Annotated in this window: 54 protein-coding genes and 1 pseudogene (1 of these 55 only partly in view); 37 read left to right on the top strand and 18 right to left on the bottom strand. The window is 37.3% G+C overall.

Translation table 11 applies throughout. The features are described 5' to 3' along the window. The 17 genes from BR65_RS08575 to BR65_RS08495 form a co-directional block, all read left to right on the top strand. Positions 1 to 458: the end of an FMN-binding protein gene (locus BR65_RS08575; RefSeq protein WP_034537882.1), read on the top strand. It extends 628 nt beyond the left edge of the window; only the last 458 of its 1,086 coding nucleotides appear in the window; its start codon lies beyond the left edge, outside the window; the stop codon is at positions 456 to 458. Positions 459 to 513: 55 nt separating this feature from the next. Further along, the gene (locus BR65_RS08570) at positions 514 to 915 is read left to right on the top strand and encodes a YbaN family protein (protein WP_034537881.1); all 402 of its coding nucleotides are present in this window, start codon (positions 514 to 516) and stop codon (positions 913 to 915) included. A gap of 22 nt (positions 916 to 937) precedes the next feature. After that, the gene (locus BR65_RS08565; protein WP_051932717.1) at positions 938 to 2,431 is read left to right on the top strand and encodes an oxidoreductase; all 1,494 of its coding nucleotides are present in this window, start codon (positions 938 to 940) and stop codon (positions 2,429 to 2,431) included. A gap of 255 nt (positions 2,432 to 2,686) precedes the next feature. Beyond that, on the top strand, positions 2,687 to 3,175 hold the full coding sequence (purE, locus tag BR65_RS08560; protein ID WP_034537879.1) for a 5-(carboxyamino)imidazole ribonucleotide mutase: 489 nt from the start codon (positions 2,687 to 2,689) through the stop codon (positions 3,173 to 3,175). Next, positions 3,168 to 4,316, top strand: a complete 1,149-nt coding sequence (purK, locus tag BR65_RS08555; RefSeq protein WP_034537877.1) for a 5-(carboxyamino)imidazole ribonucleotide synthase — start codon at positions 3,168 to 3,170, stop codon at positions 4,314 to 4,316. The genes purE and purK overlap by 8 nt, the downstream gene beginning before the upstream one ends. A 180-nt stretch (positions 4,317 to 4,496) precedes the next feature. Continuing rightward, positions 4,497 to 5,207, top strand: coding sequence for a phosphoribosylaminoimidazolesuccinocarboxamide synthase (gene purC / locus BR65_RS08550; protein ID WP_034537874.1), 711 nt, complete (start codon positions 4,497 to 4,499; stop codon positions 5,205 to 5,207). A gap of 86 nt (positions 5,208 to 5,293) precedes the next feature. Next, the gene (gene purS, locus BR65_RS08545) at positions 5,294 to 5,545 is read left to right on the top strand and encodes a phosphoribosylformylglycinamidine synthase subunit PurS (RefSeq protein WP_034537873.1); all 252 of its coding nucleotides are present in this window, start codon (positions 5,294 to 5,296) and stop codon (positions 5,543 to 5,545) included. Then, entirely contained in the window at positions 5,545 to 6,225 is a 681-nt protein-coding gene (gene purQ, locus BR65_RS08540) for a phosphoribosylformylglycinamidine synthase subunit PurQ (RefSeq protein ID WP_023179482.1), read from the top strand. The genes purS and purQ overlap by 1 nt, the downstream gene beginning before the upstream one ends. Beyond that, a complete protein-coding gene (purL, locus tag BR65_RS08535) occupies positions 6,222 to 8,453 on the top strand; it encodes a phosphoribosylformylglycinamidine synthase subunit PurL (protein WP_034537871.1) in 2,232 nt (743 codons plus the stop codon). Before purQ ends, purL begins: the two co-directional genes overlap by 4 nt. Next, entirely contained in the window at positions 8,429 to 9,883 is a 1,455-nt protein-coding gene (gene purF / locus BR65_RS08530; RefSeq protein ID WP_034537870.1) for an amidophosphoribosyltransferase, read from the top strand. The genes purL and purF overlap by 25 nt, the downstream gene beginning before the upstream one ends. 2 nt (positions 9,884 to 9,885) lie before the next feature. After that, complete coding sequence (gene purM, locus BR65_RS08525) at positions 9,886 to 10,935, top strand: phosphoribosylformylglycinamidine cyclo-ligase (RefSeq protein WP_034537868.1); 1,050 nt, start codon at positions 9,886 to 9,888, stop codon at positions 10,933 to 10,935. Next, complete coding sequence (gene purN / locus BR65_RS08520) at positions 10,932 to 11,516, top strand: phosphoribosylglycinamide formyltransferase (protein WP_034537867.1); 585 nt, start codon at positions 10,932 to 10,934, stop codon at positions 11,514 to 11,516. Before purM ends, purN begins: the two co-directional genes overlap by 4 nt. Before the next feature lie 20 nt (positions 11,517 to 11,536). Next, positions 11,537 to 13,078, top strand: coding sequence for a bifunctional phosphoribosylaminoimidazolecarboxamide formyltransferase/IMP cyclohydrolase (gene purH, locus BR65_RS08515; RefSeq protein WP_034537865.1), 1,542 nt, complete (start codon positions 11,537 to 11,539; stop codon positions 13,076 to 13,078). Positions 13,079 to 13,369: 291 nt separating this feature from the next. Further along, a complete protein-coding gene (gene purD, locus BR65_RS08510) occupies positions 13,370 to 14,641 on the top strand; it encodes a phosphoribosylamine--glycine ligase (protein WP_034537864.1) in 1,272 nt (423 codons plus the stop codon). A 189-nt stretch (positions 14,642 to 14,830) separates the two neighbouring features. Beyond that, complete coding sequence (locus BR65_RS08505; RefSeq protein ID WP_244877164.1) at positions 14,831 to 15,379, top strand: YtxH domain-containing protein; 549 nt, start codon at positions 14,831 to 14,833, stop codon at positions 15,377 to 15,379. A gap of 441 nt (positions 15,380 to 15,820) precedes the next feature. After that, positions 15,821 to 17,146, top strand: coding sequence for an NCS2 family permease (locus BR65_RS08500; RefSeq protein WP_034537861.1), 1,326 nt, complete (start codon positions 15,821 to 15,823; stop codon positions 17,144 to 17,146). An 85-nt stretch (positions 17,147 to 17,231) separates the two neighbouring features. After that, on the top strand, positions 17,232 to 19,013 hold the full coding sequence (locus tag BR65_RS08495) for an adenine deaminase (RefSeq protein WP_034537859.1): 1,782 nt from the start codon (positions 17,232 to 17,234) through the stop codon (positions 19,011 to 19,013). Positions 19,014 to 19,284: 271 nt separating this feature from the next. Here BR65_RS08495 and BR65_RS08490 read toward each other — a convergent pair whose 3' ends face one another. Continuing rightward, entirely contained in the window at positions 19,285 to 20,124 is an 840-nt protein-coding gene (locus BR65_RS08490; RefSeq protein ID WP_034537857.1) for a MurR/RpiR family transcriptional regulator, read from the bottom strand. Positions 20,125 to 20,326: 202 nt separating this feature from the next. Here BR65_RS08490 and BR65_RS08485 point away from each other — a divergent pair, with 202 nt between their 5' ends. From BR65_RS08485 to gfa, 6 genes are all read left to right on the top strand, one after another. Continuing rightward, positions 20,327 to 21,181 (top strand): DUF8171 family membrane protein, encoded by an 855-nt coding sequence (locus BR65_RS08485; RefSeq protein ID WP_023179468.1) that lies wholly within the window; start codon positions 20,327 to 20,329, stop codon positions 21,179 to 21,181. 1 nt (position 21,182) lies between these two features. Next, positions 21,183 to 22,886 carry an ABC transporter ATP-binding protein gene (locus BR65_RS08480; RefSeq protein WP_034537854.1) on the top strand — a complete coding sequence of 568 codons (1,704 nt, stop codon included), beginning with the start codon at positions 21,183 to 21,185 and terminating at the stop codon, positions 22,884 to 22,886. Then, the gene (locus tag BR65_RS08475; RefSeq protein WP_211251487.1) at positions 22,883 to 23,719 is read left to right on the top strand and encodes an energy-coupling factor transporter transmembrane component T family protein; all 837 of its coding nucleotides are present in this window, start codon (positions 22,883 to 22,885) and stop codon (positions 23,717 to 23,719) included. Before BR65_RS08480 ends, BR65_RS08475 begins: the two co-directional genes overlap by 4 nt. A 15-nt stretch (positions 23,720 to 23,734) precedes the next feature. Then, positions 23,735 to 24,523, top strand: coding sequence for a PHP domain-containing protein (locus BR65_RS08470; RefSeq protein WP_034537851.1), 789 nt, complete (start codon positions 23,735 to 23,737; stop codon positions 24,521 to 24,523). 228 nt (positions 24,524 to 24,751) lie between these two features. Further along, positions 24,752 to 25,861 carry an S-(hydroxymethyl)glutathione dehydrogenase/class III alcohol dehydrogenase gene (locus BR65_RS08465; protein ID WP_023179462.1) on the top strand — a complete coding sequence of 370 codons (1,110 nt, stop codon included), beginning with the start codon at positions 24,752 to 24,754 and terminating at the stop codon, positions 25,859 to 25,861. A 239-nt stretch (positions 25,862 to 26,100) separates the two neighbouring features. Continuing rightward, positions 26,101 to 26,682, top strand: coding sequence for an S-(hydroxymethyl)glutathione synthase (gfa, locus tag BR65_RS08460; protein ID WP_023179460.1), 582 nt, complete (start codon positions 26,101 to 26,103; stop codon positions 26,680 to 26,682). A 333-nt stretch (positions 26,683 to 27,015) separates the two neighbouring features. On the opposite strand, the gene BR65_RS08455 is transcribed toward gfa, so the two are convergent. Next, complete coding sequence (locus BR65_RS08455; RefSeq protein WP_023179458.1) at positions 27,016 to 27,591, bottom strand: NADPH-dependent F420 reductase; 576 nt, start codon at positions 27,589 to 27,591, stop codon at positions 27,016 to 27,018. Between the two features lie 466 nt (positions 27,592 to 28,057). On the opposite strand from BR65_RS08455, the gene BR65_RS08450 reads away from it, so the two are divergent. After that, positions 28,058 to 28,267, top strand: coding sequence for a hypothetical protein (locus BR65_RS08450; protein ID WP_034537848.1), 210 nt, complete (start codon positions 28,058 to 28,060; stop codon positions 28,265 to 28,267). 188 nt (positions 28,268 to 28,455) lie between these two features. Here the strand turns inward: BR65_RS08450 and BR65_RS08445 are convergent, their stop codons facing one another. Further along, complete coding sequence (locus BR65_RS08445) at positions 28,456 to 29,082, bottom strand: DapH/DapD/GlmU-related protein (RefSeq protein WP_034537846.1); 627 nt, start codon at positions 29,080 to 29,082, stop codon at positions 28,456 to 28,458. A gap of 124 nt (positions 29,083 to 29,206) precedes the next feature. Between BR65_RS08445 and BR65_RS08440 the strand changes: the two genes are divergently transcribed. Then, on the top strand, positions 29,207 to 30,358 hold the full coding sequence (locus BR65_RS08440; RefSeq protein WP_034537844.1) for an NAD(P)-dependent oxidoreductase: 1,152 nt from the start codon (positions 29,207 to 29,209) through the stop codon (positions 30,356 to 30,358). 84 nt (positions 30,359 to 30,442) lie between these two features. Here BR65_RS08440 and BR65_RS08435 read toward each other — a convergent pair whose 3' ends face one another. Both BR65_RS08435 and BR65_RS08430 read right to left on the bottom strand, forming a co-directional pair. Further along, positions 30,443 to 31,012, bottom strand: coding sequence for a YdeI/OmpD-associated family protein (locus BR65_RS08435; protein ID WP_034537842.1), 570 nt, complete (start codon positions 31,010 to 31,012; stop codon positions 30,443 to 30,445). Positions 31,013 to 31,076: 64 nt separating this feature from the next. Next, on the bottom strand, positions 31,077 to 31,952 hold the full coding sequence (locus BR65_RS08430; protein ID WP_034537840.1) for a LysR family transcriptional regulator: 876 nt from the start codon (positions 31,950 to 31,952) through the stop codon (positions 31,077 to 31,079). 124 nt (positions 31,953 to 32,076) lie between these two features. Between BR65_RS08430 and BR65_RS08425 the strand changes: the two genes are divergently transcribed. Genes BR65_RS08425 through BR65_RS08415 form a run of 3 tightly spaced genes read left to right on the top strand, consistent with a single transcriptional unit; the run spans position 32,077 to position 34,263 of the window. Beyond that, positions 32,077 to 32,640: a DapH/DapD/GlmU-related protein gene (locus tag BR65_RS08425; protein ID WP_034537838.1), complete on the top strand. Its 564-nt coding sequence runs from the start codon at positions 32,077 to 32,079 to the stop codon at positions 32,638 to 32,640. A gap of 41 nt (positions 32,641 to 32,681) precedes the next feature. After that, the gene (locus BR65_RS08420) at positions 32,682 to 33,554 is read left to right on the top strand and encodes an aldo/keto reductase (protein ID WP_034537837.1); all 873 of its coding nucleotides are present in this window, start codon (positions 32,682 to 32,684) and stop codon (positions 33,552 to 33,554) included. 55 nt (positions 33,555 to 33,609) lie between these two features. Continuing rightward, positions 33,610 to 34,263, top strand: coding sequence for an SDR family oxidoreductase (locus tag BR65_RS08415; RefSeq protein ID WP_034537835.1), 654 nt, complete (start codon positions 33,610 to 33,612; stop codon positions 34,261 to 34,263). 109 nt (positions 34,264 to 34,372) lie between these two features. Here the strand turns inward: BR65_RS08415 and BR65_RS08410 are convergent, their stop codons facing one another. The 8 genes from BR65_RS08410 to msrA all read right to left on the bottom strand — a co-directional run bounded on the left by BR65_RS08410 (position 34,373) and on the right by msrA (position 44,509). Then, a complete protein-coding gene (locus tag BR65_RS08410) occupies positions 34,373 to 35,458 on the bottom strand; it encodes a hypothetical protein (protein ID WP_051932713.1) in 1,086 nt (361 codons plus the stop codon). Then, positions 35,445 to 37,946: a phosphoenolpyruvate synthase gene (locus tag BR65_RS08405; RefSeq protein ID WP_034537833.1), complete on the bottom strand. Its 2,502-nt coding sequence runs from the start codon at positions 37,944 to 37,946 to the stop codon at positions 35,445 to 35,447. Before BR65_RS08405 ends, BR65_RS08410 begins: the two co-directional genes overlap by 14 nt. Next, entirely contained in the window at positions 37,943 to 38,848 is a 906-nt protein-coding gene (locus BR65_RS08400; RefSeq protein WP_034537831.1) for a UbiA prenyltransferase family protein, read from the bottom strand. Before BR65_RS08400 ends, BR65_RS08405 begins: the two co-directional genes overlap by 4 nt. Further along, the gene (locus BR65_RS08395; protein WP_034537830.1) at positions 38,842 to 39,708 is read right to left on the bottom strand and encodes a phosphatidylserine decarboxylase; all 867 of its coding nucleotides are present in this window, start codon (positions 39,706 to 39,708) and stop codon (positions 38,842 to 38,844) included. Before BR65_RS08395 ends, BR65_RS08400 begins: the two co-directional genes overlap by 7 nt. A 1-nt stretch (position 39,709) precedes the next feature. Next, the gene (locus tag BR65_RS08390) at positions 39,710 to 40,318 is read right to left on the bottom strand and encodes a CDP-alcohol phosphatidyltransferase family protein (RefSeq protein ID WP_023179438.1); all 609 of its coding nucleotides are present in this window, start codon (positions 40,316 to 40,318) and stop codon (positions 39,710 to 39,712) included. Between the two features lie 2 nt (positions 40,319 to 40,320). Then, on the bottom strand, positions 40,321 to 42,789 hold the full coding sequence (locus BR65_RS08385) for a PEP/pyruvate-binding domain-containing protein (RefSeq protein WP_280512918.1): 2,469 nt from the start codon (positions 42,787 to 42,789) through the stop codon (positions 40,321 to 40,323). A gap of 86 nt (positions 42,790 to 42,875) precedes the next feature. Next, complete coding sequence (locus BR65_RS08380) at positions 42,876 to 43,466, bottom strand: CDP-archaeol synthase (RefSeq protein WP_034538719.1); 591 nt, start codon at positions 43,464 to 43,466, stop codon at positions 42,876 to 42,878. A 203-nt stretch (positions 43,467 to 43,669) separates the two neighbouring features. Beyond that, complete coding sequence (gene msrA / locus BR65_RS08375; protein WP_034537828.1) at positions 43,670 to 44,509, bottom strand: peptide-methionine (S)-S-oxide reductase MsrA; 840 nt, start codon at positions 44,507 to 44,509, stop codon at positions 43,670 to 43,672. A gap of 240 nt (positions 44,510 to 44,749) precedes the next feature. Here msrA and BR65_RS08370 point away from each other — a divergent pair. Next, a pseudogene (locus BR65_RS08370) lies at positions 44,750 to 45,393 on the top strand (endonuclease III domain-containing protein). Between the two features lie 190 nt (positions 45,394 to 45,583). Here BR65_RS08370 and BR65_RS08365 read toward each other — a convergent pair. Further along, positions 45,584 to 46,585 (bottom strand): nucleoid-associated protein, encoded by a 1,002-nt coding sequence (locus BR65_RS08365; protein WP_023179432.1) that lies wholly within the window; start codon positions 46,583 to 46,585, stop codon positions 45,584 to 45,586. A gap of 261 nt (positions 46,586 to 46,846) precedes the next feature. Here BR65_RS08365 and BR65_RS08360 point away from each other — a divergent pair, with 261 nt between their 5' ends. Both BR65_RS08360 and BR65_RS08355 read left to right on the top strand, forming a co-directional pair. Further along, positions 46,847 to 47,131, top strand: coding sequence for a DUF2087 domain-containing protein (locus BR65_RS08360; protein ID WP_023179431.1), 285 nt, complete (start codon positions 46,847 to 46,849; stop codon positions 47,129 to 47,131). 20 nt (positions 47,132 to 47,151) lie between these two features. Further along, complete coding sequence (locus BR65_RS08355; RefSeq protein WP_034538718.1) at positions 47,152 to 47,532, top strand: DUF6608 family protein; 381 nt, start codon at positions 47,152 to 47,154, stop codon at positions 47,530 to 47,532. A gap of 189 nt (positions 47,533 to 47,721) precedes the next feature. Here BR65_RS08355 and BR65_RS08350 read toward each other — a convergent pair whose 3' ends face one another. Beyond that, a complete protein-coding gene (locus BR65_RS08350) occupies positions 47,722 to 49,065 on the bottom strand; it encodes an Nramp family divalent metal transporter (RefSeq protein ID WP_034537826.1) in 1,344 nt (447 codons plus the stop codon). A gap of 444 nt (positions 49,066 to 49,509) precedes the next feature. Between BR65_RS08350 and BR65_RS08345 the strand changes: the two genes are divergently transcribed. Beyond that, complete coding sequence (locus BR65_RS08345) at positions 49,510 to 50,376, top strand: MurR/RpiR family transcriptional regulator (protein WP_034538716.1); 867 nt, start codon at positions 49,510 to 49,512, stop codon at positions 50,374 to 50,376. 44 nt (positions 50,377 to 50,420) lie between these two features. Here BR65_RS08345 and BR65_RS08340 read toward each other — a convergent pair whose 3' ends face one another. Together BR65_RS08340 and BR65_RS08335 are read right to left on the bottom strand one after the other, a co-directional pair. Then, complete coding sequence (locus BR65_RS08340; RefSeq protein WP_034537825.1) at positions 50,421 to 51,398, bottom strand: Gfo/Idh/MocA family protein; 978 nt, start codon at positions 51,396 to 51,398, stop codon at positions 50,421 to 50,423. Positions 51,399 to 51,454: 56 nt separating this feature from the next. Further along, positions 51,455 to 52,471 carry a Gfo/Idh/MocA family oxidoreductase gene (locus BR65_RS08335; protein WP_034537823.1) on the bottom strand — a complete coding sequence of 339 codons (1,017 nt, stop codon included), beginning with the start codon at positions 52,469 to 52,471 and terminating at the stop codon, positions 51,455 to 51,457. 269 nt (positions 52,472 to 52,740) lie between these two features. Between BR65_RS08335 and deoC the strand changes: the two genes are divergently transcribed. Continuing rightward, entirely contained in the window at positions 52,741 to 53,427 is a 687-nt protein-coding gene (gene deoC / locus BR65_RS08330) for a deoxyribose-phosphate aldolase (RefSeq protein ID WP_034537822.1), read from the top strand. Between the two features lie 135 nt (positions 53,428 to 53,562). Here deoC and BR65_RS08325 read toward each other — a convergent pair whose 3' ends face one another. Then, positions 53,563 to 54,423: an SDR family oxidoreductase gene (locus BR65_RS08325; RefSeq protein ID WP_034537821.1), complete on the bottom strand. Its 861-nt coding sequence runs from the start codon at positions 54,421 to 54,423 to the stop codon at positions 53,563 to 53,565. A gap of 142 nt (positions 54,424 to 54,565) precedes the next feature. On the opposite strand from BR65_RS08325, the gene BR65_RS08320 reads away from it, so the two are divergent. The 4 genes from BR65_RS08320 (at position 54,566) to BR65_RS08305 (ending at position 57,252) form a co-directional block, all read left to right on the top strand. Further along, entirely contained in the window at positions 54,566 to 54,910 is a 345-nt protein-coding gene (locus BR65_RS08320; RefSeq protein ID WP_034537820.1) for a winged helix-turn-helix transcriptional regulator, read from the top strand. A gap of 34 nt (positions 54,911 to 54,944) precedes the next feature. Beyond that, positions 54,945 to 55,337 (top strand): DUF1398 family protein, encoded by a 393-nt coding sequence (locus tag BR65_RS08315; RefSeq protein ID WP_034537819.1) that lies wholly within the window; start codon positions 54,945 to 54,947, stop codon positions 55,335 to 55,337. Between the two features lie 76 nt (positions 55,338 to 55,413). Then, complete coding sequence (locus tag BR65_RS08310) at positions 55,414 to 56,373, top strand: glutathione S-transferase family protein (protein ID WP_034537818.1); 960 nt, start codon at positions 55,414 to 55,416, stop codon at positions 56,371 to 56,373. Between the two features lie 33 nt (positions 56,374 to 56,406). Continuing rightward, positions 56,407 to 57,252, top strand: a complete 846-nt coding sequence (locus tag BR65_RS08305) for an endo alpha-1,4 polygalactosaminidase (RefSeq protein ID WP_034537817.1) — start codon at positions 56,407 to 56,409, stop codon at positions 57,250 to 57,252. Positions 57,253 to 57,671: the final 419 nt, after the last annotated feature.

Raw genomic sequence — 57,671 nt, 5'->3', positions numbered from 1 at the left:
AGCCTCGCATTCAATTTAGAGGAGGATCCTTGACAATTGAACAAATTGAAGCTGTTTTGAATACGCTGCCAGTTGAAATTACGTTTGTTGGGCCGGATTTGCGCTTTCAATATTTCAATGAAGATCATCATGAGTTTCACCGTTCCCAAGCGAGTTTAGGAAGCCACTTTATTGATTGCCATCCGCCTCATGTGCGCGAATTTGTTGGCAAACTAGCTGGAGAACTGGCAGATGGGACACGCAAGAGCGAAACGCATTGGTTCACACGAAAAGATGACGGTCGTAAAATTTTCATTTCTTATGTTCCTGTTTTTAATCGTAAAGGTGAGAGTATCGGGTTCATGGAATATGTCCAAAATGGAACGCCATTTATTGAGACAATTGATGAACCGAACCGCCGTGGTGAATTAAGTGATCCTGCTGAGCAAAATCCGTTTGCTCGCGAAAAATGGAGTTGAAATGACAGAGAGAAGAATTCGTTTATCGTTTAGATGAAGAAAAGGAATGATACAGATGAAACGCCATTTTTTAATTAGTGTTGGGGTTCTTTCTTTTCTTTTAGGTTCAGCAGGCGTACTTCTGCCAGTGCTGCCAACCACACCGTTTTTATTGTTATCTGGCTACTGTTTTGCACACAGCTCCAACAAGTTTAATGATTGGCTAAAAAAGACTAAAATATATCAAATATACGTATCAGATTATGCTGAAACGAAATCCATTCCTAAACATAAAAAATGGAAAATACTAATGAATAGTTATATTCTGATGGGTATTTCAATTTTTCTTGCTCCACTTCAACCAGTTAAAGTAATGCTGGTGTTGTTGACACTGGCTTTAACTGTAGTATTATTATTCGTTATTCCGAATCGTAAAGATCATCTTAAAACGAAAGAAGACCAAAAATACATACATTAAATTGCTGGAAAGGACTACCAACATGTCAAATAAATTATTCGAGAAAATGGAACTTAAATCGGGAGCGGTACTGAAAAACCGTATTATGATGGCACCAATGACTATTCAAGCAGCATACTTTGATGGCACGGTCACACAAGAAATGATTGATTATTATGCCCATCGTTCTGGAGAAGCTGGCGCAATTATTGTAGAAAGTTCATTTGTGGAAGATAAAGGACGAGGCTTTGCAGGGGCATTGGGTAACAATAAAGATTCTCAAGTGAAAGAATTGTGTAGATTGGCTAATGCGATTAAAGAAAAAGGCTCTAAATCTATTTTACAAATTTACCACGCCGGACGGATGGCAGCCCCAGAGCTCAATGGTGGAGCTGCGCCAATCTCAGCTAGTCCTGTGGCAGCATTGAGACCGGAAGCTGTTACACCGCGACAAATGATGCCAGTGGATATTGATAGGATGATTCAAAGTTTTGCAGATGCTACCAGACGCGCGATTGAAGCTGGATTTGATGGAGTTGAAATTCATGGTGCCAATACATACTTGATTCAACAATTTTTCTCTCCTCATTCTAACCGCCGTGAAGACAAATGGGGCGGCAGCCGAGAAGCACGCGCTAAATTTCCGGAAGCCGTGATGAAAGCTGTGCAAGAAGAAGTCAAGAAACAGCAAGCAGAACATTTCATTGTAGGTTATCGATTCTCTCCGGAAGAAATTGAAGAACCGGGGATTCGATTTGAAGATACAATGTACTTATTGAACCGCTTAGCTAAATTAAAGCCGGATTACTTCCATGTTTCAATGGGCAGTTGGAACCGAACATCAATCATAGATAAAGAAGACAGTCAGCCGCTATTAGAGAAGTATATCGAGCAACAATCGGAAGAGTTAGCTCAAATTGCTCTTATCGGTGTAGGGGGAATTGGTCAACGCAGCGATGCGGAAGCTGCACTTGAAGCGGGCTATGATCTAGTTGCGGTCGGGAAAGCCTTTTTGGTCGAACCGAATTGGGTTGAAAAAACAAAATCTGATGAAGAAATCAAAGACTTTGCGGATATCAACGAACAAGATCGGTTACAGATCCCTGAACCTTTATGGGACGTGATGGATTTCATGATTAAAGATGTGAAAGCAGAAGAAGAAAAATATGAATATTTGAAAGAATTGCAAAATACAAAAATTACTTTCAATCCTGGAACCTATGAAGCTTCTGTTGAAGGTCATGATGGAAGTGATATCTTAATGAAAGTAACATTCTCAGATACCAAAATTTTAGCAATAGAATTGGACAGACAAGAACAGCTAGATGCTGTTGCAACTTCTGTTTTCAAGCGGTTACCGGAGGAAATTATAACCGGGCAAACGTTGCAAGTGGATGTCATCTCAGGAGCAACGGTGACTTCAAAAAGCCTTATTGATGGAGTGGCAGATGCAGTGGAAAAAGCAAATGGGAATTCTGAAGCTTTACGTGTCCGTTCAAAAGATGCCGTTCAGTGGGAAAGCACAGTAGTGGGATAAAGATACTCATTGAGTTAACCAAAAAAGTTAAGGGATGCTGTAAGCAGACCTTAACTTTTTTCATATTCTGATAGAACTAAAAATGTGAACGCTAAAAAAATACGTATAATCTAGCAAAAGTAACTATAAAAGCCGTTTCAATGAACGTTAAAAGCTTTAATAACGAACGAAAAACGATTATATTTATTAAATGTTTGTAAAATAATGGTGGGTTATGCTATATTGAACGTGAGAAAATAGAGTGGAGGAAAATGAATGAATGCCATTGTCTCCGTTGTTATGGGAAGCACTTCGGATTGGGAAACGATGAAAGACTGCTGTGCGATTTTGGATGAATTTGATGTAGCGTATGAAAAAAAGGTGGTATCAGCCCATCGGACACCCGATTTGATGTTTAGTTTTGCGGAACAAGCAAGGGAATTGGGAATAAAAATAATCATTGCAGGAGCTGGAGGTGCAGCTCATTTACCGGGCATGATTGCAGCGAAAACCACGTTGCCAGTCATAGGCGTACCGATACAAACTCGAGCACTTAATGGAATGGATTCATTATTGTCTATTGTACAAATGCCGGCGGGTGTACCTGTTGCTACTGTGGCGATTGGAAAAGCAGGAGCTGCGAATGCAGGACTGCTTGCGGTTCAGATTCTTTCTATTGAAGATGAAAAATTGGCAAAAAAATTGGAAGTAAGACGTGATCGGCTTAAAAAAAGTGTAATAGAAAGTAGTGAAAATCTTGTATAAAACACTTAAACCAAGAGATACTATTGGAATTATTGGAGGCGGACAATTAGGAAAGATGATGGCTCAATCAGCAAAAAAGATGGGGTTTACTGTTGGAATCTTGGATCCTAATCAAAATTGTCCAGCAGCTCAAGTGTCTGATTGGAACATCTGTGCCGATTATGCAGACAAAAAAGCTTTGCGTGAGTTTGCGAGAAGAGCAACTGTCTTAACGTTTGAATTTGAGAATATTGATGCAGAAGCATTACAAGAGATGGAAGAGTTGGTAGCTATCCCGCAAGGTAGCGAAGTAGTAGCTATTACGCAAGACCGAATCAAAGAAAAACGATTTTTAGAGTCTAGTGGGGTTTCGATTGCACCCTTTGAGGTTGTGGAAACAATAGACCAACTGAATACTGCCGTTGAAAAAATTGGCTATCCTTGCGTCTTGAAAACCACACGTTTTGGATACGATGGCAAAGGGCAAGTTGTCTTGAAATCAGAAGCGGATAAAGGAGCAACAGAAGCGCTGATTGCTGCTAATAGCTGTATTCTCGAAGCTTGGGTACCTTTTTCGAAAGAATTATCGGTCATGATTGTTCGCAACCAAAAAGGAGAAACGACCATTTTTCCTGTTTCTGAGAATATCCATATCGCTAATATTTTACATGAATCCATTGTACCCGCTCGGATTTCTCCAGAAGTGAGCGAAAAAGCGGTAGAAGCCGCTCAACAGATTGCTGATGCGTTGCAATTGATTGGAACGTTAGGAATCGAATTGTTTTTGACAAAAGACGATGTCATCTTCGTCAATGAACTGGCACCTCGTCCGCATAATTCAGGACATTACACGATTGAAGCAATGTCTCTTTCGCAGTTTGATGCACATATCCGAGCGGTAGCTGGGCTGACGATGCCAAAAGCACGCTTGCTTTCGAGTGTCGTTATGGTCAATATTCTTGGGCAACATATGGAAGACAGTTTAGCGTTCCGCGATAAAAAAGCGGAGTGGTCGTTTCATTACTATGGGAAAGAAGACTTGCATACAAATAGAAAAGTCGGACACGTCACGATCTTGACAAACGATGTAGAAGAAACCTTGATAGAAATAGAGAATACCGGGATTTGGAATGAATCATACAGAAAATTAAATCTGAATTAACCTAGAAAGACTGGAGCTATTGTTCCGGTCTTTTTTCGATGAAATAAGATAGGTTTCGTTCGTTTATCATTTGAAAAAATAGTGGATATTCCATTGACAATCAAAAGTTGAGTGCTACAATTAAAACGAATGATTAAACGGTATGGTAAATTAATGTTCGTAAATAGAAAGGAAGAGATAATGGAAAGGAAAGAATTGCTCTATACTGGGAAAGCTAAAAAGATGTATGCGACAAATCAAAAAAACGTTCTTTTAGCAGAGTATTTAAACCAAGTAACTTCGTTAAATGGTGCTAAAAAAGAAAATGTTGAAGGGAAAGGAGAACTGAACAACCAAATAACGGGCTTGATATTCACGTACTTAGCTGAAAAAGGCTTTTCAAGTCATTATATCCAAGAAGTGTCAAAAACCGAACAATTAATAAGTAAAGTTGAAATGATTCCTTTAGAAGTCGTTGTCCGTAACACGTCGGCCGGCAGTTTTACAAAACGATTTGGTATGGAGGAAGGAATCGATTTGCCTTTTCCGATTCTTGAGTTTTATTACAAAAATGATAAGCTGGATGATCCATTTATCAATGACTCGCACGTTAAAATGCTAAATGTTGCGAAAGACGAAGAACTGATCGAAATAAAAAAACAAGCCTTAGAGATCAATGCTGCCTTAGTGGAAATGTTCAAAAAAATCGCTATTCGCTTAATTGATTTTAAAATTGAATTTGGAAAAACGGCGGATGGGAAAATCATCCTCGCTGATGAAATCTCTCCAGATACTTGTCGTTTGTGGGATATAAATACGAAAGAACATTTGGACAAAGATCTTTATCGCCGTGATATAGGAGATATCATTCCTGTTTACGCAGAAGTATTGAAGCGGCTGAACAACATCTGAATAAACGAATTATCCTTTCATCTAGATACAGACTAATGAAAAATCAACCACTATAAATCAAAAGAGAAAAGTGAGGCGTTTCAATCGTGTATAAGGTAACCGTTTATGTCACTTATAAAGACTCCGTTCTAGATCCGCAAGGGGAAGCAGTCAAGGGTGCGGTTCATCGCATGGGATATGAGTCAATCGAAAATATTCGTATTGGAAAATATTTTGAAATCCAAGTTTCTAAAGATGAAAAGGATATCGAGCACGTAATTGAAGAAATCTGTGACAAACTTTTAGCAAATGTAGTAATGGAAACATACCGGTATGATATTCAGGAGGTTGGAATGTAATGAAATTTGCTATCATTGTTTTTCCTGGATCCAATTGCGACTTAGACATGTATACAGCTGTAAAAGATAGTCTTGGGGAAGACGCGGAATATGTTCAGCACTATGAAAACAGCTTGCAAGGGTTCGATGCAGTATTACTCCCAGGAGGATTCTCTTACGGCGATTACTTACGTACGGGGTCTATTGCCCGATTTTCCACTATTATGGCTGAAGTGATTCGATTTGCTGAAGAGGGAAAACCTGTTTTTGGAGCGTGTAATGGATTTCAAATTTTGACAGAAGCGGGTTTATTACCGGGAGCATTACGGCGCAATGAATCACTGAAATTCATCTCTAAGCAGCAAAATCTAAAAGTAGAAAACGTACATACATCATTTACATCAGGCTACGGACATGGAGAAATCATTACTGTACCTGTCGCACACGGTGAGGGGAATTACTATTGTGATAAAGAAACGTTACAGCAATTGAAGGACAACAATCAAATTGTTTTTACGTATGCGAATGATAATCCAAACGGAAGCATCGAAAATATAGCGGGCATTATCAATAAGCAAGGAAATGTATTGGGTATGATGCCTCATCCTGAACGAGCTGTTGAAGCATTACTGGGTTCAGATGATGGATTAAAATTATTCCAGTCTATGTATAAAAATTATCAGAAGGAGCTGTGCCAATGATGGTTTTTTTGGAACCAACACCCGAACAATTAAAAGAGTTGGAAGTCTATCGTGAATGGGGGTTGACTGACGAAGAGTACGCAATCATCAGTGAAGATATCTTGCACCGTTTACCAAACTACACCGAGACGGGTCTGTTCTCTGTTATGTGGAGTGAACATTGCTCTTATAAAAACTCAAAATCGATTCTGCGGAAATTTCCTACTTCAGGGACACAAGTGTTGCAAGGACCTGGTGAAGGTGCGGGTATTGTTGACATTGGTGATGGTCAAGCGGTGGTTTTTAAGGTGGAAAGCCATAATCACCCATCTGCGGTTGAGCCATACGAAGGAGCAGCGACTGGTGTTGGAGGTATTATTCGCGATATTTTTAGTATGGGAGCTCGTCCAATCGCGATTCTTGACTCTTTGCGTTTCGGTGAGCTAGACAACGAACGCACAAAATATATTTTCGAAGAAGTTGTAGCTGGAGTTAGTGGTTACGGTAATTGTATCGGTATTCCAACGGTTGGTGGGGAAACTGTTTTTGATCCTTGTTACAAAGGCAATCCTTTGGTGAATGTCATGTGTGTCGGCTTGATCGACCAAAAAGATATTCAAAAAGGGCAAGCTAAAGGGACAGGGAACACAATCATGTATGTAGGCGCAAAAACGGGGCGTGATGGTATTCATGGAGCGACGTTTGCTTCTGTTGAATTCAAAGAGGAAGAAGAAGCGCAACGTTCTGCTGTCCAAGTAGGAGATCCGTTTATGGAAAAACTATTGATGGAAGCTTGTCTAGAATGTATTTATGATTATTCTGATGCATTGATTGGAATCCAGGATATGGGAGCGGCAGGGCTTGTTTCATCAAGTGCTGAAATGGCTTCAAAAGCGGGTAGTGGATTGATTTTAAATTTGGATGATGTCCCACAACGCGAAACACATATGACCCCTTATGAAATCATGCTTTCTGAATCGCAAGAGCGGATGTTGTTGTGTATCAAGAAAGGTGAAGAACAACGGATTATTGAGTTATTTGAAAAATATGAATTAGAGGCTGTTACTATCGGGAAAGTCACAGATGATGGGTTGTATCGTCTATTTCATGATGGAAAAGAAGTTGCTAATGTACCAGTTGATGCTTTAGCAGAGGATGCACCAGAATACCTTAAACCGATGCAAGAGCCTGAGCGCATCGCGCTATTTGCTGCAATGGCTGACTATCAGCCAACCTTTACGTCTGCTGCAGAAACACTGGTTAAGTTGTTGCAACAACCAACGCTTGCTTCAAAGAAAAACATTTACCAAACCTATGATTCGATGGTCCGTACGAGCACAGTTGTGGGACCAGGAAGTGATGCCGCCGTTATTCGCATACGTGGAACTGAAAAAGCAATCGCGATGACGACGGATTGTAATAGTCGTTACATCTATTTAAATCCTGAGATTGGTGGACAGATGGCAGTATCAGAGGCTGCTCGTAATATTGTGGCTAGTGGAGGAAGACCATTGGCTATCACAGATTGTCTGAACTACGGAAATCCTGACAAACCTGAAATTTTCTGGGAATTGAGCACTTCTGCAGATGGCATATCAGAAGCCTGTCGTTTATTGAATACCCCAGTGATCTCGGGTAATGTATCGCTCTACAATGAAATGGATGGCGAAGCTATTTATCCGACACCGTTGATTGGCATGGTCGGTCTGATCGAAGATAGCAAACACATCACAACCCAAGCATTCAAAAATGCCAATGATCGAATTTTCATCATTGGCGACACAAAAGCGGATTTTAATGGTTCCGAATTACAAAAATTAGAATTGGGAAAAATCGAAGGGAAACTAATGGACTTCGACTTGACGACCGAAAAAGAGAACCAAGACATTGTTTTGAAAGCCATCCAAGCTGGACTGATTGAAAGTGCACACGATTTATCAGAAGGTGGATTGGCTGTCGGTTTGATGGAGAGCGTATTCGATACGGCATTGGGATTCGATGTAACAGTTGCGATGGATAAAACATGGTTATTTAGTGAAACGCAATCGCGATTTATTTTAACAGTGAAACCTGAAAATGTCCTTGCATTCAAAGCGCTAGTCAAGTCGACTGCAACAGAGATTGGGACAGTGGAAAATAATGGATTCGCAAAAATAGCTACTGAAAACGAAACAATTGCTTTATCCATAAAAGAAGTAGAAATGAAATGGCAGGAGGCTATCCCATGTTTGCTGAAACAAAAAGCTTAAATGAAGAGTGTGGGGTGTTTGGCATTTGGGGTGATCCAAGTGCTAGCCAACTGACTTATTTTGGATTGCATAGTTTGCAGCATCGCGGACAAGAAGGTGCTGGAATCGTTTCTTGTGATAATGGGAAACTATTGGTTCATCGCAATCTGGGGTTGATTAGTGAAGTCTTCAAAAATGGAGACGATCTTAAACGATTGTCAGGAGATCGTGCTATCGGACACGTACGCTATTCCACATCTGGACAGAATAGCATCGAAAACGTACAGCCTTTCTTGTACCATTTCTACGATTTAGATATCGCTATCTGTCACAATGGAAACTTGGTGAATGCCAAGAGCTTGCGACGTAATCTGGAAGAAGATGGAGCGATCTTTCATTCGACATCAGATACGGAAGTGTTAATCCATCTCATTAGACGTAGTCAGAAAGACACGTTGATCAATAAAATAAAGGAAAGTCTGAACCTTGTTAAAGGTGGGTTTACTTATGTTCTTATGACGGAGGAAAAAATGTTCGGTGCTGTTGATGCGAACTCTTTACGCCCACTCGTGATTGGACGATTGCCAAATGGTGCCTATGTGATGGCAAGTGAAACATGTGCGATAGATACCATTGGTGCAGAGTTTGTCCGTAATGTTAATGCCGGAGAGTTGGCCATTATTGATCGCAATGGCCTAACGATTGAAAAATACACAGAGGATACCAGTATTTCCATTGCGGCAATGGAATATATCTATTTTGCTCGACCAGATTCAAACATAGCCGGTGTGAATGTACATACGGCTCGCAAAAGAATGGGAAAACGGTTGGCACTAGAATCCCCTATGGTGAATGCGGATATCGTTATTGGTGTTCCTAACTCGTCATTATCCGCAGCTAGCGGTTTTGCTGAAGAGAGTGGAATCCCCTATGAAATGGGTCTGATTAAGAATCAATATGTAGGGCGCACATTTATCCAACCGACACAAGAACTGCGCGAATTGGGTGCGAAAATGAAGTTATCGGCTGTTAAAGGAGTCGTGCAAGGGAAAATTGTTGTCATGGTAGATGACTCGATCGTCCGAGGTACAACAAGTAAACGAATTGTCACATTATTGAAAGAAGCCGGAGCGAAAGAGGTCCATGTTCGCATCGCTTCTCCTCCCTTGATGTATCCAAGTTTTTACGGAATCGACATTAGCAAATCTGCTGAACTGATTGCTGCAAGAATGACAGTTTTTGAAATGTGTGAGTCTATCGGAGCAGACAGTTTGTCATTTCTCAGCCAAGAAGGCCTAATTGATTCAATTGGATTGAAATTTGATAGTCCTTACTCAGGTTTATGCATGGATAGTTTCAATGGGGATTATCCAGCAGGACTGTACGACTACGAAGAAGACTATCTAAAAAATATGACCGAAATTCAAAAAGAAAATCTTAGGGGAGGGTAATAATGGGAAATGCTTATGCGAATGCTGGTGTCGATGTCACAGCGGGTTATGAAGCAGTCGAACGCATCAAAAAACATGTCAAACGTACCAAACGGCCGGGTGTTTTTGGTGAAATCGGTGGATTCGGCGGTCATTTTGATCTTGGTGAACTCAACTATAAAAAGCCCATTCTTATATCTGGGACAGATGGCGTTGGTACAAAACTACTGTTGGCCATTGAATCTGGAAAATGGGACACAATTGGAATCGATTGTGTCGCGATGTGTGTCAATGATGTTGTGGCACAAGGAGCAGAACCCCTTTATTTCTTAGATTACATTGCGGTCGGGAAAAACCATCCTGAAAAAATCGAGCAAATTGTAGCTGGTGTGGCAGAAGGGTGTGTCCAATCAGGAGCGGCTTTAATTGGCGGTGAAACAGCTGAAATGCCGGATATGTATGATCCGGAAGATTTTGATTTGGCTGGATTTACGGTTGGTATTGCTGAAAAAGATGCTTTATTGTCTGCTACGTTAGTCAAAGAAGGGGACATGTTGATTGGGTTACCTTCAACGGGAATCCATTCAAATGGTTATTCGTTAGTACGAAAAATTTTCTTTAAAGATCATGCGTATACATTAATGGATAAAATACCAGAATTAGGTGATCAAGAGTTGGGCGATGTTTTATTGACGCCAACAAAAATTTACGTTAATGCTTTACTGCCACTGATAAAAAAACAGTTGCTTCATAGTGCTGCACATATCACAGGGGGCGGATTTGTTGAAAATATTCCACGGATGCTTCCTGAAAACGTACAAGCTCACATTCAGTTAGGGAGCTGGCCAGTGTTGCCAATTTTTCAAACGATGCAAACAATCGGTAAAATACCAGAAGGTGACATGTATGAAATATTCAACATGGGAATCGGCATGGTTCTTTCTGTTGCTCCTGAAAAAGTACCTGAAGTATTGGCCGTTCTTTTAGAGAACAACGAAAAAGGCTATGTGATTGGTTCGGTAATTTCAAAGGAATCAGAGGAAAAGGTCATTTTGAAAGAGAAGCAACTATGAGAATAGCTGTATTTGCTTCAGGAAATGGTTCTAATTTCCAAGCGATAGCAGAGGCAATCGCCTCCAAACAAGTCGATGCAATCCTTTGCTTCCTGTTTTGCGACAATCCGAAAGCCTCTGTCATAGAGCGTGCAAAAAAAATGGGTATCCCTTTTACAGTCTTCAGTCCGAAAAACTATGAGAATCGAGCAGCCTATGAGTCAGAACTATTGAAGCAGCTTGAACTAAACGCGGTGGATTTAATTGTATTGGCAGGATACATGAGAATTATTGGGCCGACATTGCTAACGGCGTATGCAAATCGTATCTTGAATATCCATCCTTCTTTATTGCCATATTATCCTGGTAAAAGCAGCATTCAAGACGCATTTGAAGCAAACGAAAAGGAAACTGGTGTGACGGTGCACGTTGTTGATGCAGGGGTAGACACTGGACCAATTATCGCACAAGAGAAGGTGGCTATTTTACCTGAAGATACACTAGACTCTCTGGAGACCAGAATACATCAAGTAGAGCACCGTCTTTTTCCGCAGGTCATTCAAAAAGTGATTAAAAATAAAACCATTAAAAAGAGTGAATAAAAATTGAGGAGTGGCGTAGAGTGACAAGAGCATTGATTAGCGTTTCAGATAAGGCAGGTATTGTACCATTCGCACAAGCATTAGTGGCAAAAGGCATCGAAATTATTTCAACTGGTGGAACCAAAAAGGCATTAGAAGATGCAGGTGTCCCGACCGTTTCTGTCGAAGACGTGACTGGATTTCCAGAAATGATGGATGGTCGTGTCAAAACCTTGCATCCACTTATTCATGGTGGTTTATTGGGGAGACGTGATCTACCTGAACACATGTCGGCAATGGAAAAACACAACATCATACCGATTGATTTTGTGGTGGTAAACCTTTACCCATTTAAAGAAACGATCAGCAAAAAGGATGTTACTTTAGAAGAAGCCATTGAAAATATTGATATTGGCGGCCCTAGTATGTTGCGTAGTGCGGCTAAGAATTATGCAAGTGTGACCGTTTTAACGGATCCAGCTGATTATAGTAAAGTCCTCGATGAGCTGGAAGAAAAAGGAGCAACAACGATTAAAACACGTCAAGCTTTAGCTGCAAAAGTCTTCCGGCACACTGCGAGCTATGACGCATTGATTGCGCAATATTTGTCCACTAGTGTTGGCGAAGAAGAACCTGAAAAATTAACGTTGACCTATGATTTGAAACAAAAACTACGGTATGGTGAAAATGGACATCAAGTCGCTAATTTCTATCAAGAGTCGCTGATTGTACCCTTCTCGATTGCAAATGCTATTCAATTACATGGAAAAGAATTATCGTACAATAACATTAAAGATGCGGACGCTGCTATTCGTATGATACGTGAATTTGATGAACCGGCAGTGGTTGCTGTCAAGCATATGAATCCATGTGGAGTGGGCATTGCTGAAACGATTGAAGAGGCTTTTGATCGCTGTTACGCAGCGGATCCAGTCTCAATCTTTGGAGGAATCGTAGTTGCCAACCGCCAATTGGATAATGTGACAGCAGAAAAACTGAACAGTATGTTCTTAGAAATCGTTCTTGCGCCAAGTTATACAAAAGAAGCGTTAGATACGCTATCGAAGAAAAAAAATATCCGTATCATGACCTTGGATTTCTCAACTGCAAAAGTAGGCGGCAAAGAAGTTGTTTCTGTATTGGGCGGTATATTGGAACAAACACAAGATATCAGTACTGAAGATACAGCGGTTAACTGGGAAGTACTGACAGACCGTAAACCAACCGAAGATGAAATGAATGCTATGGACTTTGCATGGAAAATAGTTAAGCACGTAAAGAGCAATGCTATCGTGCTGGCAAATAGCAAACAGAGCGTTGGAATTGGGGCCGGTCAAATGAACCGTATTGGAGCCGTTAAGATCGCGATCGAGCAGGCTGAAGCGAGTAGCGCCATAGAAGATGCTGTATTGGCTAGCGATGCTTTCTTTCCTATGAATGATAGTGTGGAATACGCAGCACAACATGGTATTAGGGCGATCATACAGCCAGGTGGGAGTATCAAAGATAAAGAGTCTATTGAAATGGCGAATAAATATGGAATGACTATGCTAAAAACTAATGTACGTCATTTTAGACATTAAGAAATAGACTAGAATGCAACACAGTACTGAACAAATCCAAAATACAGCAAAAACTAACTAGGAAGTGTTTTAAAACTATCTTATTAAGCAGCGAGTAGCTACAACGAGCGCTAGTTCGATTAACTAAAAGTTGATATTCATTTGAGTAACTACAATAAGCGCTAGTTTGATTAACTGAAAGTCGATATTTACTGTAGTTATCCTACCTTTCTCAGCTAGCCCAAAAATCAGAATAGTTATTAGCTTTCAAACATATCCTAATTCAATAAAAAAAATTGGAGGATTTCGTAGATGAAACTTCTTGTTATCGGCAGTGGTGGCCGTGAGCATGCCATCGCAAAAAAATTCACAGAAAGCTCATTAGTTGAAACTGTTTATTGTGCTAAAGGGAATATTGGGATGGAAAATGATGGCATCCAATTGGTTGATATTGCAGTAAATGATCATCAAGCGTTGATTCATTTTGCGAAATCAGAAAAAATTACTTGGACGTTTATTGGACCGGAAATAGCTCTATTTGAAGGATTAGTAGATGCTTTCGATAGTGCTGGATTAAAGGTTTTTGGACCAAGCAAAAAAGCAGCAGACTTAGAATGTTCAAAACAATTTGCAAAAGAATTGATGGAAAAATATGCAATTCCAACCGCAACGTATGAAATATTTGAAGATCATGATGCCGCTTTAGCATACGTGGAAAACCATGGCGTACCAATTGTCATCAAAGCAGATGGTTTAGCAGCTGGAAAAGGGGTAGTCGTTGCGATGACTCTAAGGGAAGCTGCGACTGCGTTAAGTGAGATGTTAGTGAAAGGGAAGTACGCAGCGGGCAAACCCAAGGTGGTTATTGAAGAATACCTCGAAGGTGAAGAATTTTCTTTGTTTGCTCTTGTAAATGGAACGAACTATTATTATGCCGGTGTTGCCCAAGATCATAAACGGGCCTATGATGGGGATAAAGGACCGAATACGGGTGGTATGGGCGCTTATTCTCCAGTACCGCAAGTTTCTGAAGCGGTGATTCAAGAAGTTTTGGAGACGGTCATAAAACCAACTGTGAATGCAATGGTTGCTGAATCACGTCCTTTCAAAGGGGTCATTTACGCTGGATTGATGATGACAAAAAATGGTCTGAGGGTCATCGAATTTAATGCTCGTTTTGGTGATCCCGAAACCCAAGTTATTTTGAACCAGCTAGATTCTGATTTGGCACAAGTGATTGATGATATCTTAAATGAAAAAGATCCAGTTATTAAAATGCACACGGACCGCTATACACTAGGTGTTGTTGTTGCAGCTGAAGGTTACCCAGAAAATACGATAAAAGATATTCCGTTACCACAGATGACTACCGCAAATTTAGGTTGTACCATTTATACTGCGGGTATGAAGAAAGAGAAAAGCAGTCTTATTTCTGATGGAGGGCGTATTTTATTTGTTGCAGCACAAGGTTCAACGTTACAAGAAGCCCAAGACAAGGCTTACCACTACTTAACGAATAATCCGATAGCGCATACGTTCTATCGTTTTGATATCGGAGAAAAAGCCATCCAGTTTACAAAATAAGAGTACTGAGGGGGAAAAGATGCAGTTTCTGAAGTAGTTGGAAGGAATAGTTTTATTGTAATTTTCTTTTATTTTTAATGCCTTTTGTTTTGGACAATGCCTTTTGTGTTATATGATGTTTATAGAGATATCTATACGGTAGGCAGATGGCAAAATAGAAGAACAAAAATTGAAAGGAGCACGAATAAAATGAAAAAATCAAAATTAATCAATATGGGTAAAGATCATGCACATGACGCATTTGACATGGCCAAAGATTATCTTCCATCGACACATCAGTTAGCTAAAGCGAAGATGAAGACAGATAAGAGACTGGTTAAGGGAGTCACTAAAGCGATACCCAAAAAAGTAAAACGAATGGAATTAGCAAAATTAATTATTTTACCTATAGCAGGTGCGTTAGCGGGATTATTGTTTGCACCTAAATCTGGGAAAGAATTACGAACAGATATAAAAGGTAAAATCACTGATGCAAAAGACACTGGCATGGAAAAAGGGAAAGAATGGAAAGAAAAGGGCGTAGAAAAAGCTCAAGACATGAAAGAGAACCACATGGAGAAGACGGATATAGAACATAAAGGTGCTCCTTCCGATGAACCAGAATCAGCGCATGGAAATGTTCATGGTACGCCGGCGGAACCAACTGAAGATCAAACTATTCCAGCTGATAAATTGGATGAAACATTAGATGATCTAGGCTATGATTCTGAAAAAGAATTAGTAGAAGAAGAAAAATAATTAAATCAAAATAGACCACCCTTTTCTGTCATATGATGATGACAAATAAGGGTGGTTCTTTTTTTAGAAAACTCGTGGTATAAAAAAACGATAAAAAATATCCCGTTACCGCAGATGAGACTATAGAAGGTTCAGATTGCACCAGTTATCATGCGAGAGCATGAAGAAAAGGAAACAGTCTCATTCCTGATGGTGAGCGTATTTTATTTGTTGCAGCATAAGGTTCAAGGCTCTTTCCACTATTTGGAAGGTGCCTTTTTTGTAATTTCTCAATTGAAATACTTATATATATATTGGAAGTTCTTAGAGATATTTATATTTGTAAAATGCTACTGAAATTAGTTTCTTTAGATAAATTATTGTAATAATCGTATTAAAGTCGTATAATTAAACTTGTATTAATAAAATTGTTCGTATATAGAATAAGGAGTTGTATTATTGATGATTCAAAAGTTTTTTGATTTAAGTAATAAAAATACTACTGTACGAAAAGAAATGCTGGCTGGTTTGACCACTTTCATGACAATGGCTTATGTGCTAGTTGTTCAACCTAGTGCAATGGTCGGGTTCGGTCCTGAGCAGTCATTTACAGATATCAATGGTTTAGTTATTTCTAAAGCTTCAATTTTAATTATGACCGCACTTATTTCTGGTTTGATTACATTAATCATGGCACTGTACGCAAATGTACCATTTGCCTTATCGACTGGTATGGGAACAAACTTCTTGTTCAGTGGATTGCTTCGTTCAGAAACGTTATCGTTTGGGAATGTTATGGCCATTACCTTAATTAGTGGGATGATTTTTGTAGTTTTGTCATTGTTCGGTATTAGAGATTTAATCGTGCGATTAATACCGACAAATATTAAGACATCCATTTCGGTCGTTATCGGTTTTTATATTGTTTACTTAGGATTTAAGAACTCTGGACTTGGAGATTTTTCAGAGGGTATTAAGTTAGGAAATTTGTCGGATCCAGCCGTTTTCTTAACAATATTAGGAATTTTGATTATTGCAATTTTAAGTGCGTATAAAGTAACCGGCGCATTATTGATTGGGATCATCGCAATCACGATAATAAGTATACCTTTCGGAATTACTGCATTACCAGGTTCGGTTGCTGAATTGCCTGATGTTTCAGGGTTGAAAAGTGTCATGTTTTCTTATGACTTCAAGGGATTGATATCTGGAAACACGCTTGTTCTTATCTTTATTGCATTCTTCGGAGATTTTTTCTCTACATTAGGCACGGTACTTGGAGTAGCTCAAAAAGCAGATCTATTAGATGAAAATGGTGATTACCCTGATATTCAAAAACCGTTTATAGTGGATGCTTTTGGAACGGTTATAGGGTCAGTATTCGGATGTACAACTATTACGACCTTCGTAGAATCTTCTTCTGGAGTAGAAGCAGGTGGAAGAACGGGATTGACTTCTTTGACAACATCGCTATTATTTTTCGCTTCAATGCTGTTTGCTCCAATCTTTTTAATGATACCTGATGCAGCGACAAGCCCTGCTCTGATCTTTGTTGGGTTTAGTATGATTTCAGCTATATCTAAAATTGATTTTTCAAATTTTGTTGAGTCTTTTGGACCGTTTATAATGATTATCTTTACAATCTTCACAGCTGGAATGGCTACAGGTATAAGTGCCGGTATTCTGGCAGATGTGGCAATCAAAACGTTTACTAAAACAGAACATAAAGTGCATTTTGGAATGTATCTTTTAAGTATTCCATTGATTATGTATTTTATATTTCAATAATAAAAATAATCTACAATTCACAGTTAAAGCATAGTAGAACTTTTGCTATGCTTTTATTTAATTGAATACCAAGTAGGAGGATACTATGAGAATCGAGTTAACGAATAAAAGAGAATTATTGAAAGCAGCTTTAGGAGAAATAAAGTGTGATCTAGCAATAATCAACACAACTTATATGAATTTATTTACAGGAGAGACCTATCCAGCGGATGTTTTTATTCATAAAGGTGTTATTGTTCATGTGGAAGACAATGCCTTAGGTACTGGGCAAGACAAGGCAAAAAAAGTTATTGATGCAAAAGAAGCCTATATTGTTCCTGGCTTTATCGATGCTCATATGCATGTAGAAAGCACGATGCTAACACCACGTAATTTTGCTGAAGCGGTTATTCCACATGGCACAACAACGGTAGTAACAGATCCTCACGAAGTGGCAAATGTCGTTGGAGAAGAAGCGGTAAAATATATGCATGACGCTGGATTAGACCTTCCTATGAGACAATACATCAATATTCCATCTTGTATTCCTGCTGTTCCAGGATTGGAAGAGTCAGGAGCAGCTTTTGATGCTGTAATAGTAGAACGTTTAGCTCAATTAAAAAATGTTATTGGGTTAGCAGAGGTCATGGATTTTAAAGGAGTAGAAAATGGTGCAGATAGAATGATGGACATCATCGAAGTTGCTGAGAAGAATGGACTATATATTCAAGGACATATTCCAGGAGGGCAGGGAAGAGAACTTAGTGCATACCTAATTGGAGGACCTACAACGGATCATGAAACAAGAAATCCCAATGAAGCGAAAGCAAAATTGCGAGCAGGTATGTATGTAGATGCTAGAGAATCTTCGATGTCACACAATGTCGAGCAAATATGGGAAGATGTAAAAGACTTACCATGGAGAGACCGGTTGACGGTTTGTACAGATGACGTCGAATCATCAGACTTGCTGCACGTAGGTCACGTCAACCATGTAGTCAGAACTTTAATTCAAAATGGAATGGAAACGATAGAAGCCATTAAAGCTGCAAGTTTAAGAGTGGCAGAGCAAGTCGGTATTATTAACTTAGGTGCTGTTGCACCAGGATACATAGCTGATTTTCAATTGTTCTCAAACTTAGATTCACTAAAACCTGATCAAGTTTATTTTGAAGGGAAATTAGTTGCAGAAAATGGTAGAATGGTTGAAAAAATTGAACGACACTCATTTGAAATTGAAAAAATGAATACAGTAAATGTGCCACCATTAGCTATCGAAGAATTTTTGATCAAGGCGCCAAATCATCAAATGGATGGGACCATTAAAGTCAATATTCCAACCTACCTTAGCTTGGATGCCTCTGTTACAACTCTGCAAGTAGAAGATATTCCAGTTAAGAATGGTTATCTAGATATCAGTCATGATCCTGAACTTGCTTTTGTTATGACAGCCAACCGATATGGTACAGAAAATAAGACAGTCGGACTAGTTCGTAATTTCGGAAATATTGAAGGGGCTGTGGGTAGTACAGTAGCCCACGATCATCATAATCTTATGATCGTGTATCGATTTGCTGAAGGAGCTAAGAAAGTATACGATCATTTAGCAGAGTGTGGAGGAGGAATCAGCTGTGCCAATCATAATACTCTGCTTGATACGTTGAAATTGTCGGTATTTGGTTTAATGAGTGATTTAAATTGTTTTGATACTGCTAAGAGAGCCGAAGAAATGAAAGATGTTTTAAGATCTGTCGGTTTAAACACAAAAAATCCTTTATTAAGAATCGTAACGCTTGGTCTCACTGTTATTCCAGAATATAAATACAGTGACTTAGGATTGGTCGACGTGATGAATACGACACTGATACCGATATTTCCTAGTAAATAAAGGTAAAAACAGTTGAAGTACCTTTAGTCAGTTGATCAGTTAATGCATTGAATTCTACCTAGTAGAGAGCATTTTTTATTGATTCTACAATATACTTTAGAAAAAGAGAATTGCCTTATGGCAGTTCTCTTTTTCTGCAATAAAATAAGTAAACTTAGACGAAATTTAATAGGCGATAAGAGAATTCCTATTTTCAAATCTGCAGTGGAATTCCCAGTAAACGATGGCAGGATGTAAATTAATAATGATTGATTAGATCCATCCGCAACTGTTATCTTGGAACATTATGTTTGTAGGACTCTTTAAGTGAGAATAAATTTTCAAGATGTTGTTTTCTTTCTTCAGGCATTTGTTTCGCCATTTCAACGATCAATGTATCGATCAGGGCTACGACCGAAGTCATGGAATGGTAGTCATCGGGTAGGCCTCGTGCTACAAAAAAGGTTGTAACACCTTCTTCAGAAGTAGAGTTATAATGCCTATCTGCAAAAGACAGAATAGGAACTTTGATTTTTTTTCCATAGTCTTCTACCAGTTTGATTTCTCTAGGGACAGAACCGAACCCAAAAAGGACAATGGCATCTTCTTGCGAAAGGTTATTTAATTTCTCGAAAAGTTCTGAACCACTTGCAGTAACAAGCTGGATATCCAAGTCAAAGCGATTCAAACGGAAAACGAGTAAGTCAGCAGGACTTTTAGCAGCACCTTTGGCAAATACATAGATTTTTTTAGCTTTTAACAGTAAGTGAATCGCCTGATTCAATATTTGTATATCCAGATGAGAGACGGTTTCTATCAAATGCTGAATTTCTTTGAAAATGAGTAAATTGTCTTTAGCATTCAAGTCACCCTCTTCAAAACTATTTTGGAGTTTTTTAGCAGGCGAGACTTGTATGTCAGATAAAATGGCCATTTTCATTTCTTTAAATGACGGATAACCAACTTTTTTTGAAAAACGAGTAATGGTTGCATCGCTGATCCCTAGTTCATTAGAGATCTCTGTTATGGTTAAAAAAGGAATTGTTTCAATATTTGAGTAGATATATTCCAATATTACAAGCTGACTTTTGGTCAGGGAATCCTTAGGAATGGTAAAAGTATGTGTAGCCATGTTTTCCTCCTTTAAGGGTTACTTATCATTTATTGTAGCATAATCTTTCTGGTTTAATGAGTTCGTTAATGAAAATTAATTTTCTTTTGCTTATTTTAATGAAAAAAATACTACATTTTTACTTTAAATTTGCAGGTAATTTACATTCGTTCGGTAAGATAACCATGTACTAAATAAAACATAAACTATTGGAGGAATTACTTTGCATTTAAAAGGAAAACGAACGGAACTTACGCAAGCACAAAAGATGATGGTTTTTGTCTTATCTATGTCTTTATACGGTCTGGCTACATTGTTCACAGAATTGATTCCATCTGTTCAGTTGGGTATCGTTGAATTATCAGTTGAGTATTTTGCTTTTATTCCCTTAACGTTAGCAATTTTATTTGATCCACTATCAGCTGCATTAGGTGCAGCTACTGGAGAAGTGATTTTTAGTGAAATTATGTTAGGCCAATTTGGTGGTGTCGGAGAAGTTGAAAAATTTGTTCTTTTCTCTTTAGGCATCTATATCGCTGGAATGATGGTCAATGATCCTCTTAATAAAGTCCAAGTTGCCATCGCTTCGTTTACGGGCATCTTCATTCACCAATTTTTAGGGGGATTAGTCGACATTTCAAAAGTGGTGTTTGCGATTGAAGACTTTGAAGCTGTTCAAGGGTTACCTGAATCAGTATTTTTCACTGAAGGATTTGCAATTTTAAATGATTTGCTATTCTCTGGAATCTTATTCTGTGTGCTCCCAACGTTATTCTTAGTCCCAAGACTATATAAAAAAATTGAACCTTTATTGGGTATGCGTCCAAGAACACCTGAAAATAGACCCTCATTTGGAGCAGTATTAAATGTCAAAATCATCTTGATGGCAATCGGTTTCTTCCTAATCGCCGTCACAACTGAATTTATGGCAGAAACGGGAATCAACTTTATTGACTGGGAAGCAAGCTGGGCTGAAAGTCCTGAAGCAGTCTTTGCAGGCATTGTCATTACGTTAGTTTTGATCGTAGGCATTATACTTGTTATCAGAAAAAATAAAACGATTGGTGTAGGTGAGTAATTTGATTGAGATCAAAAATCTCTACTTTAATTATCCAAGTCAGGAAAACTATCAACTGGAAGAGATCAATTTAACGATTGAAGATGGAGAGTTCGTAGCTATCGTTGGAAACAATGGAACGGGTAAATCAACTCTATGCAAATTGTTGAATGGAGTGATTCCACATTTTATCGATGGCGATGTGAGCGGATCCCTTAAAATAAATGGAGTGGAAACTGTGGATTCAACCGTTTCAGACTTGGCACATACGATTGGCTATGTCTATCAGGATTTTGAAAACCAGTTGATTCGTCCAAAAGTGTTGGATGATGCTGCCTTTTCATGTCTGAACAATGGTTTGGAAGACTATGTTGAACGTGGGATGGAATCCTTAGAATTAACGGGGTTAGAAGAACAATCAGATGAGTATATCTGGCAGCTATCTGGTGGTCAGAAGCATTTACTGGCGTTAGCAGGAATGACAGCTTTAAGACCAGATATCTTGATTTTGGATGAACCGATAGCGCAACTGGATCCTTATCATGCACTCAAAACGTATGATGTACTGAAGCGATTTAATAAAGAATTAGGCAAAACGATTGTTGTGATCGAACACCATACAGACTTTATTGGTAAATATTGCGATTCGGTTATTTTTATGAAAGACAATCGGATCCAGTGGAAATTACCTGTAAATGAAGCACTCGTTAGAGTAGAAGAATTGATGGAAGGCTCGATTTTCCCGCCACAAATTACTCAAGCAGCGCATCAGTTAGCTCAGCTTTCTGGAAGGAATGCGGTAACCTTGCCAATCAATCACGATCAAGGGAAAGAGTATTTCAAAGAGTATGCACTACAGACTGTTGAAAAAACCATGCCTAGTGTTCGTTCAAAACAGGATGATGTCATGATTTATTTAAAAGACGTTTCGCTCAGCTACGATATGATCAAAGGAGATAAAAAACCTATCTTTGATTCATTGAATCTTACAATCAACAAGGGAGAGAGAGTAGCACTGATTGGAAATAACGGTGCAGGTAAATCAACGCTGCTTAAGTTACTGACAGGACTAATCAAACCAGACAGCGGAGAAATAGAGTTGGATGGTAAAGACATTATCCGGTTAAAACCGGAGCAGATCTCAGATACAATCAGTTATGTTTATCAGAATCCTGAAAATATGTTTATCGATGACAGCATTAAACGCGATATTGCTTTTTCAATGAAAGCAAGAAATATAAAAGGGCACAAAGAACGAACAGAGGCTCTGTTACGCCAGTTTGATTTAGTAGAGCTAGCTGAAAGAGATGGACGGCTACTTAGTGGAGGACAGATGCGCAGAGCTTCTCTAGCAATCGGGGTAGCGTTGAATCCGCAAATCATGCTACTGGATGAACCAACAGCCAATCTGGATATTGCAACGAGAAAAAGTATTACGAAAACGCTTGATGATTTAAAAGATAGCTTGGAAACGACTATTATTGCCACACACGATATGCAGTTGGTAGCAGAGTGGGCGAATCGAATTGTTGTTCTTCATGAAGGGAAAGTTATTGGAAACGGTACAAGAGAAGAGATTTTTCATGATGAAACATTACTTCAGTTAGCTGGAATCGATCCGCCAGAAATCTTTAAATTGGCAAAATCGATGAATTCGGATGCTTCTATCTATACAGTTGATCAATTTGTTGATCAGTTACAGAAGAAAGAAGGGGTCTTGTCATGATGAAAGTGAATGAAAATTTCTTAGATAAATTTACGATCACGACCTTGAAAAATCAGGTGTTGAAAAATGCTTACGGGAATGATGAAACTTTTGTTGCTTCACTAGATCCTCGTACATTATTCATTTGGTATGTGCTCTTTGGGATTATTCCTTGGTTCCTTACGAATTATTGGGTATTAGCTGGTTTGTTTATTTTTGTAGCCATTACGACTAAGTTAGCACGAACAGTACCGTTGATCTTATTCGTCTTTTGTATCGGCCTTTTGTCAGAAACAGGTTTTTTGTTTCTATTCATCTTATTATTCGGCGGTGATTGGTCTGCATTGATTCCTGTGCTCCAGTTGACATTGAAAATCGGTGTCGTCTCACTAGCTTCGATTACGACATTTGCTGGGATGGATCCTGATAAATTATCTAACGGACTTCTATCAATTGGTTTGCCTGATCAGTTCGCATTCAGTATTTCTTATGGTTACCGAATCTTACCGATCATTATGGAAGAATTCCAGAGTGTCAATCTTTCTTATAGATTGAGAGGTGTACAACCCGATTCAAATGGCTTTATAGGTAAGATCCGTTTCATTATTTATCAATTAAAAATCATCATGCGTTCATTCTATCCCTTGATGTTGAATATGGCTAAACGAAGTCGAACAACAGTAGAAGCACTAGAAATAAAAGGCTATCGTAATTCAATGACAGATCCAAGGGTGAAAAAAATGAAATTGAAAACATTAAAATTCACTTCAAAAGATCTTACATTTTTAGCAAGTTCAGTTTTTTATTTTGCTTTAGTTGTTACGGCAGCGCTCATCGCACCTAAATTAGTTTAAACGGAGGAACTTATTTTGAAAATAGATTTTCACACGCATGGTAAATTAGCTAAAAACTTACCATTCTCAGAAGAATATACTGTACAGTTATTTAAAGAGGCAAAAGCAAGAGGTTTGGATGCACTCTGTCTGACGGAGCATTTCAACACTCAGGAATTCGAAAAAATTTATGGCTACATTACAGAGCACTACCCAAAAGATGGAGACACTTATTTAGTAGAAGGTGTACGTGTATTTCCTGGATTAGAAGTAGATATTCAAGAAGGTGGCCATAATTTAGTTATCGGACGATTTGAAGATATTTTGGAGATCCGTCGTCGCGTTTTACCAGAACCAGATGAAGCATTTCTACCCGCAGAAGACTTGTTTTCTATCATCAAAGAATACAATGTGCTTTTTGGAGCTGCGCATGTTTACCGAAGTGGATGCAACAATCTAGCATTATCGGATGATTTGATCGACTGTTATGACTTCTTTGACTTGAATGGAAAAGATACAGGATTGATGGGATTGAGTAATAGAAAAAATATTGAAGCCATAGCTGCTAAGTACAATAAGCCGGTTTTAGCGGGAAGTGATACACATCAGTATCTCCAATATGGTGTGTTGTATAATGACTTTGACAAAGACGTGAATACCATTGATGCACTGAAATATGAAATTGAAAAAAAAGCTTATACTGTCGAAATCGATAAGGGCATCAGTCAGAAAGTCGAAGCAGCAACGCTACTGAAAAAAGCGTTAAAAGAATTACAAAAAGTAGGCGGGCGTTACGATATCAACCTTGCTAAAGTTAAACTTTAATCTATAATCTATAAAACAGAAAGAAGATGATCTCGCTAATGAATCGAGATTATCTTCTTTCTATGTCACATTAGATATGTGGATATAAGCTAGTTCGCTTTGTTGCTCCGTCAACTAAACTACTTAATTAAATCTATAGTGACAAATATATCAGTATTAACTTTTATTACATTATGTATTACACTGAATTTGTTAAAAATGATCGACATCTAAGAAAGAAGGAAAAATATGAAGAGTAGAGCAGCAGTAGCATTTGGTCCAAATGAACCACTTAAAATTGTTGAGATCGATGTAGAAGAACCAAAAGAAAATGAGGTATTAGTTAAAATATTGTATACATCTGTTTGTCATACGGATGCATTTACGTTGTCTGGAGATGATCCAGAAGGAGTTTTTCCAGCTGTCTTAGGTCATGAAGGTGGAGGTGTGGTTGAATCTATAGGTAAAAATGTCACTTCCGTAAAACCAGGAGATCATGTTATACCACTTTATACAGCAGAATGTGGAAAGTGTGAATTTTGTCTTTCTGGCAAAACAAACTTATGTAGTGCAGTCCGTGAGACGCAAGGTAAAGGGTTAATGCCTGATGGAACAACTCGTTTTTCATATAAAGGAGAGCCAATTTATCATTATATGGGAACCAGCACTTTTAGTGAGTACACAGTTGTAAATGATATCAACTTAGTAAAAGTTGACGAAAATGCTCCTTTGGACAAAATTGCTTTACTTGGTTGTGGAGTTACTACAGGTCTGGGAGCAGTTAAAAACACTGCAAAAGTTGAAGAAGGCGCTGTAGCAGCTGTATTCGGTCTTGGTGCAATTGGTTTAGCCGCTATTCAAGGATTAAAGAAAGCAAACGCCAAACGCATCATTGCAATTGATATTAATCCTAGCAAATGGGAATTAGCTAAAAAAATGGGTGCAACTGATTTTGTTAATTCAAAAGAATATGATCGCCCAATCCAAGAAGTTATTGTAGAAATGACAAATGGTGGTGTAGATTATAGCTTTGAATGTATTGGTAACGTTGATGTAATGAGATCTGCACTTGAATCTTGCCATAAAGGATGGGGTGAAAGTATTATCCTTGGTGTAGCAGGTGCTGGAAAAGAAATTCAAACACGTCCATTCCAATTAGTTACCGGACGCGTATGGCGCGGATCAGCATTTGGTGGAGTAAAAGGAAGAACTGAATTACCAGGAATGGTTCTGGATTTCATGAATGGTGAAATTGATTTAGATTCATTTATTACTCACAACTTAGAATTTAAAGATATCAATGAAGCATTCGACTTATTACACAAAGGTGAATCAATCCGCACTATCCTGTCTTATTAAGAATTGTTTTTTTCGCAAATAATTTTTTAGAAAAACAATCAGCGATGCAAATCCATTCTAAAAAAAGGAATTGGAGACGATTAAGCTAACTGCAGTCGTGAAATAAAAGAATCATCTTTTGATTGTTTGGATATCAAGTGGACATGTTTAGAACTATTAGATGATTTCATCATTTATAAAAGAACAGTTAGAGTTTCATATCGCTGAATCAAAAACAATAAATCCAAGGAGTGAAGTATATGACAAACATTAAATTACACCCAAGATTAGATAACGGAATCCAAGATTACCCTGAAGTAGAAGGATTCGGTGGGGGCACATTAACGTGTCTTTGTGAATCGAATAAAGTAGAGGTCAAAGTAAGCTCACAAACGCTACACAACCACGCATGTGGCTGTTCTCAGTGTTGGAAACCAGAAGACGCTAGGTTTTCTTTAGTAGCTGTAGTTTCTCGTGAAACAGTTGAAGTCATTAACAATGAAGATAAGTTAGAAGTAGTTGATGAAACAGCGGCAATCCAAAGACATTATTGTAGAGATTGTGGTGCACATATGTATGGTCGTATAGAAAATAAAAATCATGCATTTTACGGATTAGACTTTATTCATACAGAATTATCAGAAGAAAAAGGATGGTCTGCACCAAAATTCGCAGCCTTTGTTTCATCTGTAATCGAAACAGGTACACCAGCTTCTAAAATGGCGGATGTTCGTAAAGAATTAAATAATCTGGGACTACCGACTTACGATACCTTGTCTCCTGAGTTAATGGATTTAATTGCTACTAAAGCTGCGGAACTAAAGGGTACGTTACAAGTATAAGGATTCTCTTTTTACAAAAATCAAATAATAAGTTAACACTATTTTTGTTGATACTTCAATTATTGTAAAGAATTGTTAGCATTTAAATAGTTCTCTTTAACAGCTAATTGACAATTAGGAGTCTGGTTTACTACCGGATTTATACTTGTCAGTTAGCTGTTTTTAAACTATAAAATATACTCAATAATACAAACAATCTAAGTCAGGATAACCTTCAAATAAGACCTTGAGCACTCTTTAATAGAGTTTTCAAGATCTTATTTAATACTAACTATTTAATTTTTACTAGTATATTTAAGGAACGTAAATGGAGCACTTTTCAATTATTTATAATTAATTGAAAAGTCCAAATCCACCATTCCAGCTAATTTTTTCAGAACCAGCTAGAGTCAATTGTAGGAATCCTAAAGCTTCCAATTCGCGTGCTCTCTTCAAAGAACCAGCATCAAGAGTCGCTAAACCACTGCCATCTAAAGCATCGAAAACTTGATTCTTAGCATCTGTGTCGTCACCTGCAACTAAAACAGTTGTTGGATGTGAATCACCAATAGTTTTGCTTGTCAAAGTTCCAGCAAATGTTGTGTTGAAAGCTTTCAATACTTTAGAGTTTGGAAGTGCTTTTTGAACTTCAGCTGCTGCTGAACTGTCAGAAGGAACAACCAAAGAATCAAATGTAGCAAAATCAAGCGGGTTTGTAATATCAATAACAACTTTTCCAGCTAATTTTTCTGAATTTTCTTCCACGATAGAAGAAAGTGCTGAATAAGGAACAGCCAATACTACGATATCGCCTAATTGATCTGATGATTCACCGCTACCGATGTAAGACACAACGTTTCCTGCTGTTTCGAAGTTACCGCCAATTGCTGAACCCATATTTCCTTTACCAAAAATTGTAATGTTTGCCATGTTTATTTTCCCCCTATAATGTCTTTTTTGAAGTACAAGTTGAGTATAACACTTATATTTAGTAAGTAAACAAAAAAGATTCAAATTCGCAAATTTCTTATTAATCATTATTATTCTGCTGCAAATTCTGTTACAGGACGCTTTTCGCATTTTATCAATTAAACATATTATGAAAGAAAGTTTAGAGAAGTTGATACAATTATATATATAGATTTTCTCTGATCTAACTATAACAAGATTTTTCCGCAACGAGACTTAAATATTTAGCAACTTCTGAGGTTTCAGTCAGATTGATGATTACCTGACAGAATCTTTCTGCAGTTGGATGTGCTTCGAGCTAACTTAAAGAGATACCTTCTATCTATTTAATTGTATCTATTCGTGTTATAATGAATAGCTTAAGGTTTACTTAGAACGGATGCAAAGAAAGCCTCCGCCTATCAATAAACTATGGAGGTGTAAGAAAATGAATAAACAATGGACAATCGATTCAATCAAGGAATTTGTTGAAAAAAATTCGGATAGCAAGTTGCTAACAACAGAATACCGTGGTTTTTCTCAAAAACTACAATTTGAATGTGCATGCGGCAATACATTCGAGAAATCCTTTACAAAATTTAAAAATAAAAATCAACGCAAGTGCGAAGTTTGCCAACCATTAAAAGAAGCATTTTAACAAATAGCAATAAAAAAAACTCCTTGTCGAATACTATGTATAAAATAGGAGGAGTCAAAAATTTCAGTAAATTTAAAAAGCGTGAGCAGCTGGCTCACGCTTTTTTTTATAAAAATAGGTTTGAGTGATCTTCTTCATCTTAAATAAGACATTAACTTATTTTGTATCAACTAATTAAAAGGGTATCTTTATTCTTTTGACCATTTTTCAACAAATAGTTCAATGGGCATTTTTAAATCTTCATAACGGTCTTCTAATTCTTGACGGGTCCAATTCCACCATGCAATTTGAGCAAGTTTTTCTTTGATAGCTTCTGGAAAACGATCTTTTATGTGTTTTGCCGGTACTCCCCCAACAATAGTATAGGGTGGTATATCTTTAGTCACGACAGCGCCGCTTCCAATGACCACTCCATCTCCCACAGTAACACCAGACTGAATGATCACGCCATGGCCGATCCAGACATCATTACCAATAGTTGTATAGTTCTCCCGTCTTTTTCCCAAGAAATCTGTATCATTTTCAGGGAAACCATAGCCGCTACCATTGTAGGCAAATATATGTTGAGAAGGACGTTCATAAGGATGATTTGTGGGACCAATTCGAACCATATCGGCAATACTGTTAAAACGGCCTAATTTTGAATTTTGGATGAAGCAATAATCTCCAGTATACGTATAGCTGCCGAATTCTGAGTGATCAACCGCATTTTGTTTGCCAATTTCGTTATATTCACCAAAGAGGGTGTCTTTGATTTGACTGTCTTTTCCAATGACAGGACGATCTGGGTATAGTTTTGTTGGTTCAATATGCATAGCCTCAAACCTCTCCATCTTTTCTTTTAGTGTATCGAATGATAAAATAAAAAGCAACAATTCAAAATATGATTCATTGCATGACTACGAGAACGAGACAGTAGAAGAAACGGGGCAGAGCTATATGTATAAGTTACGACTGATTGATTCAATTCCTGATGGACTTATCGCTAGATTGCAGCAACCAAACTTTGAAATTAGCCAAGAGAAAGAGAATGAAGGAATCTTAGTTCGAAGTTCCAACGTTCCTGATGAAGCGATCACAGAAGAACTATTGGTTATTTCTCGATCAGGTGTCGGTGTCAATACAATCAATCTAGAAGCTGCTACTGAAAATGGAACAGCTGTTTTGAACACGCCAGGGGTCAATGCAAATGCAGTTAAAGAATTGGTTTTGGCTTGCCTCTTTTTAACGGTACGTCCTGTTGCGACAGCAGCGGAAATGGTTCGCACACTTAAAGGTCCGGATATACTTGGACAAGCAGAATCCAAACGCTCAGACTACGTTGGGCAAGAACTTCAAGGAAAAACAATTGGCTTACTAGGAATGGGGGCTATCGGCACCCAAATTGCTAGAAGCTGTTATGATTTAGGAATGGAAGTATTGGGCTACGCTAGACGGGAACATGATATTGATTATGTAAATCAAGTCGATTTAGATGAATTGCTTCATCTTTCAGATTTTGTCGTCGTTGTTCTGCCGTTGACTAATGAAACCAGAGATTTACTAACGGAAGAAAAATTGGGTCAAATGAAAAAAGGAGCCTATTTGCTCAATTTTGGACGTGATCCGATCGTGAACAGTACAGGAATATTGAAAGTCCTGCAGGATGAAATCATAGCCGGTTACATTACTGATTTCCCTCAAGAAGAATACCTTGGACACCCGAATATTTTAATGCTTCCCCATATTGGTGGAACTACTCAGGAAGCTCTAAAGGGTGGAGACCGACTCGCTGTAAGAGCATTGCGTAATTTTTTATTATTTGGAACGGTTAGAGAATCCGTCAACTTTCCAGCTACTCGTCTTGTGTTTCAGTCCCCATACCGTCTTACCATTTTTTATCAAAAAACTAGAAAAGCATGGTCCAAAATCATGAACTATTTGGACCAAGAAAACCTTAAAATTGGAAACATGACCAGTAATGGAAAAGATGGATACGACTATATGCTGATTGATTTAGAAGAAAGTTTTGACCGAATAGAACCTGTTGCAAAAAAAATTCAGGATATTCCTTCTGTTAAACGAGTACGTATATTATCCAAACCAAGTTAACACTGTTTATCTGTTCGTTAAACATAAAAATGGCAATCATCTAAAAAACGCAGATGATTTTATTGTCTGCGTTTTTTTATTTTATCAATAATTGAGCAGCCGACCATTGTCATGCCACTGTCCATAAAGTTTATTTGCTCTGGTACTTTCAATAAATTTATCCAATCGTCTATTAAAAAGTTCTGGATCATTTTTATAGCCTTGAATGTTGTCGATTCTGATTCTTCTGTAGAGTTCAGGGAAGCTAAGAAAATTCTGATAAACTTGGTCATCTTCTTTTAAACGAGTTTCAATCACTTGATCGATGATAAATGATTCAGGACGCATATCCGGAAGAACTTTCAAGCCTGCTTCTGTCATTAAACCCAGTTTTTCTAATCTTCTTACACGCTCTTTATTTAATTCTGTCCAGTTGCTTTTTTTCCTTCTTGGAGAAATCCGTTGAGCAGATTCCTTCTCGGAGATTTTTTTCTTGATGCCATCGATCCAACCAAAACATAAAGCTTCTTCAACGATGTCTAGATACTGAACAACTTCTGAGGTTTCAGTCTTATTGATAACTACCCAACAAAAGCTTTCTGTAGATGAGTGTACCGCAAGCCAATTTCTTAAGTCTTGTCTGTTCGTAATAGTAAGCGCATTTTCGATTTCCATTTTTGAGTAGATCCTTTCTAATTAGGAATGGGTAATAGAATGACGATAGTATATTGGAAGGCTGCTACAAACGGATAGAAGTTTGAATCGTTTTTATGAATACAGCTGCTGCTTTTGAAAGAATAGCATTCTTTTTCCATATTATATTTAAGCTAGCCTCTAAATTGGGTTTTAGTGGAACAAATGTTAAATCTGTTCCTTGAGTGTTTATGATCCCATCAATACATAGTGCGCAACCTATACCTTCTTTTATCATGATCGAGGCATTATACAAAAGGTTATAGGTGCCGATGATTTGTTGACTGTCGAGATTTTTCCCTAGCCATTCACCGATTTGATCATCAACTAAAGATTGGCTTGAAACAAAGAGCGAAAGAGACTTTAGATCTTCAGGTAAGATAGCTTTCTTTTTTGCATAAGGATGGTCTTTGTGGAATAAAATGCCCCATTGATCAGTTCTAGGCAGTCTTAAGTAATCGTATTTTTTCTTTTCTACTGGATCGATGACGATCCCAAAATCCAAGATCCCCTTGTCCAATTTCTCAGAAACATCGTCTGCATTTCCACTATATAAATGGATCTTTACATCAGGATATTCTTCAGTTAAGACACGTACACTTTCAGCTATAAATTGCATGGCTTTGGTTTCGCCACCGCCAATGACGATTTCCCCACTGATCGTTTCGTTACTCGATAAGTTTGTCATTGTGGTATCGACTAATGAAAGGATCTCTTTACCACGGTTCACCAAATAGTGCCCATCTTCAGTTAAGGTGATTTCGCGGTTTCCGCGAGTAAACAATTGAACGCCTAATTCTTCTTCTAGTTCTTTTAGTTGCTTAGATAAGGTCGGTTGAGACAGATGTAAGGATTCTGCTGCTTTACTAATTGTTTTTTCTTGAGCCACCGTCAAAAAATAATTTAATACACGAAAATCCAATATGTATCCCTCCTATGTATAGTTAAAAAGCATAGCTGCGTATGCTATATAAGTATTAGTCAGATTCAGTTTATCTTAGTATTATAGGTTTAACAAGAAATAACGATATAGGTGGTGAAGAGCTATGAAAGACTTATTAAGCCGAATTATTAGGAAAGAAATAGTGAAAGGATCCTCTTATTTTGAAGAAATACATGAGCAGAAGGCAGGAAACGAAAGGTTAGTCATGGAATTGAATACCGGTTACCATACTACCGCAGAGGTTCGAACTTCTCTTGAAAAAATTACGGGGGAATCGATTGATTCTTCGGTTACTGTATCGTTGCCTTTTTACACAGACTTTGGAAAACACATTTCATTTGGGAAAAATATTTTTATCAATCAAAACGTCACATTTGTTGATTTAGGCGGTATTTATCTTGAAGATGATGTCTTGATTGGACCTGGCGCGCGTTTGCTCACAGTGAACCATTTAGTGGATCCAGCAAAAAGAAGAGGAATCATCGTGGATTCGATTCGAATCAAAAAGAATGCTTGGATCGGAGCAAACGTAACCGTTCTGCCTGGCGTAACAATTGGTAAAAATGTTATTGTTGCAGCAGATGCTACAGTCACTAAAGATGTACCAGACAATGTGATTGTTGCGGGTACACCTGCGAAAATCACTAAAGAAATCGTCTTTCATTAATCTGTTGAAAAATAAAAAGAGATAGAAAGAAGGAACTGAAAATGGTAGTAAACGAAACGTATACATTAGCAAATGGAGTTGAAATTCCTAAATTAGGTTTAGGAACTTGGATGATAGATAATGAAGCAGTTGTTCAAGTTGTAAAAGATGCCCTTGATTCAGGTTACCGTCATATTGACACAGCTGAAGCTTACCTAAATGAAGAAGGTGTAGGTCATGGTCTTAAAGAGTCAGGTGTTAACCGTGAAGATATTTTTGTCACTACGAAACTCGAAGGCGATATCAAAAATTATGAGGAAGCGGTTAAAGCAATTGAGAAATCACTTGAACTTTTAAATGTGGATTATATCGACTTAATGATTATTCATAGTCCGCAGCCTTGGGCAAATTTCCGTGATGGCAACCATTACTTCGAAGGGAATTTGGAAGCATGGCGTGCTTTAGAAGAAGCGTATGAAGCAGGCAAATTACGCGCAATCGGTGTGTCTAATTTTGAGCAAGCAGACTTGGAAAACTTGATCAATAACGGAAAAGTCAAACCAATGGTAAACCAAGTTCTTGCACACATTACGAATGTTCCAACCGACGTCATTAAGTATTGTCAAAGCCAAGACATCATTGTCGAAGCTTACTCACCAATTGCTCACGGAGCTATTCTTGATCATCCAGTTGTTAAAGAGATGGCTGAAAAGTATAAGGCTTCACCTGCTCAATTAAGTATTCGCTATGTCTTACAATTAGGCACAGTTGCTTTACCTAAAACGACTAGTAAGGATCATATGAAATCGAATGCCGATATCGACTTTACAATCTCTGAAGAGGATATTAATACGTTAAATGAGTTGCCGCTTATCGAAACTTATGGTGACGATCAGGTCATGCCTGTGTTTAGTTCACAATACAACAAAAAGTAAGTGATATGCGTTATACTAAATGTAAGCTGAATTATTTATTGAAAGGAGTTTTTAAATGAAAGTACTAGTTGTAGGTGCCAATGGGAAAGTAGCTCGTCATTTTGCAGATTTTACAAAAGAGGATTCTGCTATTGAAGAAATCGCAATGATCCGTAAGGCTGAACAAGTTAGTTTCTTCGAAGAACGAGGAATTGAAACGGTTCTCTTAGATCTTGTTAAAAATTCAGTAGATGAATTGGCAGACGCTATGAAAAATGTCGATGCAGTTATCTTCAGTGCTGGAGCTGGTGGAAGTGGTTTGGACAAAACCATTTTGATTGACTTAGATGGAGCCATTAAAGCAATGACGGCTGCAGAACAAGCTGGCGTTAAACGTTTTGTTATGGTCAGCACATTCCGTACTGGACGTGAAGCCATGTCTCAAGAACAGGATTTACAAATTTACACCATCGCAAAAAACTATGCGGATGAATGGTTAAAAAATCGTACAGATCTAGATTGGACGATTGTGCATCCTGGTATACTAGTTGATGAACCTGGTACTAATCAAATAAAAGTTGGTATGGGACAAGACATTAATGAAGTTCCACGCCAAGATATAGCTAAAACGTTGATTTCGGTACTTCATAATGACAACACGATCAAACAAGAATTTGAAGTTCTATCTGGTAATACAGCTGTTGAAGAAGCTGTCCGTAATTTAAAATAATTAAGCCAAAGACCCCAAAAGCTTAGCTTTTGGGGTCTTTTTATGCAGTAAAGCACATCATATGATTGGTGAGATCGTTTGATTTTTCTAAATTTCGCCCCAGCTTTGTTTACTTTAATTCCAGCATCCATAAGCTGTAAGCATGAGAATCTTCCTGCATCTCTGTCACATATCGGTTTGTTACCGTATTTTCATGGATCAATGCAGCAACTACTTCTGCTTTGCGTTGTTTTACCTGTTTGAAAACCGGATAGGACATCGCCAATCCCAAACCCAGATGCTTAGAGTCTACACCTAAATACAGAATGACATAACGTTTAGCACGCCATTTTTTATAAATAATTTTCGCTAGATTTAGCAGATTCATTTTTTGATAAATCAAATTGCCATGATCCGGCAAAGTAATCAAAAAGCCAACAAGCTGCTGATCTTTGTAGGCCAACTTCACCATAGAAAAATCGATCACTTGTTTTAAATCGGCAAAAATTTGACTAAACTGTTCAGCTGTAACCTCTTGATACAATGGAAAGTCTTTGTAGAGTACTCTTAAAAGTTCAAAGACTTCAAGCGAAACGGTTGGCCAATCTTCTGGTTTAGGAGAAACAAAACGATAACCTTTTTCCACAAATAATTGATAACGTTTGGCTAGTTTTTTTGATTCATATTGAGGTGGAATCGAACGATAAAAATTTGACGTGTAGTGTTCGACCTCTTTAAAACCGGCCGCTTGCCATAACTTCGGATAATACGATGGATTGTGCGGTTCACTCGTAAATGGCGCTCGTTCAAATCCTTTAACTTTCATTCGATAGCCTAGCCAGAAACTTCCTTGAACAGGACCAATGATGCGCTGCACATTTTTGTCTCGTACTTTTTCACTCAGTGTTTGGATAAACTGAATCATGACGGTTACATCATCTACTGCTTCAAAATACCCTAAGTAATAGTCTTCCAAGTGATGCGGTTTTATTAGAGCCCCGCGAATTACCATTTGACCCTCTTGGTAACCATTGAATGCTTGGAAAGTATAGGTTGGACTCAACGGATGCTGTCCACTGATCTGTGCTTGTTCCTCTGAGACGGATTGCATCAATTCCTCTTTTTTATAAATTCGTTGTGGGAATTGCAGGAAATCGGTTTCTGATTTTTCACCTGAAAACACTGGAATGATTTTTAAAGAATTATGAGTAATCATTTTCATCCTCCAAACGTTTGATCAGGCCGGTCTGTCCGTTTATTTCAATCCATTCTCCAGTCGTTAGTTGTTGTGTGGCTTGTTGGACATTGACGACAGAAGGAATACCTAATTCGCGAGAGATGATTGCTGTATGAGATAATAACGAGCCTTTTTCCGCAATGATCCCTTTTGCTTGGGTCAGTAAATACACCCATCCTGGATCCGTCATTTTTGTGACGATAATTTTATTATAGGATTGCTGAACATTAACGGCTTGAATATCTTCGACAACTAAAACTTGCCCTCGAACTATGCCTTTTGAACAACCGATTCCTTGGAAGTCCTGCTGGTTGGTCGAGACTGTCTGCTGCTGATTGATCGTTTGTGGATATTTTTCGAAAATACTTCCAGCATAGATCAACCGGCTGAATGCAGGTAATTGCTGATCTACTAATCGTTTATGCTTCCGTTTTTGTATCTCTGTTTGCATATTTGAAAGATCTCTATGGCTAGCCAAATCGAAAAGTTCAGTCATCGTTAAATAAAACACATCCTCTGATTGCTCAAGACGGTTTTCTTTTACCAACTGCTCGCCCATAGTGATAAAGATGAGTCGCATCATTCCGTAAATTCGCGTACGATTCAAGCGAGAACTTTCTCTGTATTTGATCCCTGTCATAGCGCGTTTCTTCAGCCCATTCACCAATGGATTCCGTGATTTGTTTGTTGCCGTTGCTTTAGATTCGGTACGCATCGCTGTTTGCGGCAATTCCAATTGCTGTTGGATCAGTTGAATTAATGAAAAAGGATGACTACGAAAGGTTGCCGTCTCTAATTTTAATTCTTCTGGAGCTCGATCTCCAAATTGTTGAATGAAACGTCGGATATCTTGTGTGATTGGATGCAAATCTGTCTCAATAAAATCAGCTGCAAGTTCCGAAGAAATGCTTTCAATTATTTTTCGATAGTCGCTATGTTGTTCTTCCTGAATGGTATAAATGATTTTATTCAGTTCAAACACTGGCTTCATACTTTCAATTTGTTCGATCCCGGCTATTTCCTCTTGAACTTCTTCAGGCGGACAGACTTTTTTTAACAGCCCAGTATAAACAAACGCATAGAGATCATTGATCAAAGTGACATCCCATTGTTCCAATACTTGTCGTTTGATCTGCTCAAATAATTGATGAAGTTCTTCAAATGAAGCCTCTCGCGTATACGTTTGATTGAAATGTTCAGAAATCGCTTCAAAATCCGAATCGAGTTGTTTCATTGAACGAGGCGCTTGGATGAAACTCTTAATGATGCGTCCCATGATTTTCAGTCGAGTTGAGCGACTGATTTTTACTGTAATTGCAGAGATATCGGTGGCTTGAACACCTAACATATCTTGCCAAATAGGGATGATCTGCTTAGAAAAGGGCAGAAGATGAAGTAATTTGTACCAATTATTGATTTGATAGTATACACGGCTGTTTACTTGAGCAATCATATTTTGAAAAGTAGGCTCAAATGATTGAAGTGTCTGTGTATCATTTTTCAGCATACGCTTGGCCAAACCTCTAAAAATACTCCCATAAGCTTCTTGAATGAAACTGAATGTCAAAGGAGTCGTTGTTCCGGGATAACTTTCCACGATATTGCTATTATCTAAAATGGTGACCGGTTCTGCAGGCAATTTTGTAATAGGACGTGCCTGTAAAACGTACAGTTGGTCATTCAAAAAAGTAAATTCAATATCCATTCGCGGACCAAAGATGTCCGTTACTTTCTCCGCCATATCTTCTAACTCGACTTGTTGTTTTTCTGTTAAGATTGGAGAAGTACCAGAAGTTTCAAAGTAAGATAATTGATCATCAGAATGGATCGTAACCATGGTTGTATCTACTTTATCTTCAACGATCCCGCTACCAACGCCAACGCCGACAACAATTAACTGTTCGTTCAATAACCCTTGAGGATTCGCGGTAAAATAGACCCCAGATAAATCTCCTGAAATCATGTCTTGAAGAATGACGTATAATTTAACAGCTTCTAACGAGATGCCATTTTCAAAGTAGTAACTCAATGCAGAGGGCTGGTACAACGACAAAAGAGTTTCCTCTACAGCCTCAACTAAATCATCTACTTCAACAAACAAACGCGTAGAAAATTGTCCAGCAAATGAGGCAGAGGCATCGTCTTCAACATTTGCTGAAGATCGCACAGAGTAGGTATGCTTGCCAGATGCGTGTCTGCTAAAATCATGGATAGCTGTAAAATCTTCCTGCAAAAATTTCGCCTTAAATTCCTGTTGCAATCGTTGACTTAATGCATTCAATGTATCGTTTCCTGTATGGTATGCTTCTTGCTGTTCTTGCAAGAAGGTAAGTACATCTGTTTGATCAAAAAAATCAAATGAAAAAACGGAAAAAGGAGGAACGACGAGGCCCTGCTCTTTCATGAGATGCAAATTAGCTGCTTTTGAACCTACTGATCGACGGTGAAAGTTAGTGAGTTGTTTCATCGGACAAACCCCTGTATAAATAGATGTGCTGTAACCGAAAGAACCATCGTGGTTTCCGTAATGTAGGTATAACGTTCCACTCGATTTTTGATATTGAAACGTGTCGGATCATGAATGAATTGTTGAAATTGAATCGTCATCCAGATGACATTTGCCAATAGAACAACGACGCCGATTTTTGAAATATTCCATAATAAAATAAAATTCGTTAAAATATCAATAATCGTCAGCACTTGAACGAAACGTGTGGCTTTTTGATAAGTGAAGAGTTGGGAATATGTCACATATTCTGTCTCGTCTTTGGGTGCTCTTATTTTACGGCTGATTTCCCATATCAAGCTTGGGAAATACATCGTAAATGCCAGCAAAACAGTAGGTAGGGATAGCAATGGCAATTGATATTTGTAACAAACGAATGTGATGATATAGATATTCATGACCATCATCACAGGATTATGGGTAACAAGTGCTAAAGGCAATGATTTTTGAATTTTAGCTTTGCTGAAAAACCACAGCGACATCAAGGTTCCATAGATGAATAAAAAGAGAAACCAGCCTATATTATTCATAAAGATGACATTGAGCACAACAGTGATCGTGACCATGACAGCTAAAGCAATAGCTAAATCACGTTTCTTAACTCTACCAGAAGGCAGTGCTCGATCAGGAAATAGTCGTTGATCGTGTTCGTAGTCTTTAAAATCATCTGCGATCCTAAGCGCCATCAAAAATGTAAATATTGTCCAAACTCCGGTCCATTCTTGTATTCCTATTGAAAAATCTGACTTTCCTACGTTGAGGAGTAAGATAAAGTAGATTTCAAAAAAGTAGATGATTGCTAATAGGAATCGCGGAATCAGTGGGTACATTTCTTTATAGTAAGTTAATAATCTCTTTAGCATGTTTTCAGACCAATTCCTTCCCCTATGTTGACTTGAGTTTCTATATTTAGATTAGAATAATAATCAATATCTTGATCAACGGTTACTGTTCCCTTTGGATAAGCCACCAGTATAGTGGACCCACCTAGGCTAAACCAGCCTTTTTCTTTACCTCGCTGATAACTATCGAATGGTTGATTATAAATCTTTCCAACCAAAAGCGCTCCAACTTCCATCTGCATGATCATCCCTAAATTCTTTGTTTCAAGTAGACAATATTCTCTTTTATTTTCTTTGAATAATTGAAAGTGTTGTTGGGCGATTTCTCTGACTGTATGTAATTTTCCGTGGATTTTGCGACGATGAATAACCGAGCCTGTTTCACTAGCCAGATAACGATGGTAATCATCGACTGCTAATCGGTAAATAAATAGTGTGCCACCCTCGTAATAATCAGCTGAAGAACGGTCTTGAAGGATATCTTCTAAACGATAGTTCTGTCCTTTGACGGTAAAGGTCTGATCACTATGAATGGGAACAGTTAATAGTTTCGCTTGCGCAACAGCGCAAACGCGATTAGACGGACTTACGTGAATGTTAGCCGCTTTTAATTTTCGGATAAAGAATTTTGCAAAAGACTGGTAGTTTTTTGATTCGTAATCGCTTAAGTTGATGTCATATTCTTTGACAAACGGAGCGATTTTATTTTTAGAAAGTCGTGTGTGGTCAATAGCTGTCCACACGATTGAAAATAATGGAGAAGTAACCATGGAAAGCAAAACGTTTCCCAACTTTGTTTGATACAATCGTTTTAGCCATGCTGCTTGATATTCCTTAGGTTCAATGATTGATTTCGTTTCACGCTGATAGACCTTTACCATACTATAATCTCCATAATCCGAATAAAGTCACGAGCGCCAGTCCTAAGAAAAAGAGATACATCACTCGATTGGGTTTAGGAATCTTAATATCCCAGATGAATAGAAAAGCCAATATAGGAGCAAGCAGTAGAAGAACATATTGAAAACTTCCACTTGAAAACCATTCACTTACCAAATAACCGACCGGAAAAACAAGTGCACCATAGGTAACCGGAACTCCCCGAAAATAAGTCGCTCTTTCTGCCAGATTGTCCTTCGTTTCACGATTGAAATAAGCCAGTCTTGTAACAGCAGCGATGACATAAATAATGGCTAAAAAAATGTTCACTAAAGGGAAGCGACCTTGTGAAATCAATAAAACTGCAGGTAACGCCGCAAAACTGATCATATCGCATAAAGTATCGATCTCTACACCAAATTGTTCTTGCGCTTTTGTTCTATCAAAGGAACGCGCAACCATGCCATCAAATAAATCGCAGAGCCCGCTCACAATAAAGCAGCTCATCGCCCAAATCATCTCGCCTTGAATAATGAAATGCATTGCTACTAACGACAGGGCGGTCCCAAAATAGGTTAAATAGACAAACTTTCCATATTCTCCAATAAACATCTTTAGCACCCACTTTTTTGAATTGTAATTTCACCCGTTGTTCCATTCATTGTAACATTCATACCTGTTTTTAACTTCTCTGTAGCTTGTGTTGCACAAACGATTGTTGGAATACCAAATTCTCTGGCAACAATTGAGGCATGGCATAAAACACCGCCAGTTTCTGTAATCAGCCCCTTAATGGAACCAAAAGCGTGACTCCATCCTGTATCCGTAAAGCGAGTCACCAAGATTTCGCCAGCCTCCAACTGGTTGATGTCTTTAGGATCTAGCAGAATTCTTATTTTTCCAGAAACAATCCCGTCATTCGCACCGATTCCAGCTAAACTGGATGGTTTATTTGCCAAAAGATTCTCTACCTCTGCGGAAACACTTGTCTCCATTAAATCTCCTGGAGGAACAAAATGGCGATAAGCCTGACAATAGATGCGATTGTCCTGCACAGATTTCTTGAGACTTTCTTGAGAGACTTGGTTAGTGATAAAAGAGTGTATCGTTTCTTTCTCAAGATAGAAGAGGTCTTCCATATTATCAATATACCCTAGTTTGGAATACCTTTCCCCTAATTTCAAAGTGATTTGACGGATCAAATGGTAAAAACGAGTTGATACATCTTTAAACTCCTCACGCCACCACAATAATTCGCGCAGCATCTTGATATCCTTCATTAATTTAATCCGTTGCCATTTAGAGACATAGGGCTCTATCAGTTTTTCCATTTGTTTATCTGTCAACGTTTGGGAGAAGGCGTGTTGAACTGTCGTGAGTTTCTCTGGATGATCCACATATTCTTTCAGTAAATCAACCACTAGCTGTTGGTCTTCACTATAACTTGGCACCAATAGATTCAGTTCGCGGTTTGAATGATAGCCAAATGTTTCTTGAAAAGCTTGGATCCGTTGTGCATCTAGTCGATTGGGTTGTTCGTTTAATAACGTATTGATTTCTAATGGATTGTTCGTCATCCATTCCTGCTTATATTTATCGTTTGTAACGATGATTTCAACGATTTCATACAAATCACGTAGCGGTTGGACATGTGAGACTTCTCCTAGTTTTGAGATGAGCTGGAAAAAGGTCTCTAATGGCAATTTTTTCAATAATGCCGTTTTTTTCATGGAAAGCTGTACCGTGTTGACAAATACTTGCCAAAAATAAGTCTGTTCACTTTGCAAATAAGCATCATTGATGACGGACTCCCATAACATTTCAATGTCTTGCTGATCTGTTATGGAAGACAGCGATTGGATTTTTTTATCGATTGATTGATAAGTCTCTAATAGTTGTTTGTGTTGCTGTGCTGCCGTTTGACGCTGCTGCTGAGTCGTTTTAGTGATGCGAGTCGCCACAGTTAGTAAATGGCTGATTGTCTTAACTGTCAGCTTGCTTTTGTAGCCGTCTCCTTGATAATTTTTATAAACGCCAAGCTCATCGTCAAATTCGCGTTCAATGTAGCCAGGTATTCGTGACATGGCTTCTTTGACAACACCAATATTCCAATAAGGTCTTGCAAAATGATTGATGGAAAGCTGCTTGATGTTTGTTGAATCGTATAACTTATTTTGAATCAGAAATTTTTCTAACGTTGTTTGCCATGATTCGCGGTATAAACTCCACATCAATCCTGGACAAGGCTGCGCAGCGACACCGCCATCACGAAAATTCGTAGTGGTCCAATTGCCTTCATTGATTTTTCGACGGATGGTTGTAATCGGACGAGCTTGCAAGAAAAATAAGGAATCTTTGCTGAAACAAAACTCTACATCGACAGGATAGCCATAAAAGGTTGCAATCAAAAGCAATTGTTTTTGAAGTTGCTTCAACTGGTCTAAAGATAAAATTTGGGAGACATTTGTTGGTCCAATCGTTGAAAACCAGTCGATTGTCAATTGTTCAGGGGTAACCAAACCGCTAACAAGCTGTTCTCCTGCGCCTTCTACTACTTCAATCGTTAACTGGCGATCATTATTTGTCAAAGGATTGAGAGTAAATGCCACACCACTGGACACTGCTGAAACCTGTTCTTGAATAATGATAGACATCCTTAGATTTTGAATACCCAATTGTTGTGTCTGCCAATAATTTAAACTAGCGGGCTTAAAAAGAGAGGCGATACACTGTTTTAATGCAGCAATAATGCCATCAGTCGTCGTACAATTTGCAATAGTGTCATACTGTCCAGCAAAAGAAGTAGACGCGTGGTCTTCCATCAGACCACTGCTTCGTACAATATACGTTTTATTAGAAGACATAAGATCGCTTATTTCTGTCTGCAATTCCGTTGGAAAACTCAACTGGTCCAGACGTTGAACAATCGTTTCATAAGTTGGTAGGCTAGGTTGATCCGTTGCTTCTAATCTGACTAGTTCTGGGATTACTTCCATCCATAGTGAAGTGAGCTTATCTTCTGAAATGAAATAGCCTTTAGGTACCTGAAGGCCTAATTGAGACAAATCGATTAACGCGTTTATTTTACCGCCATACCGCAGATTTGTTTCTGCAGTTTCTATTAAAGTCCAATAGATTGTCTATACACCTCTTTGTACATCTAAAATAATTAGAATGGATTTTTTCTTAATTTTAAAAAATACAATAACTGATTGATCACAATATGAGTACCGGCTCCTAAAATGATGAAGCCGAAAAATTGAGTCCAACTTATGGGAACCAGAACTGCTACGATTAAAGCACACCCCAGCAATGAATCTGCTTGGTCAATAAAAATAAAGAACCATTTCCATTGATTGTTTGCTGGTTTGCCAGGCATGATTTCTAAACGGCGTTTCATAAAACTATTTGGTAATTCAAAAACAATATAGGCTAGCCCTAACAAAAGTCCAATCCAAAGATTCGTTAGTATAGAATTGGCATAGACGTCGTAGAATAGATTCAGCGATTCAAGGGAAGGAATAGTTTTTAGAACGAGTCCCCAGACAATCTGAGATAGGCCGCCAAAAAGAATCATACCAATAAAGCCTTTCCAAGTTTTGTTTTGACCAAATAATCGCTTACCATCTGATAATATTCGTCCGGCATCCATTGGGATATTTAAGCGTTGATAGGTAGGGTATTTACAAAAAGCCATATTGGCAACACCTGCAAAAATGACTGACATTAATGTAATGTATAAACTTAAAATTGTTTCCAACACAGTAATTTCCTCTTTCTCTTATAAAAATATAAAGGTTTCTCTTTATGGTAAACTATTTTTGTGAATTTTTAAACAAAATCAATTCAATGAAAAGATAAATGACGTTCTAATCATTCTTCATTTTTAAAACAAGGAACGAAGAAAAAATAAAAATAGCTATTCAATATGGTAGAGAAGAGTAGCTATCATGGCACAGTTCATTAAGGTTTTCGTGTAAAATGATTAAGTTCTGTCCTGATTTTACCCTGTAAACGCTGGAAGGCTAAAAATTGTTGACGGGAACGCTCAATTCTTTTGTATCTCTTTCGATTTTTCTTATAAAATTGCTGGTGGAAGTTTTCTGCTGGCCAAAATACAGACGTTGGCTCAATTAATGTAACGATTGGACGCTTGTATTTGCCGGATTCCGCTAACTGCTGTTTTGACTTTTCAGCAATTTTTCGTTGTTCTTCATTTCGAACAAAAATAATCGGACGGTACTGACTGCCACGGTCTTGAAATTGACCAAACGCATCTGTAGGATCTGTTAGTTGCCAATAAAGTTCTACCAGTTCTTCATACTGTAGGATCCGCGTATCAAAAATAATCTCAACTGCTTCGACATGCCCTGTATATTGGCCGCTCACTTGATCATAAGTGGGATGATCCATCTGTCCACCGGTGTACCCAGATAAGACTGAAATGATTCCATTTTTGGTTTCAAAAGGTTTTACCATACACCAGAAACAGCCTCCTGCGAATACCGCAGAGTCTTGGTAAGTTAAATCATCAATGGAGTGTTTTGTAAAATCAAATTGAGTGTCGGCACTAGCATTTCCAGTTATGCTGTTATAAAAATCTGTCACGTCAGGCGTTAAGTTGTTTCTTAATGCGAGTGGACGTAATTTAGCTTCAAGCTTTGAAAGTTGGTCGTCAATAGTTGCATCCTCTTCTAAGGCATTTTTGGTCGAAGATAGTGCTGACCGTTCCCATTCACGAGTCGCAGGATTGAGGATTAGATTATATAAATCATTGAGCGTTTCTTCGTCTTTCTGTCTCATCTCGAGGACCCTCCTTAGGCTTGTTTTTGAGGAATAAATCTTTAATTTATTATACCTCAGCCAGCAGTGCTAAAGAACTGTTGAAACTTTATTTTGAACATAAAAAGTCAGAATGGCATGGTTCTAAGGAAAGCTATTCTTATGATTCTGGCTTCATAGAAATTAAGATGCTAATAAACTTGATTTTAGTGCTATTGAAAATATGGTATATTAAAAAAAAGATTAAAGAAAGGAAAGCCTATGCTGACAAAAGAAGCCGCTCAACACGTTATCTATGAAATTATGAAACTTTATCCTGATGCTGTCCCAATGATGCGTTACCAAAATCCATTTCAATTGTTGATGGTCGTTATATTAAGTGCTCAGGCAACAGATATTTCTGTCGCTAAAGTGACAGACCAATTATTTGAACGCTATCCAAATCCTCAAGCTGTTATCGAATCTTCACCTGAAGAAATTGAATCATACATAAAAACAGTCGGGCTCTACCGGAATAAAGCAAAGTATATTTATAAAAGCAGTTGTCAATTACTTGAAAAGTTCCAAGTACACGTAAGGAACTTCAATCATTAACTGGAATTGGACCTAAATCAGCTAATATATTATTGAATGTTGCCTTTAGCCAAGAGGCTTTTGCAGTGGACACACATGTCGCACGAATCTGCAAGCATCACAAGATAGTAGAAGAAAATGCCACACCCAAACAAATTGAAGTGCGTGTGACAGAAATTATCCCAGCTAAATACTGGGGAAGAGCACACCAATCTATGATCTCCTTTGGAAAAGAAGTATGTAAATCTAGAAATATGAAGTGTCATGATTATCCACAGCTGTATGAGAATTTAGAAGAAGTAGATCCAACTGACTCAATTGATGCTGTCTAATTTAAATATCCTTATTTAGGCAGAAATCAATAAGAATCTGATCAACCTTTGCAACTAAAAGGATTTAACATTTTATTGATAATGGGCCTACGAAAGTTCATACTATTCAGCAGTGGTTAAACAATCGTTGCTATAAACGAAAATCTTCCTCTGTACTGAGCATTGAAGGGCTCATACAAAGGAAGATTTTTTAGAATAAGTTTTTGATTTTTTCGATATTTTTGATCATTACAGAAGTCGTTCCGTCTGGATTATTAATAAACTCGACAACATCTGGGTCTCTGTAAAGTTCTATAGGAATGCTGATCTCGATTCCGTTATCTAAACGGAATTTTTGTTTGGAATATTTTGGTCCAGCTACTGCCACTTCAGCAGGAGCACGATCCACGTAGCCTAATTCTTTGATTTCTTCAAAAAACTTTTCTTTTTTCGCGTGATTATCCCCGTATAGAGTCTCAGCGATTACTTGGTTATCAATGACGTTTTCTTCGGTCATACTATGGACAAGTGCATCTTTCGTATCAGCTAATACTTGGAATTCTTCATCATCAAACGCTTTGCTTGTTTTTTGAACAGCTTTTTTGATAATCGAAATATTCTCTTTGAGGCTTGGCTGAGGCTTATCTTCTAAAAATAGTTCTGTGAAATAATAAATTTTCTCTGCTAATTCATCAATTAGGTGCTTTTTCTCAATCACATGGTATTCCATGGTATTCAAATTTAGCACCATTCCTTCTTGAATCGCTTGGCGTGCACTCGGTAAGATAGAACGGTTAATGATCAACTGATTCGTTAGCGTTTCTTCTTCATAAGAGACATAGTGAGTGATGCTGTCAGAATAATTTAATTTGAACAGACCTAACTGCGGTACTTCGTCCAAAGTAAAGTAGACAAATAATAAGTCAGCTGGCGGTATTTCTGGATTAAGTTTTGTAATGGAAAAGAATTTTTCGGTCAACGTTTTGGTTGTCTCAATAAAATCAGTTGGAATCGTAGAAAAAGTTTGGTTTAAAGGATTATTTTCGGTTAATATCCCGGTTTTCATGTTGTCTGAGTCTTCTACTTTTTCAATCATGGCATGGAGATAATCAAATGTGAATTTCTCTGTAAGATCTAAGCCGGCAAAAGAGAAGATAGGTTCGTTACTGTTCAAATCAAAAATGTGTAAAATGGCTTCTTTTATATAAATCATCTTGTTCCCTCCGTTTTCAGTCACGCTTATCAGTATCTCACAAATTAGACATTCGCAAAAGCAAATTTTAGGTGGAAAGTTACTTTATAAGTTTGAATAAAATTGTTTAGGATATTGACTCTCATCTATTTTTAATGATATCCTTCTTATAAGTAATAGCTGAGTAGGTCTTTCTTTTTAGTAATAAAAGTAGCTATACCATTAGGGTGGGATTCATGCATTTTTAAATCAAAAAGAACTATTAAGAGGGAGAAATGACTTATGAGGTATCACTACACAGAACAGGAAAAAGAAAATGTAGTCATGAACTTTATGGAAAATAATAGAGTGACTAAGGTGCCAGCGAAAGAAAAGAAGAAATACATTTTATTAGCGGAATTCATCACCAGATTCGAACAAGGGAAAATATATACGGAAAAAGAAATAAATACGGAGTTACTTAACGTGTATCCAACAGGAGAGTATGTTGAACAGAGAAGATATTTAATCACCTTTAATTTTTTCAAAAGAAGCAGCGATGGTAATCAGTATTGGTTAAATATATAAAAATGCGAAAGGATAGACAAATGAAACTATTTTTAAAAGGATTCATTAGAGGAGCAATTCCATTTATTTTTATGTTGGTCATGTCAGTGTGGGAGCTTATTCAAGGTTCATCTAGTGATGCGAGGACATTCTTAATAAACGGGCTTATAATTATGTTTTTGGGAATAGCGAGCGTCATCTATGAAATCAACCGCTGGAATTTCTCCAAACAAATCATAGTTCACTACATAACAATGTTGCTTACGGTATTCCCCATTCTTTTGCTAAGCGGTTATTATCCGTTGAGCTCTTTTGATGATGTACTAAATGTATTTTTACTTTTTAACAAAGTTGGCCTTATGCTTTTTTTTGCAACATTTATAATTGCCAAAGTGCGTAGAGAGTTTAGAAAACGAAATTGATATTTACATCTACTCGTTCTGTGATGGCTTAATGCTATTTTATAATTTATCAACAATAGCATGTACATTAAAGATGTCGAAAGACCAAAAAGACGACGGCTAGTTTAATTAGCTGTCGTCTTTTTGTTGCTGAGATCGTTTAAATGATAGAGTAATTCTCTTAAATTATTAAAGGAATCAAACAAATAGTTACAGGCCAATCAATGTATAGACTACTAAATAAACGTTTAAACAAATAATGATAACAGTAGCTGTCCAGGCCACTATTTTGACCCAAGTTGAGTTTACGAAACTTCCCATTTTATGTTTATCACTGGTGAATAAAACCAGTGGAACAAGTGCAAAGGGGAGTTGCATACTTAAAATAACCTGACTGAATATTAAAAGATCGGTAGCTCCATTTTCTCCGGCAATAATGGTCACAATAAATACTGGAATTACAGCTAGTAATCTTGTGATGATTCGGCGTACCCATGGCTTAACTCTTAAATGAATAAAGCCTTCCATAACAATCTGACCGCTTAATGTTCCGGTGATGGTTGAGTTTTGGCCAGAAGCTAGTAGAGCAATTGCAAATAAGGTACTCGCTATAGATGCGCCAATAGTTGGTGCAAGTAAAGCATAAGCATCTTCTATTCCACTGACAACTTGACCGTTGCCGTAAAAAGCTGACGCACCTAAAATTAAAATCATCGAATTAATCAAAAAAGCAATGGTTAAAGAAAAGATAGAATCGATTCGAGCAAAGTTTACCGCTTCTTTTTTTCCTTTTTCTGTACGTTCATAGCTTCTCGTTTGAATAATTGAAGAATGCAGATATAGATTATGCGGCATAACTGTGGCACCTAAAATTCCTAAACCTACAAATAGGATCGAAGGGTTTGTAACAATATCTGAACTAGGAATATAACCTTGAACTAAGTCTGTGACATTTGGATTGGATAATAAAATTTCATATGCAAAAATGATAAAAATCGTAGCCATTAAGATAATAACGACACTTTCAATAATACGAAAACTGCGTTTCTGCAATAAAAGCAACAAGAGCACATCTAATGTTGTGATTGTCACACCTAAAAGGATGGGAATGTTGAACAATAGTTTTAGAGCGATAGCAGATCCAATAACCTCAGCAATATCGGTAGCGATAATGGCAACTTCTGTTAAAATCCATAAGAAAAAAGATAATTTTTTTCCGACAGAAGCACTAGTTGCTTGAGCTAAGTCCATACTTGTGGCGATTCCTAATCGCGCAGCCATTTCTTGCATTAAGGTTGCAATTAAACTAGCAATCAATATGACACTTAATAAGGTATAGCCAAATTCAGATCCACCCTCTATAGATGTCGCCCAATTACCCGGATCAACATACCCAACAGCCACTAATGCGCCTGGACCCATAAAAGCAAGCAACTTTCTTAGAAAAGAAGCATTTGCTGGTGGGATTTTTACTGAACTATTTACTTCTTCCAAGCTGATAGAATCTATTTTTCTTATCCAGCCTTTATTCCTATTTTTTTCATTTTTGTCCATTTTACTTCATATCCATTCGTATTTTATTCTACTTGTAACAGTAGTTAGTTTAGAACTCTAGGTATCTTTTGTAAATAGAAAACCGCCGTTATTAAAAAAATCACAAAAACTAATAGATAGTATTTATACCGCTCACTATGCAAATTATAATATCTTGCGTAAGCGAAATAAACAGATTGTAACTGATTCGATTCGATGAAGATATTGAAAAACTAGGAGTAAAGGTTACGAGGAAAAGACTGGGAAAGTACTGACATAAAAAATTAAAGAGACTGTAGATATGCATATTCCATGCAAATCTACAGCCTTTTTAATTTGAAAGGGGAGATTTATACCGCAGTTTCATAGTTTGTTTATAAAAAGATATTATTTTACACTCACGGTTATATAGTAAACTATAACTAAATGATATAGAATCATTTTATAAAGGAGTTGTTAAATTTGGTGCAAGTATTGAATAAGTTGAAAGATCAAACGAACTTTACAAATACAGAAATGAGAATTGCTGACTATATCATCCAAAATATCACCACGATTCCTACGATATATATTGAGGATTTAGCAAAATTAACATACACTTCTCACTCAACAATTATCCGTCTCTGTAAAAAAATTGGGTATGATGGATTTAGAAGTTTTAAGGACGCTATTTCAGGTGTAGTTTATAGCCAATTGCATTTACCTAGTGAAGTGGATGCTAACTTCCCTTTTAAACAAGAAGATTTGACCATGGATATAGCTAAGAATATGGCAAATTTAACGATTGATACGATAAAAAAAACGTTAAATCAATTAGATGAAGATTCACTACAATCAGTGGCAGAAATTCTTTTCAACTCTAAGCATATTTTTCTATTTTCTCGTGGTGATTCACAAGTTCGAGCGAGAAGCTTTCAAAATAAATTAGTAAAGATTAATAGATTTGCTATTATTTCTGAAGAATATGCAGATGAGGCATGGAATGCTTCTAACCTTAGTCCAAAAGATTGTGCTTTATTTCTATCTTATAGTGGAACTAGTCCACAATATAAGCGTATGCTACAACATTTTTCTAACAAAAATATTCCAACCATTTTGATAACAGGAAATACAGAATCTGATTTGATTAAATTAGCTGCCAACACGATAGTAGTAGTCCAGGAAGAATATGATTTTGTAAAAGTTGGAACTTTTGCATCACAAGTTGCCTTTCAGTATGTATTAGACACATTATATTCTATTTTATATGCAAAAGAATATAGAAGTAATTTGGAGAAATTAAAAGAAAAACAGTCACTCATTCAAAATGGAATTTTGTCAGAAGAGCTATGACCTGTCCATATATTGAAAAAGCACCTGTTTTTTGCTTTAAAAATTTAACCTAATGTTATACCTGCAGTTTCTAATCCTTTATCTACAATGGACACAACTATTTCACTGTGATCAAGGTGTTTTATCATAGTTTCAACGTCAGATTCTCTTATGATTCTTTCGAATTCAATAAATTCCTCATACATCCGATGTGTATGAACTTTAAAATCAACGATTTCGCTCTTATTTTGATGATCGATTACAGTAAAGCGGTCGATGGTGCTTGTAGGTCCTTCAATAATGATAGCTCCTTTTTCGCCTTGGATAATGGTTCGTATCGGAGCTGTAGAATCTTTAGCGCCTATACAGACTACTTTTTTATCCCCGTAATCAAGACTTAAGATGCCAGAAGTATCAATTCCATTTTCAACATTTGCCAAATAGTTTACTTTTTGGGGCTCCCCAAAAAGACCCGTTACAAAATGAATGTTGTAAATATTAATATCCATTAAAGCTCCCCCACCCATTTTGGGATTGAAAGCTGGTAATATATCTCCTTTTTTGAAGGCATCATACCTTGATGAATATTGAGAATAATTACATTCAATAATTTTAATAGCCCCAATAGTATTAATGGCTTCTTTTATTTTTTTATAATTGGTTAAATATTGATTGGTTATAGCTTCTAACAACATGACTTTGTTTGCTAAAGCTAGTTCTCTCAGTTCTTTCATTTCTGATAAGTTTAAGGTAAAGGGTTTCTCACAAATAACATTTTTTTTACTCAGTATGGCTTGTTTAGCAAAAGAAAAATGTAAATGATTGGGCAACGCAATATAAACGGTATCGATATTCTGATTGTCTAAACAATCAGAATAATTAGTTGAGACTTGACGAATACCATAATCATTTTTTAAAAGCTTCATTTTATCCATGCTTCTATCCGTTCCCACAATTGCCTCTAATTGAATCCCTGGAACATCACAGACCATAGTTAAAAAATCATTTACTATCATTCCAGAACCTATAATCGCAAGTTTCATTATAAACCTTCTTTCTTAGTTGAGTGATCCTTGTTTTTTTTAGACAAGTTGATAAGTTAGTATTTAATACTTTGAATCCCTTCTTCAAGTATTTCTAGTTGACGAATCGTTTCTTCATCTTTCACTGTTTTATCTTTTCCATTTATAATAGACTCATATAAACCTTCATAAACATGACTGTAATCTCCAATTTCTGAAACGACTTTTTCTTCATGATATAAACCATCAGCATCTATATAGGTCACAGTACCGTAATGTTCTGGGGTATCTATACCAAAATCAGGATTAGTTGGCATATAGAATAATTTTAGATGTTCTTCCTGCCTATCTTTTTCTTGCTTGATAAACATACCTTTTTTACCATATAGAACAAAACTTGGTCGTGGTTTTATTCTGAAATAACTTGATTTAACAGAAACTTTTATTTTTGAATAGTAAAAGTCTAAGTCAAAATAATCATTCATACGATTAGGACCCAATAATTGCCTTACATCATAATGAATAGAATCTGGATCTCCAAAATAGGAAAGAACTTGATCGATTGTATGGCACCCATGGCCATATAAATAACTTGAAGAGGCTGAAAATTCTGTGCTGTTTTCTGGAACTTCTGGTCTAAAATAATCATAATGCATTTCAACTTCTAGTAATTCACCTATCATGCCACTTTCAATAATTTTTTGAGCTGTCAGAAAATCTGAATCGTAACGTCTGTTTTGGTAGCATTGAACGAGTAAATTTTTTGATTTTGCTAACTCAAATAGTTCTCTTGCTTCTTCAGCAGTTTCGGTAAATGGCTTTTCAACTAGTGTATTTTTTCCGTTTTCTAGTGATAATTTTGCAAATTTAAAATGTAATGAACTTGGAAGGCAGATTGCCACTAATTGAATTTCTGGATCATTCCAAATATCTTCTAAATTTGTTGTATAGTGGACTCCAGGAACCTTATCCCATGAACTATTTTCATGACGAGAATAGATTGTCTTCACTTTAACGTTCTCTGTTTTTAATGAAAAAGGTAAATGATAGCGATTCGTACTTTTTCCGTTACCAATATAAGCCATTGTTAACATTTAAAAAACCTCCTATAGTATCTGATAATTAGATTATATATGAAAATGATTGAAATAAGCTGTTATTCATCCATTAAGGTTCTCATGTTCTTTTTTCTTCTAAATAAAGTGATATAAATTGAACATTATGTTCATAAATGACCTCAGATAAATTTTTAGGAACTTTTTATTTGAAATTAGGCAAAATTGAATCTTATATCTGCATGTTATACGTAGCGACATTAATTGTGATAAAATGAAACCGGATTCAGGAAGAGGAGGAACAAGGAATGACATTTCGATTGAGTGTAGCAGAATTAGCAAATATGGTGGATCACACTTTGTTAAAAGCAGATGCAAAGAAAGCTGGATTTGAAAAATTGTGCCAAGAAGCGGACGACTATGGCTTTAAAATGGTGGCAATCAATTCAGCACCGGTTTCTCTATGTAAAGAGTTGTTAAAAGAAAGTTCAGTTCATGTAGGAGCAGCGATTGGTTTTCCGCTAGGCCAGACCACAATTGCTACGAAAGTTTTTGAAGTTACAGAGGCCATTAAAAATGGAGCCGATGAAATCGATTATGTGATCAATATTGGCGAATTAAAAGAAGGTAACTTAGCTTATATTGAACAAGAAATGAAAGAAATTGTAGCAGTATGCCAAACAAATAATGTTTTAAGTAAAGTAATTTTGGAAAATTGTTATTTGACAGATAAAGAAAAAATTGCTGTCTGCGAAATTGCTAAAAGAGTGAAACCAAATTTTGTGAAAACATCAACTGGTTTTGGTACTGGTGGTGCCACAGTTGAAGATGTAAAACTAATGAAAGAAATAGTTGGAGCAGACGTCAAGGTTAAAGCAGCAGGAGGGATACGTGATTTTTCAACTGCTAAAGCAATGGTGGAAGCTGGTGCTGAACGTTTAGGAACGAGTCCAGGGATTAAAATTGTTAACGAATATAGAGCACTCGTTAAGTAGAAAAACCACGAAAGAACAAGTAATGAAAGGGTTAGACTGCCTTTATCGAAAGTAAAACAAGTAAAAATAAACCTTATTAAGGCTTATTCTTACTTGTTTTTTTGTTGATTGAAGAACAGAATCAGTTATAAATAGTTATTGTTGTAAGAATTCTTTTAGAGCATCAACTAGTGGTGTAAGTGGTTTACCTAACGTCTTTTCAAAATCGTTCGAAATAACATCTAATTCACCGTTACGAATATCATTTTGGATCATTAAGATAAACCCAACAACTGGCTCAGGAATACCGTTGCTGGTTAATGATGACTGGTAGTCTGCATCACTTAGCTCGATGACCTCGAAGGTTTTGTCGCTAGCAATTTTAAGAGCTTCTGCTAATTCTACATACGTAATAGGATTGCCTGATAATTCAAGTACTTCTGGTGTGGCTGCTTTTCCAGTTAAGACATTGATGGCAGCTTCGGCATATTCACGTTTTAACGCCCAACCCGTTTTTCCTTCCCCAGCAGAGTACATAAAAGTGTGGCCAGCTACTGCAGCATTTAGCGTGTCCTTTTCGTTTTCTATATACCAGTTGTTGCGTAAAAAAGTGTGGGAAATGTTGGATTCAGAAATTAATTGTTCCGTTAAAATATGGTCTTGAGCTAAAGGACTTTTGGATCCAGCACCTTTAGGGAAACTTGTATAAGCAATAAAGGAAACGCCTGTCTCTTTAGCTGCATTTACAACATTTTTGTGCTGCTCACCACGTGAAACTTTTGCACCAGGTTGTGAGGAAATAAATAATAGACGATCAATGCCACTGAATCTCTCAAGCAAACTTTCATAGTCGCCAAAGTCACCAATACGAACCTCAACTCCTTGTTCACGCAGTTTAGCAGCTTTTTCTTCTGTTCGTGCTAATACTACAATTTCATTTAACTCAACTTGTTCTTTTAAATAATGTAAGGCATAAGTGCCTAGTTCTCCTGTTGCGCCTGTTAATAAGTACTTCATGTGCAATCAACCTTTCTACTATTTAGCTTGTTTCATTCAAGTTCTACTATTATAATAGGACTCTAAGTAACTTATGTAAAGTAAGTACTTTTAAGTTATTTAGTAACTAATAAGTAACTAATGTGAAGGGATAAGGGTTTCTATGCGTAATAAAGTTGTGGATTGTCCAGTAGAGACGACACTATTGTTGATAAATGATCGTTGGAAAGTAATGATATTAAGAGAGTTGTTAGATGGGACCAAACGATTTGGCGAACTAAGAAAAGCAATCGGAACGGTTTCAGCAAAAGTTTTGACGTCACATTTACGGTCTATGGAAGAAGATGGATTGGTGGATCGTGAAATTTTTGCAGAAGTCCCTCCACGTGTGGAATATACATTGACGGAATTAGGCAATAGTTTAAAACCAATTTTAGATGCGATGAAGGATTGGGGCACAAACTATCAAGAAATGGTTACGGTTGAAGTTGAACAGCCAAAAGAGTAACCGAAGATTCATTCATTAAAAGGAGAGAATAAATATGAGTTTAAATAACCAAGAGATTGAAAAAGCTGTCTATGCTGAAAAAAATGCAGGTGGATTTGCTCAATTAATGCAGGAATTCAAAACGTTAGGCATAAAACGCTATGATTATTTAGTTGCAGAAGGACTGTACCGTTATTTTGATGAAAACAGTTCCGTCGACTTGCCTTTGAATGGGAAACCGAAAAAAGTTGCTGAACAAAGTAATTCCGAAGCTATCAAAATAGCTGTACAAAGAGCACAATCTGGGGAGTTTGATTTTGAAACTTTTTGTGAGTTAGCTGGTAAAGCTGGTGTTCCTTTTTGGACGAGTGATTTAGTGTTGAAGCAAGTGATTTATTACGCCACGAATCATAAAGCTTTGTTAGTTGAACCGATTCCTGGATTATAAATTAAGCTCTACCTATAATAAAAGAGAAGACAAATAATATAAGCGATAAAGATCAGTAGTTGAAAGGGGAATAACAATGGGATTATTAGTAGATGGTAAATGGCATGATCAATGGTACGACACAGAAGGCAATGGAGGGAGATTCATTCGTCAGGAATCACAATTCCGCAATTGGATCACGCCGGATGGAAGTGCTGGACCAACTGGTGAATCCGGCTTTAAAGCAGAACCTGGACGTTATCATTTGTACGTAGCGTTGGCGTGTCCTTGGGCAAACCGTGCATTAATCATGCGTAACCTAAAAGGGTTAGAAGAGATGATATCGGTATCTATTGTGAATCCTTTGATGGCCGAAAATGGCTGGACATTTGATTCAGAAGAAGGTGTGATTCCAGATCCAGTCATTGATGCAAATTATCTTTATGAAGTCTATACGCATGTGGAATCAGGTTATAGTGGACGAGTGACTGTGCCTGTTTTATATGACTTGAAACAAAATAAAATTGTAAATAATGAGTCTTCTGAAATCATGCGTATCTTAAACTCCGCATTTGATGACGTCGGTGCAAAGGAAGGCGATTATTATCCTGAAGCATTGCGTCCAGAAATTGATGAGATCAATGAGAAAGTGTATCATGCAGTTAATAATGGAGTGTACAAAGCTGGATTTGCGTCGAAGCAAGAAGTTTATCAAGAAGAAGTGTTGAATTTATTTGCTGCGCTAGATGAACTTGAAGAACGCCTAGAAGAGAATCGTTACTTAGTAGGGGAGCAAATTACGGAAGCAGACTGGCGTTTATTCACTACATTGATTCGTTTTGACAGTGTTTATCACGGTCATTTCAAATGCAATATCAAACGCATTACAGAGTACAAAAACCTATGGCGCTACACACGAGAATTATACAACTGGCCAGGAATAGCGGAAACAGTGAACTTTAAGCACATCAAAGACCATTATTACCGCAGTCATAAAAATATCAATCCGACCGGCATCGTTCCAGCAGGACCGGAATTGGATTTTAGTTTAGATTAAAATAGATAGCGAGAGAGATAAAGGAGCCATTAAATGAAAACTACTGCGATACGCTTTTTGATAGGAGCAATGGTTATTTTAGGAGTAACAGGTTGTGCAAACTTAGAAGGAAAAAGCAACAGTAAACTCGAAAATACAGGTGAGTATGGTGTATTTTTGAGTTTAGATGGAAGTGAAGCAATCGAAGCTAGTGAAGGTTACGAAACGGTCATTATTGATGCACAAAATCTCTCCGAAGCAGAAATTACTGAGATGCAAGATCGAGGACAAAAAGTTTATAGTTATTTAAATGTAGGATCATTGGAAACTTACAGGCCTTACTATGAAGAATTTCAGTATCTTACTTTGAGGCCTTATGAAAATTGGGAAGAAGAATATTGGGTCGATGTAACCAATGAAGACTGGCAAAAATTTAGTGCCGTTACTTTAGCTAACGAACTACTTGATAAGGGAATTGATGGCTTTTGGATCGATAATGTAGATGTATACTGGCAATTTCAAACAAAAGAAACGTATATTGGAGTGGAAAAAATCTTAAAGACACTCATGAGCTATGGCAAACCGGTCCTTATTAATGGAGGAAATGAATTTGTTAGTGCATATTTACAGCAAAATCAGCAACTAGATGATATTTTGACTGGTGTAAACCAAGAAACCGTCTTTTCAGCTATTGATTTTGAGGAAGATAAGCTGAGTACTCAAACAAAAGAAAATCAAACCTACTACTTAAATTATTTAGATACAGTTGATAAAGCTGGGAAAGAGATCTATTTGCTTGAATACTCTACAAAAAAAGAGCTGGCTAAAGATGTCCATGACTATGCGACTAAAAGAGGCTGGCAGTATTATATATCCGATTCAGTTGAGTTGGATAATTGAATCGAATTGGCTGGAACAAAAGATGATAAGAAAGGAAATCGGGAGACAGGCGCTTTCTAAACAGTTGACATATAAAGTTTAATGATAATAGTAAGAAATATTAGAGTTTCTATCGAAAAATAATAAGTTTTATTTATATAAGAATCCCACGTGTCTTTTTATCCAAAAGAATATGTGGGGTTCTTATCTTCTTTTTTATAAACAAAGGTCAAAAATCAATGGTTTTGCTGATTAGAGTCTACTACGGATAACATGTGCTTCTAATTCTTTTTAATCCTTTAATTATTTCTTAATGGGCCAAGTAACTAGCAATCATAGATATTGTTTCAGTGAGACACGGAGTAGATTAGAATTTTTTTATTTTCTTTATAGATATAAAAAAAGTCTGTAGTAGTCATTGACTCCTGCAGACTTTTTTG

This window comes from Carnobacterium inhibens subsp. inhibens DSM 13024 (assembly GCF_000746825.1).
In the GTDB taxonomy this organism is placed as follows: domain Bacteria; phylum Bacillota; class Bacilli; order Lactobacillales; family Carnobacteriaceae; genus Carnobacterium_B; species Carnobacterium_B inhibens.
The sequence above is the reverse complement of the archived record's forward strand: the minus strand, read 5'-3'. Positions and strand labels throughout refer to the sequence as shown.

Bases quoted from the DNA above. Each gene is read 5' to 3' on its own strand.
- BR65_RS08420 (WP_034537837.1), top strand. From the start codon at position 32,682: ATGGTAGTAAACGAAACGTATACATTAGCAAATGGAGTTGAAATTCCT.
- BR65_RS08435 (WP_034537842.1), bottom strand. From the start codon at position 31,012: ATGGAAATCGAAAATGCGCTTACTATTACGAACAGACAAGACTTAAGA.
- purM (WP_034537868.1), top strand. From the start codon at position 9,886: ATGGGAAATGCTTATGCGAATGCTGGTGTCGATGTCACAGCGGGTTAT.
- BR65_RS08445 (WP_034537846.1), bottom strand. From the start codon at position 29,082: ATGCATATTGAACCAACAAAACTATACCCAGATCGTCCTGTCATTGGA.
- BR65_RS08425 (WP_034537838.1), top strand. From the start codon at position 32,077: ATGAAAGACTTATTAAGCCGAATTATTAGGAAAGAAATAGTGAAAGGA.
- BR65_RS08565 (WP_051932717.1), top strand. From the start codon at position 938: ATGTCAAATAAATTATTCGAGAAAATGGAACTTAAATCGGGAGCGGTA.
- BR65_RS08325 (WP_034537821.1), bottom strand. From the start codon at position 54,423: ATGAAGTACTTATTAACAGGCGCAACAGGAGAACTAGGCACTTATGCC.
- purQ (WP_023179482.1), top strand. From the start codon at position 5,545: ATGAAATTTGCTATCATTGTTTTTCCTGGATCCAATTGCGACTTAGAC.
- BR65_RS08355 (WP_034538718.1), top strand. From the start codon at position 47,152: ATGAAACTATTTTTAAAAGGATTCATTAGAGGAGCAATTCCATTTATT.
- purE (WP_034537879.1), top strand. From the start codon at position 2,687: ATGAATGCCATTGTCTCCGTTGTTATGGGAAGCACTTCGGATTGGGAA.
- msrA (WP_034537828.1), bottom strand. From the start codon at position 44,509: ATGAGACAGAAAGACGAAGAAACGCTCAATGATTTATATAATCTAATC.
- BR65_RS08365 (WP_023179432.1), bottom strand. From the start codon at position 46,585: ATGATTTATATAAAAGAAGCCATTTTACACATTTTTGATTTGAACAGT.
- BR65_RS08465 (WP_023179462.1), top strand. From the start codon at position 24,752: ATGAAGAGTAGAGCAGCAGTAGCATTTGGTCCAAATGAACCACTTAAA.
- BR65_RS08310 (WP_034537818.1), top strand. From the start codon at position 55,414: ATGGGATTATTAGTAGATGGTAAATGGCATGATCAATGGTACGACACA.
- BR65_RS08410 (WP_051932713.1), bottom strand. From the start codon at position 35,458: ATGATTACTCATAATTCTTTAAAAATCATTCCAGTGTTTTCAGGTGAA.
- BR65_RS08495 (WP_034537859.1), top strand. From the start codon at position 17,232: ATGAGAATCGAGTTAACGAATAAAAGAGAATTATTGAAAGCAGCTTTA.
- BR65_RS08390 (WP_023179438.1), bottom strand. From the start codon at position 40,318: ATGTTTATTGGAGAATATGGAAAGTTTGTCTATTTAACCTATTTTGGG.
- BR65_RS08335 (WP_034537823.1), bottom strand. From the start codon at position 52,471: ATGTTAACAATGGCTTATATTGGTAACGGAAAAAGTACGAATCGCTAT.
- BR65_RS08395 (WP_034537830.1), bottom strand. From the start codon at position 39,708: ATGGTAAAGGTCTATCAGCGTGAAACGAAATCAATCATTGAACCTAAG.
- BR65_RS08350 (WP_034537826.1), bottom strand. From the start codon at position 49,065: ATGGACAAAAATGAAAAAAATAGGAATAAAGGCTGGATAAGAAAAATA.
- gfa (WP_023179460.1), top strand. From the start codon at position 26,101: ATGACAAACATTAAATTACACCCAAGATTAGATAACGGAATCCAAGAT.
- purL (WP_034537871.1), top strand. From the start codon at position 6,222: ATGATGGTTTTTTTGGAACCAACACCCGAACAATTAAAAGAGTTGGAA.
- BR65_RS08475 (WP_211251487.1), top strand. From the start codon at position 22,883: ATGATGAAAGTGAATGAAAATTTCTTAGATAAATTTACGATCACGACC.
- BR65_RS08340 (WP_034537825.1), bottom strand. From the start codon at position 51,398: ATGAAACTTGCGATTATAGGTTCTGGAATGATAGTAAATGATTTTTTA.
- purF (WP_034537870.1), top strand. From the start codon at position 8,429: ATGTTTGCTGAAACAAAAAGCTTAAATGAAGAGTGTGGGGTGTTTGGC.
- BR65_RS08305 (WP_034537817.1), top strand. From the start codon at position 56,407: ATGAAAACTACTGCGATACGCTTTTTGATAGGAGCAATGGTTATTTTA.
- BR65_RS08315 (WP_034537819.1), top strand. From the start codon at position 54,945: ATGAGTTTAAATAACCAAGAGATTGAAAAAGCTGTCTATGCTGAAAAA.
- purC (WP_034537874.1), top strand. From the start codon at position 4,497: ATGGAAAGGAAAGAATTGCTCTATACTGGGAAAGCTAAAAAGATGTAT.
- BR65_RS08440 (WP_034537844.1), top strand. From the start codon at position 29,207: ATGTATAAGTTACGACTGATTGATTCAATTCCTGATGGACTTATCGCT.
- BR65_RS08490 (WP_034537857.1), bottom strand. From the start codon at position 20,124: ATGGCTACACATACTTTTACCATTCCTAAGGATTCCCTGACCAAAAGT.
- BR65_RS08570 (WP_034537881.1), top strand. From the start codon at position 514: ATGAAACGCCATTTTTTAATTAGTGTTGGGGTTCTTTCTTTTCTTTTA.
- purN (WP_034537867.1), top strand. From the start codon at position 10,932: ATGAGAATAGCTGTATTTGCTTCAGGAAATGGTTCTAATTTCCAAGCG.
- BR65_RS08505 (WP_244877164.1), top strand. From the start codon at position 14,831: ATGAAAAAATCAAAATTAATCAATATGGGTAAAGATCATGCACATGAC.
- BR65_RS08400 (WP_034537831.1), bottom strand. From the start codon at position 38,848: ATGCTAAAGAGATTATTAACTTACTATAAAGAAATGTACCCACTGATT.
- purD (WP_034537864.1), top strand. From the start codon at position 13,370: ATGAAACTTCTTGTTATCGGCAGTGGTGGCCGTGAGCATGCCATCGCA.
- BR65_RS08360 (WP_023179431.1), top strand. From the start codon at position 46,847: ATGAGGTATCACTACACAGAACAGGAAAAAGAAAATGTAGTCATGAAC.
- BR65_RS08415 (WP_034537835.1), top strand. From the start codon at position 33,610: ATGAAAGTACTAGTTGTAGGTGCCAATGGGAAAGTAGCTCGTCATTTT.
- BR65_RS08320 (WP_034537820.1), top strand. From the start codon at position 54,566: ATGCGTAATAAAGTTGTGGATTGTCCAGTAGAGACGACACTATTGTTG.
- BR65_RS08450 (WP_034537848.1), top strand. From the start codon at position 28,058: ATGAATAAACAATGGACAATCGATTCAATCAAGGAATTTGTTGAAAAA.
- deoC (WP_034537822.1), top strand. From the start codon at position 52,741: ATGACATTTCGATTGAGTGTAGCAGAATTAGCAAATATGGTGGATCAC.
- BR65_RS08405 (WP_034537833.1), bottom strand. From the start codon at position 37,946: ATGAAACAACTCACTAACTTTCACCGTCGATCAGTAGGTTCAAAAGCA.
- BR65_RS08500 (WP_034537861.1), top strand. From the start codon at position 15,821: ATGATTCAAAAGTTTTTTGATTTAAGTAATAAAAATACTACTGTACGA.
- BR65_RS08455 (WP_023179458.1), bottom strand. From the start codon at position 27,591: ATGGCAAACATTACAATTTTTGGTAAAGGAAATATGGGTTCAGCAATT.